This window comes from Yersinia antarctica, assembly GCF_056636475.1.
The window spans coordinates 804,939-862,609 of record NZ_JBSJQF010000001.1; the positions used below are offsets into that span (position 1 = coordinate 804,939).

Sequence of the window (57,671 nt, forward strand, 5' to 3'; positions counted from 1 at the left end):
CACGCATTGAGACGCCGGTTTCCTCAGTGTCCAAACGGGTGCCGATATAAGTAATCAGCCCATTTTCATGAGTCACTTCTTCCACTTTTAGCTGCCAGCCTTCGTGGTTGGTGATGGTATCGCCCGGATTGAACATGACGCGGGTGATTGGCGAATCATTTCTAGCGTAAAGGCGGTTTTCACCGGTTGCGGGAAACAGTAAGGTAATCATGCGTACGTCGATGGCAACGACAGTACCCAATCCAAGTTCGCTTTCTGTGTCGCTGATCCAGCGTTGACCAAGTGTAAAAGGCATAAATTATCGGCTCGATTTTTTGTTGGACAGTTAAGGAAATGCTTTTTAAATTATCTGGTTATAAATAATTAGTGGCAGCCAAATATCATAAAACCACTGGCAATAGTCTACCCGCCGCACAGGCGATGCGGCCTGAGAGTCTGTCTGAAAATGTGGCATCTACAGGCAGCACCCAATAAGAAGGAGTATTACGGCTAGCGGTTATGTAAATGTGATTAATGCGAATTTTGGCAAGGGCGCTATGGTAATGGAAGCGGAGCGTTTCGTCACCTGTAAAATACCCGTCATACTTCAAGCTGCATGTGCGTTGGCGGCCGCAGTTTACCCCAGTCACTTACTGCTCTTGATCTTAAAATTAATAAGCTCTTGGGGACTCGCTCACTTGCTGCCTTCCTGCAACTCGAATTATCTAGGGTATAAGGTATCAGAATAGCCCCATCTGACCTGTTATTAACGTTGTGAAGTCATCGTGCATAAAAGGAAGTATAGCGTCTGCTACCGGTTGCAACTGTCGTGTCAGGTAGTGATCGTAGTCGATAGGGGATTGCCGAATCTCAAGGGGTTCGGGGCCAGCGGTGGTCATGACATAGCTTATCCAGCCCCCATTTTGATATTGCAGCGGGCGACCGAGTTTGCGGTTAAACTCATCCGCCAAGCGTGCCGCTCTAGCGTGTGGTGGCACATTACGCTGATAGTCATCCAGCCGTCGGCGTAGACGTTTGCGGTAAACTAGCTGTTCATCTAATTCGCCATTCAGGGTTCGCGCTACGTAATCCCGCAGATAATCCTGGTAGGGTTGCCGCTGAAAAATGCGTAGATACAATTCTCGCTGAAATTGCTGGGCCAGTGGTGTCCAATCAGTGCGCACGGTTTCCAGCCCTTTGTACACCATCTGATCACCCTCAGAGGTAGAAATCAACCCGGCATAGCGTTTTTTACTGCCTTGCTCGGCACCCCGGATGGTAGGCATCAGAAAACGCCGATAGTGAGTTTCAAATTCCAGTTCCAGGGCGCAGGGTAGATTAAAGGTTTGTTGTATATGATCTTTCCACCATAGATTGACCTGACGTACTAACTCTTTACCTATCTGTGATGCCTGCTCTTCACTGTGAGCCTTTTTCAGCCAGACGAAGGTTGAATCGGTATCACCATAAATCACCTGATAGCCCTGTGCTTCAATGAGTTCGCGGGTCTGGCGCATGATGTCATGGCCGCGCAAGGTGATCGATGAGGCCAGTCTGGGATCGAAAAAGCGGCAGCCGCTGGAACCCAATACGCCATAAAAGGCGTTCATAATGATCTTCAGTGCTTGTGATAACGGTTTGTTTTGGTGGCGTTTAGCCGCTTCCCGGCCCTGCCAGATTTGGTTAACGATGGCGGGCAAACAGTGTTTCTCGCGCGAGAACCAGGCACCGCGAAACCCCGGTACTGAGTGCTGTTCATCAGGCTGAGCCATACCTGCCACTAAACCGACCGGATCGATTAAAAAGGTGCGAATAATCGACGGATACAGGCTTTTATAGTCAAGTACCAATACCGAGTCATATAAGCCGGGTTGGGAGTCCATCACAAAACCACCGGGGCTGTGCTCTTCTGGTAACTCACCTAAATTGGGGGCGACGTAACCGATGCGGTGCATACGCGGCAGGTAAAGATGGGTAAACGCCGCCACGGAGCCACCGCTACGATCCGCTGCTAACCCCGTCACTGTGGCGCGTTCCAGCAGGAAGCTGAGCAGCTCGGTTTTGGCAAAAATCCGCGTCACTAGCTCGCAATCTTTCAGGTTATAGCGCGCCAGCGCCGGTTTGTCATGGGCGAAACGTTGATTGATTTCATCCATTCGCTGATAAGGGCTGTCACTGGCTTTGCCTTCGCCCAGCAGGGTTTGCGAAACAGATTCCAAACTAAATGACGGGAAATTCCAGGTGGCGGATTTTAGCGCCTCGATGCCGTCGATAATCAGCCGACCGGCTGCCGAGGCAAAAAAGTGCCCCTGTTTAAAGCCGTGTTCACGCCATTCCAGCAGGTTGCCACCACGGCCAAAGCGCAGTGGGATCTGATAGCGGTCAGCGTGTTTTTGTAGAACACGTAAGTCAAACTGCACCAGATTCCAGCCAATAATGGCATCGGGATCATGCACTGCCAGCCACTGGTTTAGTTTTTCCAGCAACTGTGGGCGGCTGGCGACGTATTCCAGATTGAAATCCAGCGCCGCACTTTCAACCGTATCACCGTTAGGTGGCCCCAACATGTAAACCTGACGCTGGCCGCATCCTTCCAGCCCAATACAGTACAGCTCGCCATGTTCACTGGTTTCGATATCCAGCGACAGCAGTTTCAGTGTCGGACGATAATCCTCGGCCGATTTCATTTGGGTATTAAGCAGCGGGCCATGGTTATTGTCATCACCGCTGAACCACACCGGCGCGGTAATAAATCGTTCCATCAGAAACCGTTCTGGTGGGCGAATATCGCCTTCATAGACATTCACACCACTTTCGCGCAGCAGTTTTTCCAAACGAATTAATTGACGATGTTGACTGCAATACAGGCCCAGCACTGGGCGTTGGTGGAAGTCAGTCAGTTCAAGTGGGCGCAACTGCCAGCGGCGTTCATCACGCAGCACGGTTTCAGCCCGTTGCCGTTGTTCGGCCGGGATAAATGCCACTGAGGGTTGCGGCGGCAGCCTGACCTGCTGTGGCCCTTCATCGGTGGCTAACCAGAATTCAACTTCGGTGCCTGCCTGCGTGTCGCGCCAGTGGCGAGTGAGCAGGAAGCCCTGACGGTGTTGCGCCACGGTGCTAACCTTTATAGGTAATGTACAGGCTATTTTATTTGTCATTTTGAACTTGGGCAGTGCTCGATATCCTCACGTACTACGTGTACGCTCCGGTTTCTCCGCGCTGTCCGCATCCAAACTGACTGCAACAATAACGCCTGAGAGTTTATGCTATCTTAGTATGGTTATTTATACAGTGTTTGTCTATTTTAATGATGATTTCCATTCGCTCCATGTATACCCAAAGTCATTGGAGTTGCAGGTAGGCAGCAAGTGGTCTAATCCCGATGAGTCTATTCATTTTAAGGTCAACGGCCAGTAAGTGATTTGGGTGAGTAAGCGCAGCTAACAACCCTGCGGCTTCAAGGACGAAGGGGAAATTTGTTGATTGACTCATTTCGCGGCACGCCGGACAATCCTCCGCCCTGAACCTTGGGTGTTAACCAACGGACAACTCTATGGAAGCCTATTTATTACATTTATTGACGCAATCTCTGGCTTTCACGCTATTTATCGTCATGTTCGTTACTTTTCTCGAATCATTAGCACTGGTGGGGATGTTGCTTCCCGGCACGGTAATGATGACCAGTGTGGGGGCGTTGATTGGCAGTGGCGAAGTCGGTTTTTACTCGGCCTGGGCCGCTGCAACTGTCGGCTGCCTATTGGGGGATTGGATCTCGTATTTTATCGGTCGGCGCTTTAAAGAACCGCTGCACCGCTGGTCCTTCCTGAAAAAGCATAAGTCGATGCTGGATAAAACCGAACACGCATTGCATAACCACAGTATGGCAACCGTCCTACTTGGGCGTTTTATCGGCCCGGCACGGCCGATTGTCCCGATGGTTGCTGGCATGCTCAACCTGCCACCGGCAAAATTTGCCTTGCCCAACGTGATTGGTTGCCTGACCTGGCCACCGCTCTACTTCTTCCCAGGCATACTGGCAGGTGTTGCTATTGATATCCCACCGAGTGCCAATAGCTATATGTTTAAGTGGTTGCTATTTGTGGTGGTGATGCTGATTTGGTTGGCACTGTGGCTATCATGGCGCTGGTGGCGGTTTGGCAAGCGTAGCCCGGACCGCCTGAGCCAATGGTTGCCACTGGCTCGCCTGCGCTGGGTGACGGTACTGGCTATGGTGGCGGCGATTGCCAGCTTTGCCTGGCTGCATATGCAGCCCATTATGCCGATTTATCGTCATTTGTTGTGGAAGGTCCTCGCTGGGTAATCCCCTTGGGTATACAAGTTATTATGGTCGGGTAGTAATGCCCAACACACTGGCTTCGGGGGCGGTGCCGTTAATCAGCGCTTGTGTCGGGCCGTCGTAGTAAATACGGCCATCGACAATGAGCAATGTCCGATCGGCGATGCGGGCAGCATCATCCAAATTGTGTGACACCATCAGTAATGTCAGTTGCCGGTGGGTACAGACATGATCGACCAATTGCAGCATCTCATTGCGCAACGCAGGATCGAGCGCGGAAAATGGCTCATCCAGTAGCAGGATTGGCTGACTGCGCACTAAACAGCGTGCCAATGCTACCCGCTGACGTTGGCCTCCGGAAAGTTGTGCGGGTAGTCTCTCAAGGCAATCCTCCAGTCCAACCTGCTGGGCAATCTGGCGTAACAGTAACTTTTGCTCATGGCTGAGTTTCAACCCCGGATGTAAACCCAACCCGATATTCTGTGTGACGGTCAAATGTGAGAACAGGTTGTTCTCCTGAAACAGCATCGATACTGGCCGCTCGGCGGGGGCTGTTGCCGTATGATCCTGATTATTCAGTAGCATACGGCCACTGGCGGGGGCGAGAAAACCAGCAATCAGGCTTAACAGGGTACTTTTGCCAGCACCACTTGGGCCAAGAATCGCCACCCGCTCACCGGGCTGAATATGCAAATCGAAACGCATCGGTAAGTGGTCGTATAAATAGGTGATTTTCTCAAGCTTTAACATGGCGGCTCGGCAGTCGTTCAATAAGAGTAAACAGCAAGAAACAGAGTAACAACAGCAGTAGGGCGGTAACTGCGCCGTCGTTGCTGCGATAAGAACCTATCTGCTGGTAAAGGTAAAACGGCAGCGTGCGGAAATGTTCATTGCCAAACAGTGCCACCACACCAAAATCACCAATCGATAGCACACAGGCAAAGGCAAGTGCTTGAGCCAGCGGGCGTTTTAGTGCCCTTAACTCAATCAGGCGCACACGGTGCCAGCCACGAATATCCAGTGATAAACACAGCGGCGTGTAGCGTTCAGCCAGATCCCGCATTGGGTTATCCAACACTTTTAGTGCGTAGGGCACAGCCATCAGTGCGTTGGTGAGGATCACCAGCCCGTAAGGGGATTGTGGCAAGCCAAAGGTATCGTTGAGCAATAAAAAGAAGCCGGTCGCCAGGACAATGCCCGGCATCGCCAAAATCACCATACCACTGACTTCCAGTGCCTGCCCACAGGCCATCCGTTGGCGCAGTTTCAGTTCACGGCTGCTCCACAACAACATCATCGTGAGTGTCACGCACAGCAACCCCGCCCCGATAGCGATAGTCAATGAGGTAAAGAAGGCTTGCCATAGCGCAGTTTGTTGTAGCACCGCCAGCATAGTTTGATTACTGCCATCAATCACTACCGCTAGCAATGGCGGCACCATCAATAGCAAAGCAGTACCAATTAACAGGGTGTCGCTGATGCGAGACCAATAGCTATCCTGCTGACTACGCCAGATTTGACCGTGAGTATTACCTACCGCCAATACTGTGTTTAACCGCAGGCTTAGCACCACTAAACCCAGACAGCAACCCAGTTGGATTAGCGCTAATAAGGCCGCACGCCCCAGATCGTAGTCATAACTGAGTGCCTGATAGATGGCCAACTCGATAGTGGTGGCTTGCGGCCCGCCACCCAGTGACAGCACGGTGGCAAAACTGGCAAAACAGAGCATAAAAATCAGCGCCGCGGTTGGCAGAATTTGGCGGCGCAGATAGGGCCATTCAACCCAGCGCAAGTGCTGCCAGCCATTCATCCCCAGTTGTGCGGCTAACTGGCGTTGTTCAACGGCGATGCTTTCCAGTGACTGCAATAGCAAGCGAGTCGCCAGTGGCATATTGAAGAAGATATGCGCCAGCAAAATGCCCTGTAAACCATAAGGTGAGAAGCGGTAATCAACCCCCAGCCAGCTAAACAGGGTCGCCAGCCAACCCTGACGGCCATAAACCGTCAGAATACCAAACAGCGCCACTAACACCGGTAGCACCAGTGTCATAGCGCATAAACGCAACATCAGTTGTCGGCCGGGAAAGCGGCGGCGATACAGGGCTCGCGCTAAGAAAATGGCAGGGATGACTGACAGCAGGGCGGATAAGAATGCCTGCCAAAAGGTAAAGCGGATCACATGCCACAAATAGCGGTCATGCCAGATACTGTGCCAGTCTGCCGCAGGCGCGTGACGCCAGATAGCGGTGAACGCCAGTAAGGCGACACCGACTATCAGTAAGGCAGCCAGTAGCCCTGGCCACAACCATGGAGGGATCAGTGGCTGACGGCGGATTGCCATGCCTGAATCCATTTGCCGCGATTATCTGCCACATCTTTAGCATCAAATTGCAACGCTTTTTGCGGCACGGTAAGGGTTTCAAACCCAGCCGGTAAATCCATTTTAATCACCGGATACATCCAATTACCGGTGGGAATATGGTTCTGGAATGCTGGCGTCACAATAAATTGCATAAAGCGCTGTGCCAGTTGCGGCTGTTTGCTCGAGGCAACCAAGCCTGCGACTTCGACTTGCAGATAGTGGCCTTCGCTAAAATTAGCCGCTGCATAGTTGCTTTTCTTCTCTTCAATCAGATGATAAGCCGGAGAAGTGGTATAGCTCAGCACCAAATCCCCTTCACCTTTCAGGAACAAGCCATAAGCTTCGCTCCAACCCTTGGTAACGGTGACGGTTTTTTTCGCCAGTTGCTGCCACGCCTGCGGCGCTTTATCACCATACACTTTCTGCATCCACAGTATCAGACCAAGACCCGGGGTACTGGTGCGCGGGTCTTGATAAATCACTTTCCACGGCTCTTTGCTATCAACTAATTCTTGCAAGCTCTTCGGCGGATTTTTCAGTTTATCTTTGTTATACACAAAGGCGAAATAGCCATAATCGTACGGGACGAAAGTCTTATTCTGCCACTTCTCCGGGAGAGTAAGGTTCGCGGTATCCACCTGACTTGGTGCGAATAATCCAGTTTGTTCTGCCGCCTGCACCAGATTATTATCCAATCCTAAAATCACGTCAGCCTGACTGTTTTTACCTTCCATCCGCAGGCGATTAAGTAATGAAACACCGTCTTCCAGCGCCACAAATTTAAGCTGGCAATCACACTCGGCTTCAAAGGCTTTTTTAATCGCAGGCCCTGGACCCCAGTCGGCGGCAAAGGAGTCATAGGTGTAAACCGTCAGTGTCGGTTTATCGGCGGCCACCGCAGCGGCAGATAGCAAAAACAAGCAGGGAATAATGCGTTTAAACACTTTGCACTCCTTAACAATAAAGGTGGCAAAGGTATCTGAGGCGGTAAATAACAGCGATATCATGATAATGCAGCGTTATTTTTCTCAAATCCCTCCGCCGGGGTTAGCCGGATCAGGTTCGACGGGTTTGCTCTCAGCGAAAAACTTGCTGCGGTTAGGTTGATCCGGTGTTGGGCAGTACTCGAAATCCTCACGTACTACTTGTACGCTCCGGTTTCTGCGTGCTGTCCGCCTCCGACTGAACCTACCTCGCGACGTTTTTGTTTCATTGTTAATGGAACGAACCAGCATGAATTCTGGACACGACCACAACAGTTTTTCCGCACCCCGTTGAGACGGTGCCATTGTAGAGACTAATCTGGGCGGATGAAAGCAGGTTAGCCCTCTGGTGGGGTAAACCAGGCCGATTTGAAATCAAACCAGCCGAGCGTGTTCATGCGCACCCCGCGCATACTGTGCTGCCCATATAATTCTAACCAATGATGGAACAGCGGGTGGAATTGATTCTGGCTAACCAACCGTTGGCTCCAATCCGCCATCGGCAGGGTATTATTTCGCCATAATTCAACATCCTGATGCAGTTTTTCATCCAAACAATGTTGTAGTAGCGGCAGTTCGTACAGGGTGGCAAACAGGGAGAACTCCAGTGGCAGATAGAAATTCGCGCTGCCAAGCCAGATATCACTCTGTGCATCGCCCTGATACCAACTGACATAATCCAGCACTTGTATCACCAGTGTGACGCCGTGTGCGGCCAACAATGTGGTTAATGTTTGGCTGATGGCGTCAAATTCGGAATGCTCGCTGTAAAATGTCAGCGTCAATTCGGTCAGCCCTGCGGGCTTTGGCTCAAGGGTGGTTAGCCGGTTGTGATGCCAGCGGGGCAGCATGCCGTAGGCCGGTGACCAGTAGCGTTGATAGAAAGGATCTGCATGGCTGAGCAGGGCGACCGGTGTTATCAACTCACACAACCAGCGGCGGATCTCTGGGTTACTGGTCTGAGGCGATCGCTGATCAAACAGTAAAAAATAGCAGCCTTCCTCCAGCCGACTTTCCAGCTCGTTTTTACTGGTATCGTCAGCCTGCAATTGCACACCGGAATAAACCAGCTCCTCAGACAACTCAGGTAGCACCCAGATATTGACCTCATCAATCAGTGCGCGGAAACCAAAATAGTTATCAAAAGCCTGTATCTTCAACTGATTATGGTGATTTCTAATCACCGAGTAGGGGCCGGTACCAATAGGATGGCGGCGGAAGTCGGGTTGATTCTCCCATTCTTGCGGCAAAATCATGGCGTGAACACTACCCAACAACCATGGCAACCAGTGATCCGGGCAACTTAGATGGATATCAATCACATAGGGCGTTGGTGAGCGCACGGCGGTGATATGAGAGAACAGGGGCTGCGGAATCAGCCGGGTCAGGCTGCTGATGACATCATCCATTTCCAGTTCACGCCCATGGTGAAAATGGATGGCAGGGCGCAAATAAAAACGCCAATGCAACGGGCTAATAGCTTGCCAGTGATGGGATAAATCCGGTTCCAGTTCCCCATTTTCCTCATTTATGCGTGTCAGGCCATTAAAAATCTGCCGCACCATATGTGTTTCGGAGCGGCGCAACGCGGTACCGGGCAGCAGGTTTTGTAGCGGGCGATAATAGAGCACCCGCAGGATGTGTTTTCCTTGGCGGAAACTGCGTCCCAACTGGGATAGCAGCATTTGGCGCACTGCTTTTTTATCCCCTACCAACTGCACTAACTGATCGATATGGTCCTGTTCCAGCAGCTCTTCGGCCCGCTGTTGTTGCAGTGCCAACCCGGAGTAGAGGAAGGCCAGTTGTGAGCGTTTACCGCGACCCGCTTCAGCCTGCCAGCTTAGCCAACCCTCTTGTTGCATGCTACCCAGCAAGGATCGTACATGGCGGCGTGAACAACTGAGCACGTCTGCCAGCTCCTGCAAGGTGGTTTCCGTCGGCTGGCCATTAAAACGTTGCCAGAGGCGAATAAACTGCTGTTGTAGACGTGAGGCAGACATAAAAGAGGAACTCCACGGCAAATTTCATCAATTTTTCTTTCCCTATATTACGCAGATACTGATTGCCAATGAAAGCGGGTTATCGTGGCAATGCCGCCAACGGGAGGAATAAATGATTTTTAATTTACAGCGTTATTCCACCCATGACGGCCCCGGTATTCGCAGTGTGGTATTCCTGAAAGGCTGTTCGCTGAGTTGCCGTTGGTGCCAAAACCCGGAAAGTCGATCACGTAAAGCGGAGGTGCTATTTGACTCGCGCCTGTGCTTATCAGGTTGTGAGTTGTGCCAACAGACCTGCCCACAGGCAATAGAGCGCATTGACGATTGCATTGTTATCACGCGCCAACGGCTGGAAGAGGATGACCTTCAGGCACTCACCGTGCGTTGCCCGAGTGGTGCACTGACGGTGTGTGGTAGCCCGATTGATATTGATACCACTATGGCAACACTGTTGCGCGATATGCCGTTTTATCGGCGCAGTGGCGGTGGTGTGACGCTATCCGGTGGTGAGCCATTTATGCAACCCGATGTAGCGGCTGAGTTATTGCAACGCTGTCATCTGCTTGGTATCCACACGGCGGTTGAGTCTTGTCTGCATACGCCGTGGCATTACATCGCGCCCTCTTTGCCGTGGCTGGATCTGATGCTGGCGGATTTAAAGCACACGGATGAAAACCGTTTTCGCCAGTGGACTGGAGGTTCGGCTAAACGGGTGATGGACAACTTTCGTCAGTTAGCGGCAGCGGGCACCAACATCACAGTACGGGTGCCGTTGATCCCAGATTTCAATGCAGATCGCCACTCTATACAAGGGATCGTCGATTTTGCGGCTGATGAGATAGGCGTTAAAGAGATTCACTTTTTGCCTTACCACACGTTGGGTATCAACAAATATTCGCTGCTGGGTGAAGAGTATCGGGCAGCAAGCACACCTTTGGACGCTCCTGAACTGCTTCACTTCGCGGAAAGCTATGCCCGTGATAAAGGCTTGACCGCAATTTTACGAGGATAATGCTATGACCACCCTTGATTTGGTAACGCTAAGCGAACGGACGAAACAGCATAAAAACGCACTGATCCACATTGTGAAGCCGCCGGTTTGTACCGAACGAGCTCAGCATTATACCGAGGCTTATCAGCAGCATCAGGACAAACCTCTCCCCGTCAGGCGCGCGCTGGCGCTGGCGCATCACTTACAGCTTCGCACCGTCTGGATCAAAAATGATGAGCTGATTATCGGTAATCAGGCCAGCCAACTGCGCGCCGCGCCAATTTTCCCTGAATACACCGTGAGTTGGATTGAAAACGAAATTGATGAGCTGGCCGATCGCCCCGGTGCGGGTTTCTCGGTCAGTGCAGCAGATAAAGCGGTATTGCACCGTATCTGCCCGTGGTGGCGCGGCCAAACAGTGCAGGACCGCTGCTACGGCATGTTTACCGATGAGCAAAAAGCGTTATTGGCTACCGGCATTATAAAAGCCGAAGGTAATATGACCTCCGGCGATGCGCATTTGGCGGTTAACTTCCCGTTATTGCTGGAAAAAGGGCTGGATGGTCTGCGCAGCAAAGTGGCAAGTCGCCGCGAACGGTTACAACTGACGGACTGGAGTGACCTGCATAAAGAGCAATTCCTTAAAGCCATTGATATTTCATTGGCGGCGCTGAGCGAACATATCGAACGTTATGCGGCGGTTGCGCGGCAAATGGCAGAAGAAGAGAGCCGTGATTGGCGGCGCATTGAGTTACAAACTATCGCCACAAACTGCGAACTGATTGCTCACCAACCGCCACAGACTTTCTGGCAAGCCTTGCAGTTGTGCTATTTCATCCAATTGATGCTGCAAATTGAATCTAACGGCCACTCGGTTTCCTTTGGCCGCCTCGACCAATACCTCTATCCGTGGTATCGCCGTGACGTGGAGCTGGAAAATACCCTCAGCCGCGAAAAAGCCATTGAGATGTTGCATAGCTGCTGGCTCAAGTTGCTGGAAGTGAACAAGATCCGTTCCGGTTCGCACTCCAAAGCCTCGGCGGGCAGCCCGTTGTATCAGAATGTCACTATTGGTGGGCAGAAGCTGGTGCAGGGTAAAGCGATTGATGCGGTTAACCCGCTCTCTTATGCGGTGTTGGAGTCTTGCGGCCGTTTACGTTCAACTCAGCCGAATCTCAGCGTGCGCTACCATGCCGGTATCAGTGATGATTTCCTCGATGCCTGTGTGCAAGTCATTCGCTGCGGCTTTGGTATGCCTGCGTTTAATAATGACGAAATTGTTATTCCTGAATTTATCAAATTGGGTGTAGAGCCACAGGATGCTTACGATTACGCTGCCATCGGTTGCATTGAAACTGCGGTGGGGGGGAAATGGGGCTATCGCTGTACTGGCATGAGTTTTATTAATTTTGCTCGCGTGATGCTAGCGGCGCTGGAGCAAGGTAAAGATGCGACCTCTGGGCAAGTATTCTTGCCGCAAGAGCAGGGGTTATCGAAGGGTAACTTCACTGATTTCTCACAAGTGATGGCGCAATGGGATCAGCAGATTCGTTACTACACGCGAAAATCCATCGAAATTGAGTGTGTGGTAGATACGGTGTTGGAAGAGAATGCCCACGATATTGTCTGTTCTGCACTGGTGGATGACTGTATTGAGCGCGGTAAAAGTATTAAGCAGGGCGGCGCGCGTTATGACTGGGTTTCCGGCTTGCAGGTGGGCATTGCCAATTTGGGTAATAGTCTGGCAGCGGTACGAAAACTGGTGTTTGAACAACAGCTTATCGGACAGCAGCAACTGGCAACGGCGTTAACAAATGACTTTGCTGGCCTGAACGGTGAGCAATTACGCCAACATCTGATTAATTCAGCACCGAAATACGGTAATGATGTTGATGATGTAGACCAACTGCTGGTGCGCGCTTATCAGACGTATATTGATGAGTTGAAGCAATATCACAATACCCGCTTTGGTCGCGGCCCGATAGGCGGTACCTATTACGCCGGGACGTCCTCTATCTCTGCTAACGTGCCGTTTGGTGCGGCAACGATGGCAACACCGGATGGCCGTAAAGCGCACAGCCCGCTGGCGGAGGGAGCAAGCCCTGCTTCTGGTACTGATCATCTGGGGCCAACTGCGGTGTTTAACTCCCTGTCAAAACTGCCGACAGCCTCTATTCTGGGCGGGGTGCTACTGAATCAAAAACTGAATCCGTCAACTTTGGATAACCCGCGTGATCGCGAAAAGCTGATGATGATGTTGCGTACCTTCTTCGAGGAGTATCTGGGCTGGCATGTGCAATACAACATTGTATCGCGTGAGATATTGCTCGATGCCAAGCAGCACCCAGACCGCTACCGTGATCTGGTGGTGCGGGTTGCCGGTTACTCGGCATTCTTTACCGCGCTATCGCCAGATGCACAAGACGATATCATCGCCCGAACAGAGCACACTTTGTGAGCTGTGGTAGATGATAATTGATGTTGATGTCTGTTAAATGAACCAAGTCTTGCCTTGCTGTGTACCAAAAATTTCTGAGTAATGGTGACTTTCACCAGCCAGTGGGCTTAACAACCTGCTGGCTTTTTTTATCCTGCCTCCTTGAGGCTACAGCGTTGTTAGCTGCGTTCACGCACCCGAATCACTTACTTGAGTAAGCTCATCGGGATTTGTTCGCTTGCTGCCTAGCTATAGCCCCAATGACTTTGGATAATATCCTGTCTCCTTGAGGCTACAGCGTTGTTAGCTGCGTTCACGCACCCGAATCACTTACTTGAGTAAGCTCATCGGGATTTGTTCGCTTGCTGCCTAGCTATAGCCCCAATGACTTTGGATAATATCCTGTCTCCTTGAGGCTACAGTGTTGTTAGCTGCGTTCACGCACCCGAATCACTTACTTGAGTAAGCTCATCGGGATTTGTTCGCTTGCTGCCTAGCTATAGCCCCAATGACTTTGGATAATATCCTGTCTCCTTGAGGCTACAGCGTTGTTAGCTGCGTTCACGCACCCGAATCACTTACTTGAGTAAGCTCATCGGGATTTGCTCGCTTGCTGCCTAGCTATAGCCCCAATGACTTTGGATAATATCCTGCCTCCTTGAGGCTGAAACACGGTCAGCCGTATCCATTATTCGGATGTGAAATTTATGCGGCTGATATACTTTTCTCTATATAAATCTACCCGCTTCTGTAGCATAGCGTTTAATTGTTATTTCTGGCGCTGGAGCCTGGAATGAAATCTGCTTTGATCTTTTCCCGCCGTATTAACCCGGTGTTTCTCGCTTTCTTCGTGGTGGCTTTTCTTTCCGGTATCGCCGGCGCGTTACAGGCACCGACATTAAGCTTGTTCTTAAGCACTGAAGTGAAAGTACGCCCACTGTGGGTGGGATTGTTTTATACCGTCAATGCCATTGCCGGGATTACCGTCAGCTTTGTACTGGCCAAACGATCAGATTTACGTGGTGACCGCCGCAAGCTAATTATGGTCTGCTACTTGATGGCGGTGGGGAACTGCCTGCTATTTGCTTTTAATCGTGACTATCTGACGCTAATCACTGCCGGTGTGCTGCTGGCAGCAGTAGCAAATACCGCCATGCCGCAGATTTTCGCCTTAGCGCGAGAATATGCCGATAGCTCGGCGCGGGAAGTGGTGATGTTTAGTTCGATTATGCGTGCGCAGCTTTCATTGGCTTGGGTTATCGGCCCGCCGCTGTCGTTTATGTTAGCGCTGAATTATGGCTTTACGCTGATGTTCAGTATCGCCGCCGGTATTTTTGTCCTCAGTGCGCTGGTGGTGTGGTTTATTTTGCCCTCGGTGCAGCGAGCAGAGCCAGTAGTAGATGCGCCAGCGGTGGTGCAGGGCAGTTTGTTTGCCGATAAAGACGTTTTGTTGCTGTTTATTGCTTCAATGTTGATGTGGACCTGCAACACCATGTACATCATTGATATGCCTCTGTATATCACAGCAAGCTTGGGATTGCCTGAGCGGTTGGCTGGTCTGTTGATGGGGACTGCTGCCGGGTTGGAAATCCCTATTATGCTGCTGGCGGGTTACTCGGTCAGGCGTTTTGGTAAGCGCAAAATTATGCTGTTTGCGGTGCTGGCGGGTGTGCTGTTTTATACCGGATTGGTGTTATTCAAATTCAAAACTGCACTGATGCTATTGCAGATTTTTAATGCCATTTTTATTGGTATTGTCGCCGGGATTGGCATGCTCTATTTTCAGGATTTAATGCCAGGCAGAGCCGGAGCAGCAACCACGCTGTTTACCAATAGTATTTCCACTGGGGTGATTCTGGCTGGGGTTCTGCAAGGGGTATTGACCGAAACCTGGGGCCATAATTCGGTATATGTGGTGGCGATGGGATTAGCTATTCTGGCGTTAATCATCTGTGCACGGGTGAGAGAGGCATAGCGCCCGGTAGGGCGCTAAGGGTAATGACTAACCTATTTGGCAGCAATATTCCCCCAGCCTGAAGTGAGCAGGGGGAGAGTGGCAGTCGCGCTTTATTCGACCGGTTTTAATCGCGCAACAAAGTGGCGCAGAACCGGGGGTTCGTAGGTAAAGGTTAAGCCTTTGATATCATGAGCGCGTGACTTGAGCGAAATCAGGGCGTCAGCGATGTAATCCATATGGTCGTTGGTGTAGACCCGGCGCGGGATAGTCAGACGCAGCAGTTCCAGCGGTGACGGTTTTTGTTTACCCGTTTCTGGATCTCGTCCCAACAGTAGCGAGCCAATTTCCACACTGCGGATACCCGCCTCCAGATACAGTGCGTTATTTAAGGCTTGGGCTGGGAATTGCTCCGCCGGAATATGTGGCAGCAGAATCTTGGCATCGACAAATACCGCGTGGCCGCCGGTAGGATACTGAATTGGAATCCCGCCCGCCCGCAGGCGTTCACCCAAATATTCGACTTGTCCGATGCGGTACTTCAGGAAGTCCTCGTTCATCCCTTCTTCCAGCCCGATAGCCAGCGCTTCCATATCACGGCCGGCTAAACCGCCATAGGTGACAAACCCTTCCATTGGCACACAACGGATGCGAACATCGTCAAATAGGTGTTCATCGGTACGGAAACAACACAGCCCGCCAATATTCACCATGGGATCTTTTTTGGCAGACATGGTTAACATATCACCATATTGGTACATCTCCAGAATGATCTCTTTGACCGACTTATCTGCGTAACCCGGCTCTCTTTGTTTGATAAACCAGGCATTCTCACAGAAGCGAGCCGAGTCGATCACTACTGGAATATTGTGCTGCTGAGCGATGCGATACACTTCACGCATATTGCTCATGGAAATAGGTTGGCCGCCGGAGCTATTACAGGTCACGGTGGTAATAATAGAAATTACGTTTTCTGCACCATGTTCAGCGATGGTTGCCTTTAACTGATCTAAATCGAAATCCCCTTTCCAGTCATAATACGTAACGGTATCAAAGGCTTTCGGTGTGACTACGTTAATTGCCTTCGCGCCGTTCATCTCAACATGGGCGGCAGTGGTATCAAAGTGGAAGTTGGAAATAAAGACCGGTTTCTTGCCACCACCGGTTTTTTGTTTTTTCGCAATCAGGCAAGGGAATAATATTTGCTCCGCGCCACGCCCCTGATGGGTTGGGATAGTAAATGGATAGCCAATCAGTTTCTTCACTTGGTCACACAAGTGATAGTAGTTACGCGAACCGGCATAGGCCTCATCGCCCATCATTAATCCGGCCCATTGGCGGTCACTCATCGCACCGGTGCCAGAGTCGGTGAGCAAATCAATATAGACATCTTCACTCGGCAGTAAGAATGGGTTATAGCCTGCCTCGATTAATGCTTTCTCACGATCTTCCCGGTTGGTCATCCGAATATTTTCAACCATTTTAATACGGAAGGGCTCTGGGATACGTTTCATGGCTTATGACTCCAAATACCCTTGGAACTTGAAGTCGCAGCTAACGTCTCTGCAACGCCAATTATTTTGGGTATTTTTATTATTAATATTTTAAATGCAGTCATATCTTGGCGAGTGAAAATAGCCATTCGCATTACCAATGACGGCAACAAAATAAAGAGATGAGTTTTTTCAGCCTAAGCTGAATAAGCAATGGGGGAGTTAACGCGGGAAATCGTTGGCGAGGCGGTAATCTATATTAAACCAGGCTCGGCTATCGCCGGAGATGCGTGCTTCGTAACGCAGTATAATGCGTATCATAAGGCGCCCTCTAGGTGTGGATGGTGAATAATAGCATACCTTGGTTGAAAAAATAAAAAGTGACCGCCAGCACAAAATATAATCAAATAAATCAATATCAGAGTAATTAATATCTAGTTAAAATAATGACTTGAGAATATATCATGTAACATATTGATTGATATGGGATTTGTTTTTGTGAATAATGAAAAAAGGAAGGGTGCGTTTTAAAATGGGATTTTTATCTATTTTGAATTGTTGGGTCAGGGCTTACCTGACACCAACAATATACTCACAAAATGAACTTAAAATAAATTAACGTAAAAATGCCGGTTGCTGTTTTTCATATGCAGAAATATTACTTTCATGCTGCAACGTCAGGCCAATACTGTCCAAACCATTAATCATACAATGGCGGCGGAAGTTGTCTATTTCAAAAGAATAACTATTGCCACCGGCATTCACTGTTTGCTGTTCCAAATCAACAATAAACTCGATTCCTTCATTATCGTTAACCAATTGGAATAAGGTATCGATATCTGCTTCGCTTAAGGTCACTGGTAATAATTGGTTATTAAACGAGTTACCGTAAAATATATCAGCGAAACTAGGGGCAATAACCACTTTGAAACCGAAGTCGGTCAATGCCCACGGCGCGTGTTCCCGTGAGGAGCCACAACCGAAATTCTCACGCGCTAACAAAATGGTTGCACCCAGATAGCGGGGTTGGTTCAGCACAAATTCAGGGTTTGGCACTTTGCCTGCGTCGTCGAGAAAACGCCAATCGTTAAACAAGTGTTGGCCAAAGCCAGTGCGCGTCACTTTTTGTAAAAATTGTTTTGGGATAATCGCGTCGGTATCGACGTTTGCCGCATCCAACGGAGCAACCAAACCCGTGTGTTGAGTAAATTTAGCCATAATGGTGTCTCCGGTTAGTGGGTGGCGGCTTCTAAGTCGCGAACATCAGCAAAATGACCACTGACAGCGGCGGCGGCGGCCATTGCCGGGCTAACCAAATGTGTGCGGCCACCACGGCCCTGACGGCCTTCAAAGTTACGGTTGCTGGTGGAGGCACAACGCTCTCCGGGTTCCAGACGGTCGTTGTTCATCGCCAAACACATGGAACAACCAGGCAAACGCCACTCAAAACCGGCCTCGATAAAGATCTTATCCAAACCTTCCGCTTCTGCCTGCGCTTTTACCGGGCCTGAGCCGGGTACCACAATAGCTTGCACGCCAGTCGCGACTTTACGACCTTGCGCCACCGCTGCTGCGGCACGCAAATCTTCAATGCGTGAGTTAGTGCAGGAACCGATAAAGACTTTATCAATGGCTACCTCGGTCAACTTAATGCCGGGGCGCAAATCCATATATGCCAACGCTTTTTCCGCCGAGGCACGTTCAACGGGATCACTGAAGGACTCAGGCGCAGGAATCATGTCATTAACCGCAATAACCTGGCCCGGGTTGGTGCCCCAAGTGACTTGTGGCGCGATGTCGGCGGCATCCAGGGTGACGATAGTGTCAAATTTAGCATCAGCATCAGATTTCAAGCTGCGCCAATAGGCCACGCCTTGTTCCCACTGCTCGCCAGTTGGGGCGAACTGACGACCTTTCAGGTAGTCGAAAGTGGTGTCATCCGGGGCGACTAAACCGGCTTTAGCACCCATCTCGATCGCCATATTACATAATGTCATCCGGCCTTCCATGCTCAGCGCTGCAATCGCGCTGCCACAGAACTCCACAACATGGCCGGTGCCGCCCGCGCTGCCGGTTTTGCCGATAATCGCCAAGACGATGTCTTTGGCGGTAATCCCTGCACCAACAGTACCGTTAACTTCGATTTTCATGGTTTTGGCACGGCCCTGTTTCAGGGTCTGGGTTGCCAGCACATGCTCAACTTCTGAAGTGCCGATACCGAAGGCCAATGAGCCGAATGCACCATGGGTTGCGGTATGTGAGTCACCACAGACGATAGTCATGCCCGGTAAAGTCATACCTTGTTCAGGGCCAATCACATGGACGATGCCTTGGAACGGATGATTCAGGTCATATAAAGAGACACCGAACTCAGCACAGTTCTTAATCAGTTCCTGCATCTGGATCCGCGCCATTTCGCCGCTGGCATTGATATCTTTGGTCTGGGTTGAAACGTTGTGGTCCATCGTGGCAAAGGTTTTACCCGGCTGACGCACCGGACGACCCATGGCGCGCAAACCATCAAAGGCTTGCGGCGAAGTAACTTCATGCACCAGATGGCGGTCGATGTACAACAATGGGGTTTCATTTGGCGCTTCGTAAACGATGTGCGCATCGTACAATTTTTGATATAAGGTCTTGTTTTGATATAACGTTTTGCCCATTTTACACCCCCTCCATCACGAATTTAGCGATAATATCGCCCATTTCGTTGGTACCGATGGCTTTACCTTCGCCTGCCAAATCAGCCGTGCGATAGCCTTGTTCCAATGCCTGATTGATCGCATGCTCAATAGCATCGGCGGCATTGTCTTTACCTAAACTGAAACGCAACAGCAGAGTTAATGACAAAATCTGGGCAATTGGGTTGGCGATATTTTTGCCCGCGATATCGGGTGCGGAGCCACCTGCGGGTTCGTATAAACCGAAACCTTGTTCGTTCAGGCTGGCCGACGGCAACATCCCCATTGAACCCGTTATCATGGCGCACTCATCAGACAAAATATCGCCAAACAAGTTAGAACACAGCAATACATCAAACTGGGCAGGGTCTTTGATCAACTGCATGGTGGCGTTATCGATATACATATGGGACAACGCAACATCTGGGTAATCGGCCGCAATGGCAGTTACCACTTCACGCCACAGAATAGAGCTTTGCAACACATTGGCTTTATCAATAGAAGTAACTTTGCCACGACGTTTACGCGCAGATTCAAAGGCAATACGGGCAATACGTTCAATCTCAAAGCGATGATAAACTTCGGTATCAAAAGCACGCTCGTGCTGGCCTTGGCCTTCACGGCCTTTGGGTTGGCCGAAGTAGATACCGCCGGTTAATTCACGCACACACAGAATATCAAAACCTTTGGCAGCAATATCGCTGCGCAATGGGCAGAAGTCTTCTAACCCTTGATACAACCGCGCCGGGCGCAAGTTGCTGAATAATTTGAAGTGCTTGCGCAAAGGCAACAACGCACCACGCTCGGGTTGTTCAGCCGGTGGCAAATGTTCCCATTTCGGGCCGCCTACCGAGCCAAACAAGATAGCATCAGCCTGCTCACATCCGCTGACTGTCGCTGCCGGTAACGGGCTGCCGTGACGGTCGATGGCTGCACCACCTACATCATAAACGCTAGTTGAAATCTTGATGCCGAAACGTTGACGCACCGCATCCAATACTTTATTTGCCTGAGCCATTACTTCAGGGCCAATACCGTCTCCGGGCAAAACGGCAATATGATAAGTCTTAGTCATGTTCACACCATTTCCTGATTATTTTGTTGCAAGCGCTGCTTCTCAATCTCTACCTGATGAGCGCGCCAGATGTTATTTAATACGTGAACCAACGCTTTAGCGGATGACTCGACAATATCTGTTGCCAGACCCACGCCGTGGAAGCGGCGACCCTTATGATCAACCACGATATCAACCTGACCCAATGCGTCTTTACCCTGACCGTTGGCAGACAGTTGATATTTCACCAGTTCAATTTCATAACCGGTAATGCGATTGATGGCCTGATACACCGCATCAACCGGGCCATTACCTGTGGCCGCTTCTGATTTAATGTCTTCGCCACAGACCAATTTCACGGATGCTGTTGCCATTACGCTGGAACCCGACTGCACGCTGAAATAGTCTAAACGGTAGTGTTCCGGCTCTTCCTGTTGTTTATTAATGAAGGCTAACGCTTCTAAATCGTAATCAAATACCTGGCCCTTTTTATCTGCCAGCTTCAGGAATGCGTCGTACAAAGAGTCCAAATTGTAATCTTTATCCTGATAACCCATCTCTTCCATACGGTGTTTGACCGCCGCGCGACCAGAACGGGAGGTCAGGTTCAACTGCACTTCTTTCAAGCCAATGGATTGTGGTGTCATGATTTCGTAGTTTTCACGATTTTTCAGCACGCCATCCTGATGAATACCGGATGAGTGAGCGAAAGCATTACTGCCGACAATGGCTTTGTTAGCGGGTATTGGCATGTTGCATAACTTACTGACCAACTGGCTGGTGCGGTAAATCTCTTGATGATTGATATTGGTATGCACGCCCAACATCTTTTCACGCACTTTGATAGCCATGATCACTTCTTCCAGTGAACAGTTACCGGCGCGTTCGCCCAAACCATTAATCGTGCCTTCTACCTGACGCGCACCGGCTTGTACTGCGGTGATGGAGTTGGCAACGGACATGCCCAAATCGTCATGGCAATGCACCGAGATAATGGCTTTATCAATATTTGGCACCCGCTCATACAAGTCGGTGATAATTCCGCCGAATTGATAAGGAGTGGTGTAACCGACAGTATCAGGGATATTGATGGTAGTCGCGCCGGCATTAATCGCAGCTTCTACGATGCGGCACAGGTTATCAATAGGGGTACGGCCAGCATCTTCACAAGAGAATTCAACATCATTGGTATAGTTGCGAGCGCGTTTCACCGAGTGCACTGCCATCGCCAACACATCATCAAATGAGCGCTTTAATTTGGATTCGATATGTAAGGTGGATGTCGCCAAGAACACATGAATACGGAAGGCTTCAGCAATACGTAAAGCTTCGGCGGCGACATCAATATCTTTGTCTACACAGCGAGCCAGAGCACACACGCGGCTGTTTTTGACTTGCTGAGCGATGGTGCGCACTGACTCAAAATCGCCAGGGGAGGAAACCGGGAAACCGACTTCCATTACATCGACACCCATTCTTTCCAGTGCAAGCGCGATTTGCAGCTTCTCTTTAACACTCAGGCTGGCTTGCAATGCTTGTTCACCGTCGCGCAATGTTGTATCGAAAATAATGACTTGTTGGCTCATGGGTTGTTCCTTGTCGTGTTTACATTTGCGCTTAGCGGGTAAAAAAAAACCCGCGCATTTGCGCGGGCTTGTTAATCTTGATGACTGAATCAGTTCTGATTTCCGTCCACCAACATACCGCGCAAGTGAGATGCGTTAAGTAGTAGGCTTAGTAGGCGGGTTGAGTAGAACATAATTTTTCAGTTTCTCATGGGTTAAAATAGTGCGTTGCCTAAATTGATACGTGAATTTTGTGGTCATGTCAACTTTTGTTTAAAATGGCCAGTTCAACTGGTTGCACGGGTTATCAATTCCTTATAACGACACAAAAAACCTAAAAATTAAAAATATAGGATTTTTAATCTAAAAATAGATGCTGATGATTTTGTTTTATTTGGCATAGTCTTAATAATATGGATTATTGTGCTTTTTTGATATTTGGATCATAAATTCTCTAGCTAGAGAGGTGAACATCAGTTTTGGGACGTTATATTTAAGTCTCCCAGAGATGGAATGAGGTAAGTAAGAGTAATCCATAATTATAAATTCACAATAAGCCTTATTATCTTCCTATTATATATTTGTTGAATATAAATATTCATCACTCTAATAAATGCTACGCCAATTCCCAAACGAAATGCAACAAAGTGACCCACCGGTCAGGTACGGATAAAATAGCCGTATTGACCCTGTCGGAGACCCTGTTGCATGAAGGGAAAACATTTGACTCAGCATGAGCGCTTTTACATCGAAAAACGAAAAGCTGAAGGCGTTAATCAGTCCTGCATTGCCAGAGAGCTCGGCGTCTCTCGCTCTACGCTGAGCCGGGAGCTCAGGCGTAATACGGACCCCGCTTTCAACGGACTTTACTCCTCCAGACGCGCTGATGCCTTAGCCAGACAACGGCGGGGCGCCACCTCGGCACACAATGCCTGTTTCCCTCTGGGCCAGCAGACACAAGACTTTCTCCGGCAGGCGCTGGCTGTACATACCTCCCCTGAGGTTATCTGTGGGAGACTGAAAATCCAGTTTGATATCGCCGTCAGCAAAAATACCCTCTACCGCTATATCCGTTCGGACAGACAGGCTGGCGGTAAGCTTTACCTTCAGCTCCCTCACCGGGGTAAACGCTATCGCTATGATACGGGTGAGCCCGGACGCACGCCCATCCCGGACAGGGTTGGCATTGAGCACAGGCCTGCTGAGGCTGAACTCAAACAGGTTCCCGGGCATGTTGAAATCGATACGATTTTTGGCAAAGACCAGAAGTCATTCCTGCTGACGGTCGTGGACAAAGCCACAAAGCAGGTCATTATCCGTAAACTCCCCAATAAGTGCGCTGAGAGCGTCGTGGAAGCGTTCAGGGACATCGTGGCGAATACTTTCTGTGAGTTTAAAACCCTGACGGCAGATAACGGACCCGAGTTTGCGAAACATAAGGACATCACTCAGGTAACGGGCGCAAAGGTTTACTTTGCCCGGCCTTATCATTCCTGGGAGCGGGGGTTGAATGAGCATACCAACGGTCTGATACGGCGGTTTTATCCGAAAGGAACCGATTTTAATGGCGTCAGCGATGAAGATATTGCGAGACTGGAGCACATCCTCAACACTCGGGGGCGCAAATCTCTGGAATACAGCTCACCGAATGAGGTATTTTTAGAGTATCTACTCGCTGCATAACGCATGATGGTTTGTTGCGTTTCGTTCGGGAATGGGGCCTATTATTTATTGGCTTTAGATGTTATGAATATGGCGTGAATTCATACTTAAGTGTGGTTAGATCTAATCCACTATTTAATATATTCATACTAATAAATAAGAACTAATAAGTTTCAATTGATGAATTTATTATTTATTAATGGCATAGTTGTCAACTATCCCATTTTGTGATGTGATCATCTTGTTGATTTTATTACTGGTGCTTATAATTTGATGGTTTGATATTCCTGATGTAAATTACTGTATGAGCATATATAAGATACTTTATGTGAATATCTTGTTCACGCACTTATCTATGGGCGTTATTGACTGAAAGGTAGGGAGGGAATTAATACTTTTGCATTTATACAAGGATGAGACTCATTTTACCTGACAAGAGTAATGATGAGAACATTGGCATCGTTAATAGTAAGAGAATAAAGATATTTTGAGGTATGTAAAAGTATCAGCAGGATTCTTCTATTAATCATGTCATCTGCATAAAGATCAGTGGAGTTAAGCATGCTTGAACACAACTTAGTAGCCGACGACCAAGTAACTAAAAAAGAAGGTAGTGATGTTCACTTAAGAAGTGTCGATCTCAATTTATTAACGGTTTTTGATGCGGTGATGCAAATGCATAATGTAACACGTGCAGCCCAGTCACTGGGGATGTCCCAGCCTGCGGTGAGTAACGCAGTCGCTCGCTTGAAAGTGATGTTTAATGATGAGCTGTTTGTTCGTTATGGCCGTGGTATCCAGCCTACCGCCAGGGCTCGTCAGTTGTTTGGCCCGGTTAGACAAGCTCTGCAATTAGTTCAAAATGAGTTACCCGGTGCGGGCTTTGAAGCCAAAAAAAGTGGGCGAATCTTTAATCTATCTATTTGTAGCCCGTTAGATATTAGATTGACGGCACAAATAATAGAAAGTGTTAAGCAATTAGCGCCTAATGTTCAACTCATTATCAAATCCTATTTGAATGATAATATTGAGCATCAGTTACGTTATCAAGAGACCGAGTTTGTGATAGGTTATACCAAGTTTGAGCGCCCAGACTTCCATTACTTATCAATATCTAATGATGAGTCCGTTTTGGCGGTCTCAAAAAATCACCCCCGTATTGATAATTCAATTACGCAAGAACAGCTCCTTTCAGAGTCACACGCGGTAGTGTCATTGGATAAAGTAGGTTCTTTCAGTGAGCATTATTATGAATCAGAGATAAGTGCTCAAACTATTGTATATGAAAGTACCGATATGAATAGTGTGCTTAATATTGTATCCCAAACTTGCTTTGTGGCGATTGCTCCTCGCTGGCTTGTTCAAACATACAGTGAAGCACTTAATCTGAAACTTATCTCTTTACCTTGGAAGGAAACATGCCGCCCATGTTATCTCACGTGGCACGAATCTACTGATAGAGATAAAGGCCATCAGTGGATGAAAGAGTTACTCAGCCAATTGGATACTCCTGAGTAATTACTTTTGTTAACCCCTGCTGCTGGAATCATATTATTTTCAGTGGCAGGTAAAGGTAACAACTAAATTAAAACATGTTTTGTTTCCAGCCATTGGTCAGTTCAATACAACGTTATTGCCGTGTTTACCCCTCACTCTTATGGTTCTAAACGCTCTCTTTTTCATCAAAGTCAATTTCAGCTCACACTTCTACTCTGAATTTTGTTTGCCATAGCCAATAGAGCAGGTAGACTGCGCGAAAAAAAGTGAACACATGTAAGCTGAATGCCAATTAGTGGTAAGTTACAGTACACTTTAATGAATAATCAATACCCAATAGATTTCAAGGTGTAGCAAGGCGGTAAATGAAAGGCTCCCAATGAACGGACTCCGTCATGTGATTTGGATGAGCACCCGCCATCACACAGTAGCAACTTGGAAGACAGCAAGTATATAGCGAGCGGCGATGTTATGACCCACACATTAGAGCAATACCACCTTGTGCGCCGTCTGCGCCAACAAATCAGCCACCGTGCTGACCAGATAGCTTTGCGTGAATGGTCACCCGAGGGTGAAAAACAACTAAGCTGGCAGCAGGTTGACACGCATGTCACCCGGATTTCAGCAGCTTTGTTATCCCTCGGGGTTGCCATTCAGGAGCGTATTGGGATTTTTGCCAACAACAGTATGACTTGGTCGTTGGCGGATTTAGCTATTTTACAGTTGCGTGGCGTCAGCGTCCCACTGTATGCCACCAATACCAGCACTCAGGCTGCTTATGTGCTCAATGATGCCGATGTGCGTATTTTATTTGTCGGTGGACAGACACAATTTGATGTTGCTGCAACACTAAAGCCGCTGTGCCCGCAACTTGCTCAAATTATTGTATTAGACCCCGCAGTCGATTTGCGCGGTTGTGAATATGCCCAACACTTAGCTGATTTTGAGCAACAACCTGATGCGGTCCAACAGCACCTACTCACTACGCGTATAGATAGTTGCGACTTAAATGATTTATTCACACTGATTTATACCTCGGGTACCACGGGTGAACCTAAAGGTGTGATGCTGGATTACCGTAATATGGCAGCCCAGCTTTATTTGCACGATCAGCGCTTAACCCTGACAGCAGAGGATGTCTCTCTTAGTTTCCTGCCGTTATCCCATGTGTTTGAGCGGGCGTGGAGCTTCTATGTAATGCATACCGGCGCGCAAAATGTCTATATCAGCGACACTGATTGGGTGCGCTCGGCAATGCAGGCAGTAAAGCCGACAGTGATGTGTGCCGTCCCTCGTTTTTACGAGAAGGTATTCAGTGCCATCAATGACAAAGTTGCTCTGGCAAAATGGCATCGCCGGCTATTGTTTCGCTGGGCGGTAGGTCGGGGTGAGCGCAAATTCCAAAGCCTGCAACGTGGGGAAACATTATCATTGCTATCCGAACAGATGTACCAGTTGGCGGATCGTCTGGTGTTGAGGAAATTGCGAGGGGTGTTGGGGGGTAGAGTGCGCTTTTTACCGGCCGCCGGTGCTCGGTTAGATGACAATATCATCCTGTTTTTCCAGTCCATCGGTATCAACATTAAGTACGGCTATGGCATGACCGAAACCTGTGCCACCGTCTCTTGTTGGGAAGAGCACGACTTCCGGTTCGGCTCTATCGGTAAGCCATTACCGGGGATTGATGTGCGTTTGGGCGCAGAGAATGAAATTCAGGTACGTGGCCCGATTGTGATGCGTGGTTACTTTAATAAACCGCAACAGACGGCAGAGTCGTTCACCGAAGATGGTTGGCTCAAAACGGGGGATGCCGGGGCGTTGGATGCTCAGGGTAATTTGTTTATCACCGAACGGCTGAAAGATTTGATGAAAACCTCCGGCGGCAAATACATTGCGCCGCAAATGATTGAGGGCACACTCGGTCAGGATCGTTTCATTGAGCAGGTCGCGATTATTGCCGATACGCGCAAATTTGTCTCAGCGCTGATTGTGCCCTGTTTTGAATCACTTGAAGAGTATGCCCGTTCGATAAACCTGAAATACCATGACCGGTTAGAGTTGTTACGCCATAGCCATATTGTCGGTTTGTTTGAACAAAGACTGAAAGATATGCAAAAAGAGTTGGCGATGTTCGAGCAGGTTAAGCGCTTTACGTTGTTACCACAGGCATTCACCATGGAAACCGGTGAACTGACACCGACGATGAAATTGCGTCGCAAAATCATTCTCCAGCGTTATCAGAATGAAATTGATTCGATGTACCGTGATTAATCGATAGTGTTATTACGTTGCTGTCTGTTGTTAACAGGCAGCCGCTGTTTTTCTGAACGTTCAGCACTTTCGCCACCTGGCTCGGTATCGCCCCCTGTTTTTCTTCCTCCGATGCATAAAAATTATCAGCCTAATTAAGTTCTATGATTGGTCATCTTGGCGGTGTTTAAACTAAGGTCACTCCTTAACAGGCAGTGTTTTATGTTTGGAATGTAAGCAAAAACAGAGCACGACCAACAGAATTGTCTTTAGCGCAGCGAATTGCCATTTGCCTGCCAGAAAATCTGACGTTATGTTAATAAGTTGGTTACGTTAAAAATAATAAATATAGGAATCAGGGCGTAGTGCCTTTCCTACAGGATCCCGTGGAAATGACTTCCCGTTATCCAATGAGCAAACAAAGCCTGGAGGCAAAACCCATGGAGATGTTGTCAGGAGCCGAGATGGTTGTCCGGTCGTTAATCGACCAGGGCGTGAAGCATGTATTCGGTTATCCCGGCGGGGCCGTACTTGATATCTACGATGCCCTGCATACGGTCGGCGGCATCGATCACGTGCTGGTACGCCATGAACAAGGCGCGGTTCACATGGCCGATGGTTATGCTCGGGCAACCGGTGAGGTTGGCGTGGTGCTAGTCACTTCCGGCCCTGGGGCGACCAATGCCATTACCGGTATTGCTACCGCGTATATGGATTCTGTACCGATGGTGGTGCTTTCCGGTCAGGTACCTAGCTCATTGATAGGTTACGATGCTTTTCAGGAATGTGACATGGTGGGGATCTCCCGCCCAGTGGTGAAACACAGTTTTCTGGTGAAGCGCACTGAAGATATTCCAATGGTACTGAAAAAAGCCTTCTATCTGGCATCGACTGGCCGCCCAGGTCCGGTCGTTATAGATTTGCCAAAAGATATCGTTGGCCCTGCGGTAAAAATGCCTTACGCCTACCCGGATCAGGTTAGCTTGCGCTCTTATAACCCCACGGTACAAGGCCATCGTGGGCAGATTAAACGCGCGCTGCAAACTATTCTGACGGCTAAAAAACCCATCATGTATGTCGGCGGTGGGGCGATTAATTCTGCCTGCCACGAAGAGCTGCTAGCTCTTGCTGAGCAACTGAATTTGCCGGTGACCAGCTCTTTGATGGGGCTGGGGAGCTTCCCGGGCACTCATCGCCAAAGCGTGGGTATGTTGGGGATGCACGGGACATTCGAAGCCAATATGGCGATGCACAATACGGATCTGATTTTTGCCGTTGGCGTGCGCTTTGATGACCGAACCACCAATAATCTGGCGAAATACTGTCCGAATGCCACTGTGGTACACATTGATATCGACCCGACTTCAATTTCGAAAACCGTAAATGCCGATATTCCGATTGTTGGTGATGCCAAACAAGTCTTGGTACAGATGCTGGAGCTGCTGTCTCAGATTGATTGCACACAAGATTGCGATAGTTTGCGTGATTGGTGGCAATCCATCGAACAATGGCGTGCCCGTAATTGTCTGAGTTACAACAAAGACAGCGGAAAAATCAAGCCGCAGGCAGTGATCGAAACCCTACATCGCCTCACCAGCGGTGATGCTTATGTCACCTCTGATGTCGGTCAACACCAGATGTTCGCCGCACTTTATTATCCGTTTGATAAACCACGCCGTTGGATTAACTCAGGAGGCCTTGGGACGATGGGCTTTGGCCTGCCGGCAGCGCTTGGCGTTAAACTGGCGTTACCAGACGAAACGGTAGTTTGCGTTACCGGTGATGGTAGCATCCAGATGAATATTCAGGAGTTATCTACTGCACTGCAATATAATTTGCCAGTGCTCGTGCTGAACCTGAACAACCGCTATCTCGGCATGGTGAAACAGTGGCAGGATATGATCTACTCTGGCCGCCACTCACAGTCTTATATGGATTCGCTGCCTGACTTCGTCAAATTGGCTGAAGCCTATGGTCATATTGGTGTTTCCATCCGCACGCCGGATGAGTTGGAAAGCAAACTGGCTGATGCCCTGACACAATTATCCGAGACCAAGCGTTTGGTATTTGTAGATGTGACGGTTGATGAAACGGAGCATGTTTACCCGATGCAGATTCGTGGTGGTGGCATGGACGAAATGTGGCTTAGCAAAACGGAGAGGACATAATTATGCGCCGCCGGATTTTATCAGTTCTACTGGAAAACGAATCAGGTGCCCTCTCAAGGGTCGTGGGCCTGTTTTCTCAACGTGGTTATAACATTGAGAGTTTAACGGTTGCGCCGACCGACGATCCTACACTTTCCCGCATGACGATTCAGACCGTAGGTGATGCCAAAGTTCTGGAGCAGATAGAAAAACAGCTACATAAATTGGTGGATGTACTGCGCGTCAGTGAGCTGGTTTCTGGCTCGCATGTTGAACGTGAGATTATGCTGGTAAAGTTGCAGGCCAGTGGTTACGGGCGTGAGGAAGTGAAACGATGTGCGGAAATATTCCGTGGGCAAATTGTGGATGTTACCGCCACGCTCTACACCGTCCAACTGGCGGGCACCAGTGATAAACTGGATGCATTCCTCAATGCGGTGCGGGAAGTGGCAGAAATTGTTGAAGTTGCCCGCTCAGGCATTGTCGGTGTGTCACGTGGTGACAAGATTATGCGTTAATGAAACTTATTAACACTGACTAATCTCCAATAATCAGGCTCGGCAGGTGTGTCGGGCTTTTTTTTTCTTATTTTTTAACCGAGATAGCGTTATAGGGCGGTTAAAGCGGTTGCTCAATAGTGAGTTCTGCGGTTAGATCTACGTTGTGCTATATCCGTAGTTAAACTATGTCTATAAATCGTGTGTTTTAGCCTGTAACACTGCGGTTTATTGGCGTATTGAGAAATGCTGGGATATTTAGCTCTGGCAGACATCATGCCTTTCATCACTTTATTGGGTTTATAAGGGGTTAATGTGAAACTGGATGAAATCGCGCGTCTTGCGGGTGTTTCGCGTACAACGGCCAGTTATGTCATTAATGGCAAAGCGAAACAGTACCGAGTCAGCGATAAAACAGTAGACAAAGTTATGGCGGTTGTCAGGGAACATAACTATCACCCAAATGCTGTTGCGGCAGGATTGCGCGCGGGCAGAACCCGCTCCATCGGTTTGGTGATCCCGGATCTTGAGAATACCAGCTATACCCGCATTGCAAATTATCTGGAACGCCAGGCGCGCCAGCGCGGTTATCAACTGTTGATAGCCTGCTCGGAAGATCAACCAGATAACGAGATGCGTTGTATCGAACACCTGTTACAGCGTCAGGTTGATGCCATTATCGTTTCTACCGCATTGCCCCCTGAGCACCCTTTTTACCAGCGCTGGGCTAATGATCCATTGCCAATAATTGCATTGGATCGGGCGCTAGATCGGGAGCATTTCATTAGCGTCGTCGGCGCGGATCAAGAAGATGCACTGATGTTGGCACAAGAACTGCGTGCCTTCCCGGCGGAATCTGTATTGTATTTAGGCGCGCTGCCGGAACTATCAGTCAGTTTCTTGCGTGAGATGGGATTCCGTGAGGCGTGGAAAGATGATCCACGTAAAGTCGATTACCTGTATGCCAATAGCTACGAGCGCGAAGCTGCCGGTGTGCTGTTTGCGCAGTGGCTTAAGACCCACCCAATGCCACAGGCGTTGTTTACCACCTCATTCCAGCTACTACAGGGCGTTATGGATGTTACCTTAAAGCAAAGTGGGCGTTTACCCAGTAATCTGGCGATTGCTACTTTTGGTGATAACGAGCTGCTGGACTTCCTTGAGTGCCCAGTACTGGCGGTGGCACAGCGTCATCGCGATGTTGCCGAGCGTGTACTGGAGCTGGTATTAGCCAGTCTGGATGAACCGCATAAACCGAAACCGGGTTTAACCCGTATTCGCCGCAATTTGTTCCGCCGTGGCAGTTTGAGCCGCAAGTAACCGAGTAATAAACATTTCGGTTAGGACGCTTAATACCCAATAGATTTTATGGTGCAGGAGGCGGCAGCGGCCTCAACGAGGTGAGGCCCATGGATGGGCCGAGTAGTGAGCACAGCCAACACACCTGCACCATGAAAGATGGCGGGTATTCAAATATAGCCCGCCACGCGGAACAATCGACGGCAATATTCCAGGAAATAGCCGTAAGCCACACCCATCGCCATTGAAACCAACGCGTTACTGGTAACCGCTGTAGTGATTTGCTCTAAATCAGCCCCGACCGACCACAAAATTATGGCATAAACTGGAGACTGGAAGCTGACATAGGCCAGTAAGTCTGCCAGATTCCTTGCCCAAAAATACTTGCCGGCATGATGACGCGCAAAGCGGATAAAAGCATCCCGATACACCCCATAAGGCCAGGCAATAAGGATATTGACCGGTATTGAAACCAGGCGAGAAGAAAGAGACTGCTGGAAGGTCATTCCCGAGATCACGATTTCAATTATCATGCCGATGACAAAACAATACACTACCAGTGCAAAAGTATCGGCTGCGGCACTACGCAGACGGGACCCAGTTGAAAACATTGTCATTAACTCCCTACTTGGGGGAAAAATCTGCCAAAACGCCAATTGATGAGATTATTGGCAGGGTTTATATATTGCTAATCATTTTAATGGCAGGTGATTGTATTGCTTTTTTGCTTTTGATGTAGTTTACAGTGCTATTGTTTGTAATATAACCAGCTCAAAATTTTTATTTTTAACATTTGGCTGATTTTTATACTTTGTACTGTGAGGAATTGAGCTTTTGGCGGTTTTTTAAATGGTAAGGTATCTTGTTTTACTTTAAAAACAGATAGTTGTGTTTCTCCGTTATCAGCAGAGGGGGGCCGGCAAAGGTCAGTCAAATTTAAAATAATGAGTGAGGCAAAAACTAAATCATTCAATTTTGCTAATTTAAGATTTATCTGTCTGAAGGCATTCATATTTCAGTGATGCTCGGAAATAGACACCAATAATTTATTTCAAAATAGATTAATCCCCGTCGGTTAATTGAAGTAAAATGTCGCGCCAGTAACACTTGTTGTTCTCAAGGTTATTATTGTGTTGCTGTGGGTTTTGCCGTCGATTACCGCTGTTTTTCCTTAGGGGACGCCAGCGGCAGCGGGTTTTGTGCTCAGGCTGTTTATTTTTAGACCGTACAATTTTCATACTAAAAATGAGACATTCCTTGCAGAAGGAAATAATGAGACAATTAATCGACAATTAATTATTTATTTAAGTAGCTGGAATTACTGGCGGAAAAATAGCCCGTTTATCATGACGTTAATTTCTATTACAACCACTAAAATAGCCCCTTCTACGAGATATATCTCAAAAACGGCCCATAAATATTGTCAAAGCGCATCGGCTCTGGCTTGACAAGGTTTTCATACCATCCGTAAACTCTTTAATGTGGGGATTTGTGGGGTAAAGTGGCGAATTGGGTCATGAAGGGGTAACTCAGTCATGTTTCGTGGTGCAACGATGGTTAACCTCGACAGTAAAGGGCGGCTTGCCGTACCTACCCGTTATCGGGATTTACTGAATGAGGAATCGCAGGGCCAGATGGTCTGTACCATAGACCTTCACCAACCATGCCTGTTGCTTTATCCACTCCCTGAATGGGAAATCATTGAACAAAAATTATCCCGTCTGTCGAGCATGAATCCGGCTGAACGTCGGGTTCAGCGTTTGCTGTTAGGGCACGCCAGTGAATGTCAGATGGATGGTGCTGGGCGCTTACTGATCGCAGGAACACTGCGACAGCATGCCGGGCTGAATAAAGAAGTGATGCTGGTTGGGCAGTTCAACAAGTTTGAACTGTGGGATGAACAGACCTGGTATCAACAAGTCAAGGATGACATCGACGCAGAACAGTCCACTCAGGAACCATTGTCTGAGCGGCTACAGGACTTATCGCTATAAGCATGGTAGATAACAACAAAATTGTAGATAACAACTACAAGCATACAAGCGTATTGCTGGATGAGGCGGTAAATGGCCTGAACATCCGCGATAACGGCATCTATATTGACGGAACTTTTGGCCGTGGTGGCCATTCGCGTCTGATTCTGTCCCAGCTTGGGCCAGAAGGGCGTCTGATTGCAATTGACCGTGACCCACAAGCTATCGAAGCGGCAAAATCTATTACAGATCCGCGTTTCTCTATCGTACACGGTCCTTTTTCCGAGTTAGCACATTATGTGCGAGAGCTGGACTTAGTGGGCCGGATTGACGGTGTATTGCTGGATCTCGGGGTTTCATCACCACAGTTGGATGACCCTGAGCGTGGTTTCTCTTTCATGCGTGACGGGCCGTTGGATATGCGCATGGACCCCTCCCGTGGATTATCAGCTGCTGAATGGTTGATGAAAGCCAGCGCTGATGATATCGCGTGGGTGCTGAAAACCTTTGGTGAAGAGCGTTTTGCCAAGCGTCTGGCCAAAGCCATTGTTGAGCGCAACCTTACTCAACCGATGACTCGTACCAAAGAGCTGGCGGATTTGATTGCCAACGCCAGCCCATTTCGCGAAAAGCACAAACATCCTGCTACCCGTAGCTTCCAGGCTATTCGTATCTATATCAATAGTGAGTTGGAAGAGATTGAGCGCGCACTTGATGGCGCACTTGAAGTCCTGGCCCCTGCGGGCCGTTTGTCAGTAATTAGCTTCCACTCTCTTGAAGATCGCATTGTTAAAAACTTTATTCGTCATCACAGCCGTGGACCACAGGTGCCGGCGGGGTTGCCATTGACGGAAGCGCAGTTGCGCAGCATGGGTGGGCGCACATTGAAATCGGTTGGCAAGATGATGCCTCCAGATGCTGAAGTGGCTGAAAACCCACGGGCACGAAGCTCGGTATTGCGTTTTGCCGAGAGGATTAAAGAGTGATAGGCAGCGAACGCCACGGTTTAGTTGGGGTCATCGGCGGTGATTTAATCCGCAATGCGAAGATCCCGTTGATTTTACTGATCGCGGTGTTGGTATCTGCTGTTTTCGTGGTAACCACCGCCCACCGTACACGCTTGTTGACCGCAGAGCGTGAGCAGTTGGTGCTGGAGCGGGACGCGCTCGATATCGAGTGGCGTAACCTGATTCTGGAAGAGAATGCGTTGGGTGACCACAGTCGTGTGGAAAGTATCGCGACTGACAAATTGAAAATGCAACATGTTGATCCATCACAAGAAAATATTGTGGTTAAACAATAAATTTCTCCAATAAATAAAGGAATGAGTCGCCACCATGACGCCTAGCAGCCAAGGTAACGGATGAAAGCAACGCGCCCCGGGAAGTTAAAGCGCCAGGAAGAACAAGCCAGCTTTATTAGCTGGCGTTTTGCGTTGCTGTGCGGCTGTATTTTATTGGCATTGGTCGGTTTGATGTTACGTACTGCATACCTGCAAGTGATTAACCCTGACAGACTGGTGCGTGAGGGTGATATGCGCTCGTTACGGGTACAGGAAGTGCCGACAGCCCGTGGCATGATCAGTGACCGTTCAGGTCGCCCGTTGGCGGTTAGCGTGCCGGTTAATGCGGTTTGGGCAGATCCGAAAGAGCTGACCGAGCGCGGGGGTATTACGTTAGATACTCGCTGGAAAGCGCTATCGGATGCACTGGAAATCCCACTGGATCAATTGGCGGCCCGGATTAATGCTAACCCGAAGGGACGTTTCGTGTATCTGGCGCGTCAGGTTAATCCCGCGATTGGCGACTATATCCATAAACTGAAACTCCCCGGTATCTATTTGCGCCAGGAATCACGCCGTTACTATCCGGCAGGCCAAGTGATGGCACACATTATCGGTGTGACCAACATCGATAGCCAAGGTATCGAAGGGGTTGAGAAAAGCTTTGACCGTTGGCTTACCGGGCAACCGGGTGAACGTACGGTACGTAAAGACCGCTATGGCCGTGTCATTGAGGATATCTCTTCTGTCGATAGTCAGGCAGCACATAATCTGGTGTTGAGTGTTGATGAGCGTTTACAGGCGCTGGTGTATCGCGAATTGAACAATGCGGTGGCATTCAACAAAGCAGAATCAGGCACTGCGGTGCTGGTAGATGTGAGTACCGGCGAAGTATTAGCCATGGCGAATAGCCCGTCTTATAACCCGAATAACCTGACCGGAACGCCGAAAGATGCTATGCGTAACCGGGCGATAACCGATATTTTTGAACCCGGCTCCACAGTGAAGCCCATGGTAGTGATGACGGCATTGCAGCATGGCGTTGTGAAAGAAAACAGTGTGCTGAACACCTTGCCGTACTTTGTTAACGGTCACCAGATTAAAGACGTGGCCCGTTATGCAGAACTATCTGTGACCGGGATCTTGCAGAAGTCGAGTAACGTCGGCGTTTCTAAGCTGGCGTTAGCGATGCCATCCTCAGCGTTAGTAGATACTTACTCACGGTTTGGGTTTGGGAAAGCGACCAATTTGGGGTTGGTCGGAGAAAGCAGTGGCTTATATCCTAAAAAACAACGGTGGTCTGACATAGAGAGGGCCACCTTCTCTTTCGGCTACGGGCTAATGGTAACACCGTTACAACTAGCGCGAGTCTATGCAACCATCGGCAGCATGGGGATTTATCGCCCGCTGTCGATCACTAAAGTTGACCCGCCAGTGGCCGGTGAACGCGTTTTCCCAGAACCGTTGGTTCGTACCGTGGTTCATATGATGGAAAGCGTGGCATTACCTGGCGGCGGGGGCACCAAAGCCGCCATTAAAGGCTACCGTATTGCCATTAAAACCGGTACCGCCAAGAAAGTTGGCCCGGACGGTAAATATATGGATCGATACCTCGCTTACACCGCCGGCGTAGCGCCCGCGAGTAACCCTCGATTTGCTCTGGTTGTGGTCATCAATGACCCGCAGGCAGGGAAATATTACGGTGGTGCGGTTTCTGCACCGGTGTTCGGTGCCATCATGGGCGGCGTCCTGCGTACTATGAACATTGAGCCAGATGCGTTACCCACCGGTGATAAAAGCGAATTAGTGATTAATACAAAAGAGGGTTCAGGTGGCAGATCGTAACTTGCGCGACTTACTCGCTCCTTGGGGGCTAGACGTCCCGGAGCGGGCGCTACGGGAAATGACATTAGACAGCCGTGTTGCCGCTGCCGGGGATTTGTTTGTCGCCATTGTCGGCCATCAGACGGACGGGCGTCGCTATATCCCGCAAGCCATTGCACAAGGTGTTGCGGCAGTGGTCGCTGAAGCCGATGGTGTAGCGCCGGATGCCAGTGTGGTAGAGATGCACGGCATTCCTGTTATTTATTTGCGTAATTTGAATCAACATTTATCCAAGCTGGCGGGGCAATTCTACCATCAGCCGGGTACAGCATTACGTTTGGTCGGTGTGACGGGGACCAACGGCAAAACCACCACCACCCAACTACTGGCACAATGGAGTCAGGCACTGGGGGAAACCAGCGCGGTAATGGGTACAGTTGGCAATGGTCTGTTAGGGCAAGTGATTCCGACGGAAAATACCACCGGTTCAGCGGTTGATATTCAACATTTACTGCGCAATTTGGTTGAGCAAGGGGCTACTTTTGCGGCGATGGAAGTTTCTTCCCACGGTTTGATTCAGAACCGCGTAGCCGCATTGCCGTTTGCAGCAGCAGTGTTTACTAACTTAAGCCGCGATCATCTGGATTATCACGGTAATATGGCGAGTTATGAGGCGGCAAAATGGTTGCTGTTCTCCACCCATCAATCCGAACATAAAATTATCAATGCTGATGACGAAGTCGGTCGCCGCTGGTTAGGGCAGTTGCCGCAAGCAGTCGCTGTCAGCATGGAAGACCAGGTTCCTACGGGCTGGAATGGCCCATGGTTATCGGCGAGTAACGTTGATTATCACGATAACGGTGCCAGCATCACTTTTGACTCAAGCTGGGGCGAAGGCCAATTAGAAAGCCGTCTGATGGGGGCGTTTAACGTCAGTAATCTGCTGGTGGCACTGTCAACCCTCCTTTCTCTGGGGTATCCGTTAGCACAATTATTAGCAACAGCACCAAGCCTGCAACCGGTGTGCGGGCGTATGGAAGTGTTTAACGCGCCCGGTAAGCCGACGGTGGTCGTGGATTATGCCCACACCCCGGATGCCTTGGAAAAGGCCCTGGCTGCGGCCCGCTTACACTGTAAAGGCCAGTTGTGGTGTGTGTTTGGTTGCGGTGGTGATCGTGACAAAGGTAAGCGCCCACTTATGGGCGGTATCGCAGAACAACTGGCGGATCGGGTGGTCATCACCGACGATAACCCGCGCAGTGAAGAGCCGCAGGCTATCGTGGCGGATATTCTCAGTGGCTTGCTGAATGCCGGGCATGCATTGGCAATTCATGGCCGTGCTGAAGCGGTGACCAGTGCCATTATGCAAGCCAAAGAAGAAGATGTCGTGCTGGTGGCGGGTAAAGGACATGAAGATTACCAATTAGTGGGTAATCGCCGCCTGGATTATTCAGACAGAGTTACCGTCGCCCGTTTATTGGGGGTGATGGCATGATTAAGGTCTCACTGCATTTCCTGTCTACGCTGCTTAATGCTGAATATATTGGCAGTGAAAACGTCGACATCACCGAAGTGACCATTGATACCCGTAAGGTCACACCGGGGTGTTTGTTCGTGGCGCTGAAAGGCGAGCGTTTTGATGGGCATGATTTTGCAGAAGATGCTGTTGCCGCAGGTGCAGGCGCTTTGCTGGTAAGTAAACGCTTACTGGTGGGGGCCCCTCAGTTAGTGGTCAAAGACACTCGTCTGGCACTGGGGCAATTTGCTGCGTGGGTGCGTGAGCAAGTGCCTGCTCGGGTGGTGGCTTTAACCGGCTCATCCGGTAAAACCTCGGTAAAAGAAATGGTTGCCGCCATTTTGCGTCAATGCGGAAATGTGCTGTATACCGCCGGTAACTTCAATAACGATATTGGGGTGCCACTGACTTTACTGCGTTTGACGCCTGAACATGATTTTGCCGTGATTGAGTTGGGTGCTAATCATGTGGGCGAAATCGCCTACACCACGGATTTAAGCCGCCCTGAAAGTGCTTTGGTTAATAATTTAGCGGCCGCTCATCTGGAAGGTTTTGGTTCACTGGCAGGGGTGGCGAAGGCCAAAGGTGAAGTTTTTGCCGGGTTGCCTGCTAACGGGACGGCAATTATTAATGCTGACAGCAATGACTGGCCGCATTGGCAGGAAATGCTGCACAACAAGCGCGTTTGGTATTTTTCACCTCGCGGCGCAGAAGATATCGATTTCTATGCCAGTGATGTGCGTATTACACCACAGGCGACACATTTTACCCTGCATTCGCCATTTGGCACTATAGCCATCGAATTACCACTGCCGGGGCGGCACAATATTGCTAACGCCTTGGCTGCAACGGCGTTAGCCATGTCGGTTGGCGCTGATTTAGCTGCCGTCCGCCAAGGGCTGGCACAATTACAAGCTGTACCGGGCCGTTTATTCCCGATTCAATTATCGGCAGGTAAATTGCTGCTCGATGACTCCTACAACGCCAACGTCGGTTCTATGACTGCCGCGGCCCAAGTGTTGGCAGATATGCCCGGCTACCGTGTGTTGGTGGTGGGGGATATGGCCGAATTGGGTGATACCGCTGTGGATTGTCATCGCCAGGTGGGTGAGGCGGCCAGACAGGCGGGAGTCGATAAAGTGCTGAGTGTTGGCACATTGAGTCAAACACTGAGTGATGCGAGCGGCAACGGCGAACATTTTCAGGATAAGAACACATTGGCAGCCCGTGTGAGTGAATTGCTGCTCGAACATCCGGTTATCACCGTCTTAATTAAAGGTTCACGTAGCGCCGCCATGGAAAATGTCGTGCGTGCGTTACAGGAGAATGCATCATGTTAGTTTGGTTGGCTGAATACTTAGTAAAATTTTACTCGGGCTTTAACGTCTTTTCCTATTTGACGTTCCGAGCGATTGTCAGTCTGTTGACGGCACTGCTTATTTCTTTGTGGATGGGGCCGCACCTGATTGCTTATTTGCAGAAATTGCAGATTGGCCAGGTAGTACGTAACGATGGGCCAGAGTCACACTTCAGTAAACGCGGCACGCCGACCATGGGCGGCCTGATGATTCTGTTCTCTATCACCATTTCAGTGCTGATGTGGGCTTACCCCTCCAATCCGTATGTCTGGTGTGTACTATTCATTCTTATCGGTTATGGCATCGTCGGCTTTATCGATGATTATCGCAAAGTAGTGCGTAAAAACACCAAAGGGTTGATCGCCCGCTGGAAGTATTTCTGGCAGTCAGTGATTGCCCTGGCGGCAGCATTCGCCATGTACAGCATCGGTAAAGACACCGCGGCTACCGAGCTGGTGGTGCCATTTTTCAAAGACGTCATGCCGCAACTGGGTTTGATGTATATCTTGCTGGCTTACTTTGTGATTGTCGGTACCAGTAACGCGGTGAACCTGACTGACGGATTAGATGGTTTGGCCATTATGCCGACCGTGTTCGTCGCCGGTGGTTTTGCCTTGGTTGCCTGGGCGACAGGTAACGTGAATTTCGCCGCATACCTGCACATTCCTTATCTACGCCATGCCGGTGAACTGGTTATTGTCTGTACCGCGATTGTGGGGGCTGGGCTGGGCTTCTTATGGTTTAACACCTATCCGGCACAGGTCTTTATGGGGGATGTCGGCTCGTTGGCCTTGGGCGGTGCGTTAGGCACCATCGCGGTGTTAGTGCGCCAAGAGTTCTTATTGGTGATTATGGGCGGGGTATTCGTGGTTGAAACGCTGTCGGTGATCCTACAGGTAGGTTCCTTTAAGTTGCGTGGGCAGCGTATTTTCCGCATGGCCCCGATTCATCACCATTACGAACTTAAAGGCTGGCCAGAACCACGGGTTATCGTGCGTTTCTGGATTATCTCGCTGATGCTGGTGCTGATTGGCCTAGCGACGCTGAAGGTGCGGTAATTATGGCTGATTATCAGGGTAAAAAAGTAGTCATTATCGGGCTGGGGCTAACCGGCCTTTCCTGCGTTGATTTCTTTATGGCGCGCGGGGTTACGCCGCGTGTGATGGATACCCGTATTAATCCGCCAGGCCTGGATAAATTGCCGGAAAGCGTTGAGCGCCATGTCGGTGACCTTCATCAGCAGTGGTTATTAGATGCAGATTTGATTGTGGCCAGCCCAGGCATCGCGCTGGCACATCCTGCCTTGAGTGACGCTGCCGAGGCCGGTGTCGAGATTGTCGGCGATATCGAGCTGTTCTGTCGTGAGAATCAGGCGCCTGTAGTGGCGATTACTGGCTCTAACGGTAAAAGTACCGTGACCACGCTGGTGGGCGAGATGGCTAAAGCGGCGGGCTGGCAGGTTGGCGTCGGTGGCAATATCGGTGTTCCGGCACTGACGTTATTGAAACAAGAAAACCAACTGGTAGTACTAGAGCTGTCGAGCTTCCAGTTGGAAACCACTTCAAGCTTGCATGCCAGTGCGGCCACCATCTTGAACGTAACAGAAGATCATACCGACCGTTATCCGTTCGGTTTGCAGCAATATCGCGCAGCTAAACTGCGAGTCTATGAAAACGCTAAAGTTTGTGTGGTGAATGCCGATGACGCGCTTACCATGCCGGTGCGTGGCGCTGATAGCCGCTGTATCAGCTTTGGTGTGGATGTGGGTGACTACCACCTGAATAAGCAACAGGGGGAAATTTGGCTGCGGGTTCGGGGTGAGAAAGTATTGAATACCCGTGAAATGAAATTGACCGGTCGCCATAACTATACCAATGCGTTGGCAGCACTGGCGCTGGCTGATGCTGTGGGGATTCCCCGCTCGTCAAGTTTGAAAGCATTGACCACCTTTACCGGTTTATCACACCGCTTCCAACTGGTGTTTGAGCACAATGGCGTGCGTTGGATTAATGACTCTAAAGCCACCAATGTTGGCAGTACGGAAGCAGCGTTGGATGGCTTGCAGGTTGACGGTACCTTGCATTTATTGTTGGGCGGCGACGGTAAATCCGCTGATTTCTCTGGGTTGACGCGTTTTCTACAAGGCGACCATATCAAAATTTACTGCTTTGGCCGTGATGGTGAGCAACTGGCTGAACTGCGCCCTGAGGTCTCTCAGCTTACCGAGACGATGGAACAGGCCATGGTACTGCTTGCGCAGAGACTGGCTCCGGGGGATATGGTGTTGCTGTCTCCTGCTTGCGCCAGTTTGGACCAATTCCGCAGTTTTGAACAACGTGGTGATGAGTTTGCTCGCCTGGCAGAGGAGTTGGGCTGATGCGCATGCCGGGGCTGGGGCTGTTTAATACCGTAAAACATTTTGTGATGGGATCGCGCGAAAGCGACACCACCAGCATGGTGCTTTACGACAGAACCTTGCTGTGGCTGACATTCGGTTTGGCGATTATCGGTTTTGTGATGGTGACATCGGCATCAATGCCGATTGGTCAGCGTCTGGCTAGTGATCCCTTCTTATTTGCCAAACGTGATGCTCTCTATCTGGCACTGGCATTGGGTTTGTCGCTAGTGACATTACGTATCCCAATGGAGGTTTGGCAGCGCTATAGCAATATTATGTTGCTGATTTCGATAGTAATGTTGCTGGTAGTGTTGGTGGTGGGTAGCTCGGTAAACGGTGCATCACGCTGGATTTCATTGGGGCCGCTGCGTATTCAGCCAGCGGAATTATCCAAGCTGTCACTGTTTTGTTATCTGGCCAGCTATCTGGTGCGTAAGGTTGAAGAGGTTCGCAGTAATTTCTGGGGCTTCTGTAAACCGATGGGGGTCATGGTTATTCTGGCGGTGTTACTGCTGGCACAGCCTGATCTAGGCACGGTGGTGGTGCTGTTTATTACCACGCTGGCGATGCTGTTTCTGGCTGGCGCGAAAATGTGGCAGTTTTTGGCGATTATCGGCTCTGGTGTGTTTGCGGTTTGTCTGCTGATTGTTGCTGAACCCTACCGTATGCGCCGTGTGACATCCTTCTGGAATCCATGGGCGGATCCGTTCGGTAGTGGTTATCAGTTAACCCAGTCGCTGATGGCTTTTGGCCGTGGTGAATTCTGGGGGCAAGGCTTAGGTAACTCAGTGCAGAAACTGGAGTATTTACCGGAAGCGCATACCGACTTTATTTTCTCGATTTTAGGCGAGGAACTGGGGTATTTCGGTGTGGTTCTGGCACTGTTAATGGTATTCTTCGTCGCTTTTCGTGCTATGTCCATCGGCCGTCGCGCGTTGGAGATAGATCAGCGATTTTCTGGCTTTTTGGCTTGCTCAATCGGCGTCTGGTTCAGTTTTCAGGCACTGGTTAACGTTGGGGCTGCTGCCGGAATGTTGCCGACTAAAGGGTTGACCTTACCACTGATCAGTTACGGTGGTTCGAGCTTGATTATTATGTCAACGGCAATTGTGCTGTTGCTACGCATTGATTTTGAAACACGCCTGGCAAAAGCCCAGGCGTTTGTAAGGAGTGCCCGATGAGTGGCAAGACCAAGCGTTTAATGGTGATGGCTGGTGGCACCGGGGGGCATGTCTTCCCCGGATTGGCCGTGGCACATCATCTGATGGCGCAAGGCTGGCAGGTGCGTTGGCTCGGCACCGCAGACCGAATGGAAGCGTCATTGGTACCCCAAAATGGCATTGAGATTGATTTCATCCAGATTTCTGGTCTACGCGGCAAGGGGCTAATGGCGCAACTGATGGCACCAGTGCGGATTTATCGTGCGGTGCGTCAGGCCAAGAAAATCATGCGTGACTACCAGCCGGACGTGGTGCTAGGCATGGGCGGTTATGTTTCCGGTCCCGGTGGTTTGGCGGCATGGCTGTGCGGTATTCCAGTGGTGTTGCATGAGCAAAATGGCATTGCCGGTTTGACTAATCGCTGGCTAGCCAGAATTGCCAAAAAGGTGTTACAGGCCTTCCCCGGCGCATTCCCAAATGCTGATGTGGTGGGTAATCCGGTTCGTACCGATGTTCTTGCGCTGCCATTGCCGGCGCAACGTTTGGTCGGCCGTGAAGGCCCGGTTCGTGTGTTGGTTATCGGTGGTAGCCAAGGCGCGCGGGTGCTAAATCAGACAATGCCGCAGGTTGCCGCACAGTTGGGTGAGAAAGTCACGCTGTGGCATCAGGTAGGTAAAGGCGCATTGCCAGAGGTATTACAGGCATACCAGCAAGTCGGGCAGGGCGATGATAAGCATAAAATTACTGAGTTTATCGACGATATGGCAGCCGCTTATAGTTGGGCCGATGTGGTGGTGTGCCGTTCAGGTGCGCTGACGGTCAGTGAAATTGCCGCCGCAGGTTTACCGGCGATTTTTGTGCCGTTTCAGCATAAAGACCGGCAGCAATATTGGAATGCACTGCCGCTGGAAAAGGCCGGTGCGGCCAAGATTATCGAGCAGCCGCAATTTAGCGCCGAGGCGGTCAGCAGCTTATTGGAACAGTGGGATCGAGCAACCTTACTGACTATGGCTGAACAGGCAAGGTCCGTGGCTATCCCGGACGCTACTGAGCGCGTAGCTGCTGAAGTGGTCGCGGCCAGTAAGTAATAGTAAAAATAGATAATGAACAGCAGGTAGTTAGGTTAATGCGGGCTGTGAATATGCAACAGACAAAAAAGTGAAGAGAAACGTGAATACACAACAACTGGCGAAACTACGAACTATCGTGCCCGAGATGCGTCGCGTCCGGCACATTCACTTTGTTGGCATCGGTGGTGCCGGCATGGGTGGTATCGCTGAAGTGTTGGCTAACGAAGGTTATCAGATTAGCGGTTCAGATTTGGCACCTAACCCGGTCACTCAGCATTTGGCCTCTTTGGGCGCACAAATCTATTTCCATCACCGTCCTGAAAACGTTCTGGACGCCAGTGTGGTCGTGGTTTCAACTGCAATCTCTGCGGATAATCCAGAGATAGTTGCGGCTCGCGAGGCGCGTATTCCGGTGATCCGCCGCGCAGAAATGCTGGCAGAGTTGATGCGTTTCCGTCATGGCATTGCGGTTGCAGGCACTCACGGCAAAACCACCACCACGGCGATGGTTTCCAGTATCTATGCTGAAGCCGGTCTGGATCCAACCTTTGTTAACGGCGGGTTGGTGAAAGCGGCAGGGACCCATGCTTGTCTTGGGTCCAGCCGTTACCTGATAGCAGAAGCCGATGAAAGTGATGCGTCATTTTTGCATCTGCAACCGATGGTGGCGATTGTCACCAATATCGAAGCCGACCATATGGATACTTATCAGGGCGACTTTGAGAACTTAAAACAGACGTTTATTAACTTTTTGCATAACTTGCCATTCTATGGCCGTGCGGTGATGTGTATTGACGATCCCGTGGTGCGCGAGTTGCTACCGCGAGTAGGCCGCCACATTACCACCTACGGTTTCAGTGATGATGCCGATGTGCAGATCGCCAGCTACCGGCAGGAAGGCCCACAGGGGCACTTCACGCTCAAACGCTTGGATAAGCCATTGATGACGGTGACCTTGAATGCACCGGGTCGTCATAACGCGCTGAATGCAGCGGCGGCGGTGGCTGTGGCGACAGAAGAAGGTATTGAAGACGAAGATATTCTGCGCGCGTTGGCAGGGTTCCAGGGGACTGGTCGCCGCTTTGATTTCCTCGGCAACTTCCCGCTGGCACCGGTCAATGGCAAAGAAGGCAGTGCGATGCTGGTTGATGACTACGGCCATCATCCAACTGAAGTGTATGCCACTATTAAAGCTGCGCGCGCGGGTTGGCCGGATAAGCGCATCGTGATGGTTTTCCAGCCGCACCGTTATACCCGTACCCGTGACCTGTACGACGACTTCGCCAATGTGTTATCGCAGGTTGATGTGCTACTGATGTTGGATGTGTACGCTGCCGGTGAACCGCCGATCCCTGGGGCTGATAGCCGCTCGTTGTGCCGCACCATCCGTAATCGTGGCAAGTTAGACCCAATTTTGGTTTCAGACAGTGAAACCGTGCCTGAAATTTTGGCGCAAGTGCTGAACGGCGATGACCTGATTCTGATTCAGGGCGCGGGTAACATTGGTAAAATTGCCCGTAAATTGGCTGAGCTTAAATTGCAGCCACAGATAAAAGATGAGGAACATCATGGCTGAGAAAGTCGCGGTACTGCTGGGTGGTACCTCCGCTGAACGTGAAGTGTCATTGCTATCAGGTCAGGCGGTATTAGCGGGCTTGAGAGAAGCAGGTATCGATGCCCATGGGATTGATACCCGAGACTTCCCAGTGACTCAGCTTAAAGAACAGGGCTTCGATAAGGTCTTTATCGCTTTACATGGCCGTGGTGGTGAAGATGGCACCTTGCAAGGGGTACTGGAATTCCTGCAACTGCCTTATACCGGCAGTGGCGTGATGGCGTCAGCCCTGACGATGGACAAATTACGCACCAAATTGGTGTGGCAGGCTTCAGGTCTGCCGATTTCGCCTTATGTCGCGTTGAATCATCAACAGTTTGAAACACTTTCGTCAGAGGAATTAGCGGCGGGTGTCGCTAAGCTTGGCCTGCCATTAATTGTTAAGCCAAGCCACGAAGGCTCCAGTGTTGGCATGAGTAAGGTTGATCACGTCGATCAATTGCAGAGTGCCTTGGTTGAAGCTTTCCGTCACGACAGTGATGTGCTGATAGAGCAATGGTTGAGTGGCCCGGAATACACCGTCGCGATCCTCGGTGATGATGTTTTACCATCAATCCGTATTCAGGCCCCCGGCGTGTTCTATGATTATGAAGCCAAGTATCTGTCTGACGAAACACAATATTTTTGCCCAAGCGGTTTGAGCAATGAGTTGGAGCAACAATTGGCGACGCTGGCATTGCAGGCTTATCAGGCGCTGGGTTGCAGCGGTTGGGGCCGGGTAGATGTCATGCAAGACAGTGACGGCAGTTTTTACCTGCTTGAAGTGAACACTTCACCGGGTATGACTAGCCACAGTTTAGTGCCGATGGCAGCCCGCCAGTCAGGGTTGAGTTTCTCCCAACTGGTCGCTCGAATTTTGATGTTGGCTGACTGATATGTCGCAAGCTGCCCTGAATGCGCGTGAACGTGCGGCTGAAAACAGCGTGGCCCGACGCAGTAACGGAGGCCAACTAGCAGGTCTGATTTTCCTGCTAATGGTTCTGGGTACCATGCTCTGGGGTGGGTGGGTCGTAGTGGGGTGGATGAAAGATGCCAGCCGACTGCCACTGTCAAAACTGGTGGTGACCGGTGAGCGCCATTACACCACCAATGATGATATTCGCCAGGCAATTCTGGCATTAGGCGCACCGGGTACCTTTATGACGCAGGATGTGAACATCATCCAGCAGCAGATTGAAAGGTTGCCTTGGATTCAGCAGGCCAGTGTGCGTAAACAGTGGCCGGATGAGCTGAAAATCCATCTGGTGGAGTATGTGCCTTTTGCTCGCTGGAATGATTTGCATATGGTTGATGAGCAAGGGCGGTCATTTAGTGTGCCGTCCGAGCGGGTCGGCACACAGAAATTGCCATTACTGTATGGTCCGGAAGGCAGTGAACAGGATGTCCTGGAAGGCTACCGGGCAATAAATAAGGTGTTAGCGGCCAATAAATATCAGCTAAAGATGGTGGCGATGAGCGCCAGGCATTCTTGGCAGTTGGCCTTAGATAATGATGTTCGGCTGGAGCTGGGACGGGATGACCGGATGGGGCGTTTGCAACGTTTCATCGAGTTATATCCGATGTTGCAACAGCAGCCAGATAAACGAGTCAGTTATGTTGATTTGCGATATGAGACAGGGGCTGCAATAGGTTGGGCTCCGGTATTTATCGGCAGTCAGGGTGGTGAGCCACCAATAAATGGCCAGCAGAACAGTAATCCGCAACAGAATCAGGCACAGGCAAAACAACAATGATCAAGTCGACGGACAGAAAACTGGTAGTAGGTCTTGAGATCGGCACGGCAAAGGTCTCCGCATTGGTAGGGGAAGTTCTGCCCGATGGCATGGTCAATATTATTGGGGTCGGCAGTTGCCCATCCCGTGGCATGGATAAGGGTGGGGTTAATGATCTTGAATCGGTAGTGAAATGCGTGCAGCGCGCTATCGATCAGGCTGAGTTAATGGCGGATTGCCAAATTTCATCTGTTTATTTGGCGTTATCGGGTAAACATATCAGTTGCCAGAATGAAATAGGGATGGTTCCTATTTCAGAAGAAGAAGTAACTCAGGAAGATGTAGAGAACGTAGTGCATACCGCGAAGTCGGTGCGTGTGCGTGATGAGCATCGTATCCTGCACGTTATTCCACAGGAATATGCCATCGATTATCAGGAAGGCATCAAAAATCCTGTTGGTCTGTCTGGCGTGCGGATGCAGGCTAAAGTGCACCTGATTACCTGCCATAACGATATGGCGAAGAATATTGTTAAAGCGGTGGAACGTTGTGGTCTGAAAGTGGACCAACTGATTTTCGCCGGTTTGGCAGCAAGTTATGCAGTATTGACTGAAGATGAGCGTGAGCTGGGGGTCTGTGTCGTTGATATCGGCGGTGGCACCATGGATATGGCGGTTTATACCGGTGGCGCTTTACGGCACACCAAAGTTATCCCTTACGCCGGGAACGTGGTCACCAGCGACATAGCTTATGCTTTTGGTACGCCGCCTACAGATGCGGAAGCGATTAAAGTTCGGCACGGCTGTGCGCTCGGGTCGATAGTCAGCAAGGACGAAAGTGTAGAAGTGCCAAGTGTTGGCGGACGCCCTCCCCGTAGTCTGCAAAGACAGACACTCGCTGAGGTTATAGAACCACGCTACACCGAGTTGCTGAATTTAGTTAATGACGAGATTTTACAATTGCAGGAGCAGTTGCGTCAGCAAGGCGTGAAGCATCATCTGGCAGCCGGTATCGTGCTGACTGGCGGTGCTGCACAAATTGATGGGCTGGCTGAATGCGCACAACGGGTGTTCCATGCCCAGGTTCGTATCGGTCAACCGCTCAATATCACCGGGCTGACGGATTATGCACAGGAACCTTATTACTCCACTGCTGTTGGGTTATTGCATTACGGTAAAGAATCTCATCTCAGTGGTGAGTCAGAAGTAGAAAAACGTGCCTCAGTGGGCAATTGGTTTAAACGTATCAATAGCTGGCTGAGAAAAGAGTTTTAATGTTTCAACAAAGAGATCATGCTGAACATATTTTTTGATCTCGAAGCGACAGGCACAAAACGGAGAGAAACTATGTTTGAACCTATGGAACTAACCAATGACGCGGTGATTAAAGTCATCGGCGTCGGTGGTGGCGGTGGTAATGCCGTCGAACACATGGTGCGCGAGCGCATCGAAGGTGTTGAATTCTTCGCCGTTAATACAGACGCTCAGGCGCTACGTAAGACGGCTGTTGGCCAAACCATCCAAATTGGTAGCGGTATTACCAAAGGGTTGGGTGCTGGCGCGAACCCAGAAGTGGGTCGTAATTCAGCCGAAGAAGACCGTGAAGCTCTGCGTGCAGCTCTTGAAGGCGCGGACATGGTCTTTATCGCCGCAGGTATGGGTGGTGGTACCGGTACTGGTGCTGCTCCTGTTGTTGCCGAAGTGGCAAAAGAACTGGGTATTCTGACAGTCGCCGTGGTTACCAAGCCTTTCAACTTCGAAGGCAAGAAACGCATGGCATTTGCTGAGCAGGGTATTGCTGAGTTGTCCAAGCATGTGGACTCACTGATCACTATCCCGAATGACAAATTATTGAAAGTTCTGGGGCGTGGCATCTCTTTACTGGATGCATTCGGTGCAGCGAACGACGTATTAAAAGGTGCTGTTCAGGGGATCGCCGAATTGATTACCCGCCCAGGCCTGATGAACGTTGACTTTGCCGACGTGCGCACAGTGATGTCCGAAATGGGTTATGCCATGATGGGCTCCGGTGTGGCTTGTGGTGAAGATCGTGCAGAAGAAGCAGCAGAAATGGCTATCTCCAGCCCGTTGTTGGAAGATATCGACCTGTCTGGTGCTCGTGGTGTGTTGGTTAACATCACTGCTGGTTTCGATTTACGTTTGGATGAGTTCGAAACTGTGGGTAATACTATCCGTGCATTCGCGTCCGACAATGCCACCGTTGTTATCGGTACATCGTTAGACCCGGAAATGAACGACGAACTGCGCGTAACTGTTGTTGCGACCGGTATCGGCATGGATAAACGCCCAGAAATTACGCTGGTTACCAACAAGCAGACTCAGCCTGTGATGGACCATCGTTACCAGCAGCATGGCATGTCACCTTTACCTCAGGAAGTTAAACCTGCGGCTAAAGTGGTCAATGACCCGACTGCTCAAACCAATAAAGAGCCCGATTATTTGGATATCCCGGCATTTTTGCGTAAGCAAGCCGATTAATTTTCGAATATTTGGAATCTCCGCTCTTTGTGCTAAACTGTCCCACCGATCTTGTTATAAGCTTGGTCGGTAGGATGGATAACATTGCGAGATAAAACGATGATCAAACAAAGGACTTTAAAACGTATTGTTCAGGCGACTGGCGTCGGTTTGCACACCGGTAAGAAAGTCACGCTGACAATGCGACCCGCGCCGGCTAATACCGGGGTCATCTATCGTCGCACTGACTTGAATCCACCGGTTGATTTTCCGGCAGATGCAAAATCCGTGCGTGATACCATGCTCTGTACTTGCCTGGTCAATGAGCATGACGTGCGTATTTCTACTGTTGAGCATCTCAACGCTGCTTTGGCAGGGTTAGGGATTGATAACATTATTATTGAAGTTAACGCTCCCGAAGTGCCGATTATGGACGGTAGTGCCAGTCCATTCGTGTACTTGCTGCTGGATGCCGGTATCGAAGAGTTAAACTCTGCGAAGAAATTCCTGCGTCTGAAAGAGACTGTGCGGGTTGAAGACGGTGATAAATGGGCTGAATTGTCTCCATTCAATGGATTCCGTTTAGATTTTACCATTGATTTTAATCACCCGGCGATTGACTCAAGTACTCAGCGTTACCGTCTGGATTTCTCGGCCGATTCATTCGTCCGTCAAATCAGTCGTGCGCGTACTTTTGGTTTCATGCGTGATATCGAATATTTACAGTCCCGTGGTTTGTGCCTGGGCGGTAGTTTCGATTGTGCCATTGTGGTAGATGATTACCGCGTGCTTAATGAAGATGGCTTACGCTTTGAAGATGAGTTTGTTCGTCACAAAATGCTGGACGCGATTGGCGACCTGTTTATGTGTGGCCACAATATTATTGGCGCATTTACTGCGTTCAAATCGGGTCACGCCTTAAATAACAAGTTGTTGCAGGCTGTTTTAGCGAAGCAAGAAGCTTGGGAATTTGTGACGTTCCAAGACGAAGCCGAAATGCCACTGGCATTTAAAGCTCCGTCTACAGTATTAGCTTACTAAGTACTTTTGTACCCAAACTCATTGGCATTACAGCCAGCTAACATCGCTGTAAGTTCAAGTGTGAAGGGAAAAGCTACTTATCACTTTTGGTTGCGTTGGCACTCTCTCCGGCCAACGCAGCCAATCGTTCCAATATTATCCTAAGTTTTTCAGGGCTACGGCTCGCTAATCCTCTTAATTCCTTAGCACTTTCCAGACTTAAATGACGTAATGGCGGCGATTTTTCAGGATCTTGCGCCGATTTTGCCACATCTTGCGTAATGTTATGGCCCTTGGCCATTAACGACGGATTAATCCTGATGTCGATTGAAGACAATGATGGTAGAATTTGTGCTCGTAGTGCAGAGAGCAGAGCGGGTTGTTCATAACGTAAGCGCATTAACCAGCTAGCGTTCGCAGTCTCTAGTACTAAAACACTCTGTCGATAGTTAGCGACACGGCACCACGGCTGCATTTGTGAAGGGAGCAATCCTTTTACCGCACGGTTAAGTTTTAACAGTGCAGTAGCGCGTTGTTGTACGTTATGTAGCGGTCCGTTTTCTGCTGCAATGGCATCATCGAACAGAACATCTAATAATTGTGGGCGGTTTTCACGCATTGACAAGGCTCCGGCGGATTTTAAACTTGTGATCGGTATTCTAAATCGTTGGCGACAATTTGGTAGACGTTATTTCTGGCCGCATCTCTTGTTAGGGATGGTAGCGGCGAGTCTTGGCGTGCCATCAAACCTGTCTGGCGTTCCAGATCAAACTGCAATACCGAATACATCATCAAGCCAAAGCCGTCAGAATTACGGTGTGACAAACTTTAACAGTTTGGCATTGTTGCATGATATGCATCGCCGTCCTTCATTCAGCGTAGACTACTGGCAACAGCATGCACTGCGCACGGTTATTCGTCACCTCTCATTTGCGTTGGCACCTCAGGTCGCTTATGCGCGGGTGCAAGAAGTTACAGCAGTCGAGCAAGCTCAGCCATCACAAATTCAGCAGCTTGCACTGTTGGATACCCTCAATGCGCTGTTGACACATGAGTTTAAGCCACCGGCTATCATTCGTTACACCGAGCAAGTTAAGCGGCCTGTTCTTTCGTTACACAAACCTGGACTCTGGCTTGCACAAGTGCAAGGCATCCGTGCCGGGCCTCCTATCCTATACCTTAAATAATTCGAGTTGCAGGAAGGCGGCAAGCGAGAGACAAATAGGTCCGGAACCGATTTGAACAGCATTTATGCTAGCCCGTAGGGTGAACCTCATTAATCTCGATGAGCTTACATAAGTAAGTGATTCGGGTGATTGAATGTAGCCAACGCACATGCAGCTTGAAGTATGACGGGTATAAGCTAATTATTCTCTTGGTTTACCTCAATTTTATACAACCTTTGGCCGCCGGTTTGGTGGTCTTGTAAGAGATATTAAGAATCATGCTAATCAAATTATTAACCAAAGTCTTTGGCAGCCGTAACGATCGTACTCTGCGCCGTATGCGCAAAGTGGTTGATCAAATCAGCCGTATGGAACCAGAAATTGAAAAACTGACCGATGCTGAGTTGCGTGCCAAAACAGATGAATTCCGCGAGCGTCTGGCAAAAGGCGTGGTGCTGGAAACCTTGATCCCTGAAGCTTTTGCGGTTGTTCGTGAATCAAGTAAACGCGTGTTTGGTATGCGTCACTTCGACGTGCAGTTGCTCGGCGGTATGGTATTGAATGAGCGTTGCATCGCAGAAATGCGTACCGGTGAAGGTAAAACGCTGACTGCAACGCTGCCAGCTTACCTGAATGCGTTGAGTGGCCGTGGTGTTCACGTGGTTACCGTCAATGACTATTTGGCTCAACGTGACGCCGAAAATAACCGCCCATTGTTCGAGTTCCTCGGTCTAAGCGTCGGTATCAACTTGCCGAATATGACAGCACCAGCCAAGCGTGCCGCTTATGCTGCTGACATCACTTATGGTACTAACAACGAATACGGTTTTGACTATCTGCGCGATAACATGGCTTTCAGCCCGGAAGAGCGTGTGCAGCGTAAATTGCACTATGCGCTGGTGGATGAGGTTGACTCCATCTTGATCGATGAGGCCCGCACCCCGCTGATTATCTCTGGTCCGGCGGAAGACAGTTCCGAGATGTATATTCGGGTTAACAAACTTATTCCAAAACTGATTCGTCAGGAAAAAGAAGACTCGGACACCTTCCAGGGTGAAGGCCACTTCTCGGTCGATGAAAAATCACGTCAGGTTCACTTAACTGAACGTGGCCTGATTCTGATTGAACAAATGTTAGTGGAAGCGGGCATCATGGAAGAAGGCGAGTCGCTGTACTCTCCAACCAACATTATGCTGATGCATCACGTCACGGCCGCGCTGCGCGCCCATGTGCTGTTTGCCCGTGATGTTGACTACATTGTGAAAGATGGTGAAGTTATCATCGTCGACGAACACACCGGCCGTACCATGCAAGGGCGCCGTTGGTCAGATGGCTTGCATCAGGCTGTTGAAGCAAAAGAAGGTGTGGAAATCCAGAACGAAAACCAAACACTGGCTTCCATTACCTTCCAGAACTATTTCCGTCTTTATGAAAAACTGGCCGGGATGACCGGTACGGCGGATACCGAAGCGTTTGAATTTAGCTCAATCTACAAGCTCGATACCATTGTTGTACCCACTAACCGCCCAATGATTCGTAAGGATTTAGCTGATTTGGTCTATATGACTGAACAGGAAAAAATTGGTGCGATTATCGAAGATATCCGTGAGCGTACTGCGAACGGTCAGCCAGTATTGGTTGGTACTATCTCGATTGAGAAATCTGAAGTGGTATCTGCCGAATTGACCAAAGCGGGCATTGAGCACAAAGTTCTGAACGCCAAGTTCCATGCCATGGAAGCAGAGATAGTCTCTCAGGCGGGTCAACCAGGTGCGGTAACTATCGCTACCAACATGGCTGGTCGTGGTACCGATATCGTGTTGGGGGGGAGCTGGCAGAGTGAGATTGCTTTGCTGGAAGATCCGACCGAAGATCAAATTGCCGCCATTAAGGCCGCCTGGCAGATTCGCCATGATGCCGTGCTGGCATCTGGTGGTTTACACATTATTGGTACCGAGCGTCATGAGTCACGCCGTATTGATAACCAGTTACGTGGTCGTGCGGGCCGTCAGGGTGATGCCGGTTCTTCACGCTTCTACTTATCAATGGAAGATGCCTTGATGCGTATTTTTGCCTCTGACCGTGTGTCTGGCATGATGCGTAAATTGGGTATGAAACCGGGCGAAGCCATTGAACATCCATGGGTGACGAAGGCCATTGCTAACGCACAGCGTAAAGTTGAAAGTCGTAACTTCGATATTCGTAAGCAATTGCTTGAATATGATGATGTCGCCAGTGATCAGCGTCGTGCCATCTATAGCCAGCGTAATGAACTGCTGGACGTATCTGATGTTAGCGAAACCATTAACAGCATTCGTGAAGATGTATTCAAAACAGTTATCGACAGCTACATTCCTACCCAGTCACTGGAAGAAATGTGGGATGTTGAAGGCCTTGAACTGCGCCTGAAAAATGATTTCGACTTGGATATGCCAATTGCACAATGGTTGCAAGATGAGCCACAACTGCATGAAGAAACGTTACGTGAGCGTATTCTTCAACAAGCAATTGAGGTGTATCACCGCAAAGAAGAAGTTGTTGGCATCGATATGATGCGTAACTTCGAAAAAGGCGTGATGCTACAAACGCTCGACTCCTTGTGGAAAGAACACTTGGCTGCAATGGATTATCTGCGTCAGGGGATCCATCTACGTGGTTATGCGCAAAAAGATCCTAAACAGGAATATAAGCGTGAATCTTTCGCCATGTTCGCTGCCATGTTGGAATCACTAAAATATGAAGTGATCAGTGTGCTGAGCAAAGTACAAGTGCGGATGCCAGAAGAGGTAGAAGCGCTGGAAGTACAACGTCGTGAAGAAGCCGAGCGTTTGGCGAAACAGCAGCAACTAAGCCATCAGTCTGACAACAGTGCCTTGATGTCAAAGGATGAAGTCAATGTAGCCGCTAGCCTTGAGCGTAAAGTGGGTCGTAATGATCCGTGCCCATGTGGTTCAGGCAAAAAATACAAACAGTGTCACGGCAGCCTACAGTAATACTTAAGGCCATTGGTAATACTGAAAATAAAGGGCGGCTTAAAAACCGCCCTTTATTTTGTCGTTCTTTTTAGGACAGATACCAAGAGGCCATATAACTTACTGTTTATGCTCTGATCAGGAGAAAGAGAATTGAAACATTTACAGATAGCGGTAGGGATTATCCGCAACGCCCAGCAGGAGATTTTTATTACTCAGCGCGCTGCTGATTCTCATATGGCAGGTTTTTGGGAGTTTCCCGGTGGTAAGGTTGAGCAGGGTGAAACAGCGGAACTTGCTTTAAAACGTGAGCTGTCAGAAGAAGTAGGGATCGTGGTACAAGAGGCTGTGTTACTCAACGTCTTGGAGCATACTTTTACCGACCGTATCGTGACATTAAGTTTCTATATGGTTGAAGCGTGGGATGGTGAGCCCTTTGGCCGCGAAGGGCAACCCATTCGCTGGGTAAGGCAATCCGAATTGGTTGCCGAGGAGTTTCCGCCAGCGAATGCCGCAATCATTGCATTACTCACCCGATAACTCCGTGTTGCGCTTAATAAAATTGTAATTAATATAATGGGAAGGGAGCAAAATAGGATTGCTCCCCAATGATATGCGCATCAATGCGTTGGGGGTTCTTCCTCACTCCATTCATCACTGTCAGATAACTCGCCATGGCTTGAAATACGCTTTTCTTCGTCAGCCCATTCGCCTAGGTCGATCAGTTGACAGCGTTTGCAGCAGAAAGGGCGATATGGGCTTTGCTCTCCCCAGATAACGATTTTCCCACAGGTAGGGCAGTTAACTTCGATTTCTTCTAAGTCCATATTCTCTCCTTAAAAACCAACTGATTGATTGCCACATCAGCAGCAGGCTAATTCAAACGATAAACGGGCCGGAACGGTACCATTTTCACTGTCGAGCGGTAAAAAGCGAATAGCATACCGTGTTTTATGACCAGAAATTTGTGGGTATAGTTGTGGGTCTAATGGCAAGCGCAGCCGGAGTAGGTCAGCACCTTCGGCATTATCTTGAAAGAATCCATTCAAGCTGATTTGTGCCCGTAACGGACCCGACTGGCGAATTAAATCTAAAATGATGGTCAGAGACTGATTGAGTGGCGCTAAGCTTACCAGCAATTTATCAATATGTTGGTCACGCTGCTCCTGTGGTTGATGTAGCCAGGTATGTAACGTGGGTAAATCAAAGCTACAGTAGCCACCGGGAATACTAAGACGTTGGCGAACGACAGCGATTAAGCGGTCTTCTTTTAATGATTGCCCGATACGTGGCGCGGACATTAATACTGTGGCATGGCTTTTTAGTTTACTGCGCAAGGAGTCCACTCGCGACATATCCACACCGGGTATATCGGCCCATTGCTGTAACTTCTGTTGTTGGCGCTCAAGCTCTTTGAGCAAATCAGTGCGGACTTCGCCGCGATCCAAAACTTCAATCAAATCGCATGCGGCGCGAAAAAATGTTAATGCAGTGGCAATATTATCTAACGAACGTTGGCTTTCTAATTGTTGTAATAAAAATTCTATTCTCAGCCAGGTACGCATTTTTTCATTCAGCGGATGTTCAAAAAGTATTGTTGAGGTGAGGTCACTCATTGGTGTAGATCCTGTTGGGCCGCGGCTGCCAATATTAAATACTGTTGGTGTAATGAAGCAACTTGCGAGGCGATAATGGATGGATCGCCGCTATTGTCAATAATATCATCGGCACAGGCTAGCCGTTGTTGCCGCGAAACCTGTGACGCTAAAATATGTTCTGCCTGTTGGCGGGTAATACCATCTCTTGCCATCGTGCGCGTGAGTTGTATTTCAGGTGCTACATCTACCACTAACACACGATTAGCACGGTGCTGTAAACCATTTTCAAGCAACAAAGGAACAATCCAAAGTGCATATGGTTTATCAATATTCGCTAATTGGTGCTCAGTTTCTTGCTGAATAAGTGGATGCAACAGTGAATTTAACCATGCTTTTTCCTGCGGCTCACTGAAAATTTTTGCGCGTAATGCACTTCGGTTTAATGAACCATCTGCTTGCAAAATAGTTTCGCCATAGCGGGATGCGATAGCTGCCAATGCTGGCATACCCAGTTCAACAACCTGGCGAGCGATAATGTCAGCATCAACAAGGGGCACCCCAAAATCGGCGAATGCATCTGCTACGGTACTTTTGCCGCTGCCAATCCCGCCGGTGAGAGCCACAATATAGGTCATTGCCTAGCCTTGTATACTGTCAGTGAGTGGTCGAATTGTATCTGAAAGCAGGTGGGAAGAGATAGTAAGGTATGCATTCTGTTTGAGCTACGTGGAAAAATAAGTGAAGTGAGCGCGCAGATAAAAGAGTGGTTGCTATTCTCCAAGTAATTTGTGGGATTATAGCGTAAATAAAGGTGGATTCGCAGTCTTGCCGTAGAATTATTCATGCGTATGATAGCTTCACTGGGATGGCGTGATTTACGCCCGATCACTTTTTGCGATCTATCGCCACTAACCAGGAAATAATAAGCCATGCGTATTGAAGAAGGTTTGAAATTAGGTTTTAAAGATGTGTTAATCCGCCCTAAACGTTCCACACTGAAAAGCCGCTCTGAAGTAGAGCTCGAGCGCCAGTTTACCTTCAAACATTCAGGTTGGAATTGGTCTGGTGTACCTATCATCGCTGCTAATATGGATACTGTTGGCACCTTCCGCATGGCTGAAGTTTTGGCATCATTTGATGTGCTTACCGCAGTTCATAAGCACTACACGGTTGAACAATGGGCTGAATTTGTAAAACGGGTTCCTGAATCTGTATTGCGTCATGTCATGGTGTCGACAGGGACTTCCTCTGCCGATTTCGACAAAATGAAGCAAATTCTGGCATTATCACCGGCACTGAAATTCATCTGTATCGATGTAGCTAATGGCTACTCTGAGCATTTTGTTTCCTTCCTGCAAAAAGCTCGCGAAGCCTGCCCG

The 57,671-nt window shown here is 49.5% G+C and carries 48 protein-coding genes (2 of these 48 cut by a window edge); 30 read left to right on the forward strand and 18 right to left on the reverse strand.

The genetic code is table 11. From position 1 onward, the window contains the following. Both rapA and ACWJJO_RS03620 read right to left on the reverse strand, forming a co-directional pair. A protein-coding gene (gene rapA, locus ACWJJO_RS03615) for an RNA polymerase-associated protein RapA (protein WP_083160578.1) crosses the window boundary here: on the reverse strand, positions 1 to 295 show its 5' end (the start). Its footprint begins 2,612 nt before the window's first position; 295 of the gene's 2,907 nt are visible here — the first part of the coding sequence; it begins with the start codon at positions 293 to 295; its stop codon lies off the left edge, out of view. Positions 296 to 719: 424 nt separating this feature from the next. Then, the gene (locus ACWJJO_RS03620; RefSeq protein WP_481091559.1) at positions 720 to 3,092 is read right to left on the reverse strand and encodes a DNA polymerase II; all 2,373 of its coding nucleotides are present in this window, start codon (positions 3,090 to 3,092) and stop codon (positions 720 to 722) included. A 440-nt stretch (positions 3,093 to 3,532) separates the two neighbouring features. On the opposite strand from ACWJJO_RS03620, the gene ACWJJO_RS03625 reads away from it, so the two are divergent. Further along, positions 3,533 to 4,300, forward strand: a complete 768-nt coding sequence (locus tag ACWJJO_RS03625; RefSeq protein ID WP_083160572.1) for a DedA family protein — start codon at positions 3,533 to 3,535, stop codon at positions 4,298 to 4,300. Between the two features lie 21 nt (positions 4,301 to 4,321). Here ACWJJO_RS03625 and thiQ read toward each other — a convergent pair whose 3' ends face one another. The 4 genes from thiQ to sgrR form a co-directional block, all read right to left on the reverse strand. Next, the gene (gene thiQ, locus ACWJJO_RS03630) at positions 4,322 to 5,026 is read right to left on the reverse strand and encodes a thiamine ABC transporter ATP-binding protein ThiQ (RefSeq protein WP_420073044.1); all 705 of its coding nucleotides are present in this window, start codon (positions 5,024 to 5,026) and stop codon (positions 4,322 to 4,324) included. Further along, positions 5,013 to 6,620, reverse strand: coding sequence for a thiamine/thiamine pyrophosphate ABC transporter permease ThiP (thiP, locus tag ACWJJO_RS03635; protein ID WP_372568664.1), 1,608 nt, complete (start codon positions 6,618 to 6,620; stop codon positions 5,013 to 5,015). The genes thiQ and thiP overlap by 14 nt, the downstream gene beginning before the upstream one ends. Continuing rightward, a complete protein-coding gene (gene thiB, locus ACWJJO_RS03640) occupies positions 6,596 to 7,585 on the reverse strand; it encodes a thiamine ABC transporter substrate binding subunit (RefSeq protein ID WP_481090649.1) in 990 nt (329 codons plus the stop codon). The genes thiP and thiB overlap by 25 nt, the downstream gene beginning before the upstream one ends. Before the next feature lie 377 nt (positions 7,586 to 7,962). Further along, positions 7,963 to 9,624 (reverse strand): HTH-type transcriptional regulator SgrR, encoded by a 1,662-nt coding sequence (gene sgrR, locus ACWJJO_RS03645; protein WP_083160566.1) that lies wholly within the window; start codon positions 9,622 to 9,624, stop codon positions 7,963 to 7,965. Positions 9,625 to 9,736: 112 nt separating this feature from the next. On the opposite strand from sgrR, the gene ACWJJO_RS03650 reads away from it, so the two are divergent. From ACWJJO_RS03650 to ACWJJO_RS03660, 3 genes are all read left to right on the forward strand, one after another. Beyond that, a complete protein-coding gene (locus ACWJJO_RS03650) occupies positions 9,737 to 10,636 on the forward strand; it encodes a glycyl-radical enzyme activating protein (protein ID WP_442821262.1) in 900 nt (299 codons plus the stop codon). A gap of 4 nt (positions 10,637 to 10,640) precedes the next feature. Further along, the gene (locus ACWJJO_RS03655; RefSeq protein WP_372568666.1) at positions 10,641 to 13,073 is read left to right on the forward strand and encodes a formate C-acetyltransferase/glycerol dehydratase family glycyl radical enzyme; all 2,433 of its coding nucleotides are present in this window, start codon (positions 10,641 to 10,643) and stop codon (positions 13,071 to 13,073) included. 772 nt (positions 13,074 to 13,845) lie between these two features. After that, a complete protein-coding gene (locus ACWJJO_RS03660) occupies positions 13,846 to 15,027 on the forward strand; it encodes a sugar efflux transporter (protein ID WP_372568667.1) in 1,182 nt (393 codons plus the stop codon). A 92-nt stretch (positions 15,028 to 15,119) separates the two neighbouring features. Here the strand turns inward: ACWJJO_RS03660 and tnaA are convergent, their stop codons facing one another. From tnaA to leuA, 6 genes are all read right to left on the reverse strand, one after another. Next, the gene (gene tnaA / locus ACWJJO_RS03665; RefSeq protein WP_372568668.1) at positions 15,120 to 16,520 is read right to left on the reverse strand and encodes a tryptophanase; all 1,401 of its coding nucleotides are present in this window, start codon (positions 16,518 to 16,520) and stop codon (positions 15,120 to 15,122) included. Positions 16,521 to 16,721: 201 nt separating this feature from the next. Further along, positions 16,722 to 16,820, reverse strand: coding sequence for a tryptophanase leader peptide (gene tnaC, locus ACWJJO_RS03670; protein WP_083160556.1), 99 nt, complete (start codon positions 16,818 to 16,820; stop codon positions 16,722 to 16,724). Positions 16,821 to 17,114: 294 nt separating this feature from the next. Then, entirely contained in the window at positions 17,115 to 17,717 is a 603-nt protein-coding gene (leuD, locus tag ACWJJO_RS03675; protein WP_481090650.1) for a 3-isopropylmalate dehydratase small subunit, read from the reverse strand. A 14-nt stretch (positions 17,718 to 17,731) separates the two neighbouring features. After that, positions 17,732 to 19,162 carry a 3-isopropylmalate dehydratase large subunit gene (leuC, locus tag ACWJJO_RS03680; protein WP_442848133.1) on the reverse strand — a complete coding sequence of 477 codons (1,431 nt, stop codon included), beginning with the start codon at positions 19,160 to 19,162 and terminating at the stop codon, positions 17,732 to 17,734. Position 19,163: 1 nt separating this feature from the next. After that, positions 19,164 to 20,255, reverse strand: coding sequence for a 3-isopropylmalate dehydrogenase (gene leuB / locus ACWJJO_RS03685; RefSeq protein ID WP_372568670.1), 1,092 nt, complete (start codon positions 20,253 to 20,255; stop codon positions 19,164 to 19,166). A gap of 2 nt (positions 20,256 to 20,257) precedes the next feature. After that, positions 20,258 to 21,820, reverse strand: coding sequence for a 2-isopropylmalate synthase (gene leuA, locus ACWJJO_RS03690; protein WP_372557997.1), 1,563 nt, complete (start codon positions 21,818 to 21,820; stop codon positions 20,258 to 20,260). Between the two features lie 687 nt (positions 21,821 to 22,507). On the opposite strand from leuA, the gene ACWJJO_RS03695 reads away from it, so the two are divergent. The 6 genes from ACWJJO_RS03695 to cra all read left to right on the forward strand — a co-directional run bounded on the left by ACWJJO_RS03695 (position 22,508) and on the right by cra (position 31,172). After that, the gene (locus ACWJJO_RS03695; protein ID WP_481090511.1) at positions 22,508 to 23,482 is read left to right on the forward strand and encodes an IS30 family transposase; all 975 of its coding nucleotides are present in this window, start codon (positions 22,508 to 22,510) and stop codon (positions 23,480 to 23,482) included. Between the two features lie 540 nt (positions 23,483 to 24,022). Further along, positions 24,023 to 24,979 carry a transcriptional regulator LeuO gene (leuO, locus tag ACWJJO_RS03700; RefSeq protein ID WP_083160545.1) on the forward strand — a complete coding sequence of 319 codons (957 nt, stop codon included), beginning with the start codon at positions 24,023 to 24,025 and terminating at the stop codon, positions 24,977 to 24,979. 450 nt (positions 24,980 to 25,429) lie between these two features. Beyond that, complete coding sequence (locus tag ACWJJO_RS03705; protein ID WP_083160543.1) at positions 25,430 to 27,229, forward strand: AMP-dependent synthetase/ligase; 1,800 nt, start codon at positions 25,430 to 25,432, stop codon at positions 27,227 to 27,229. Positions 27,230 to 27,648: 419 nt separating this feature from the next. Next, entirely contained in the window at positions 27,649 to 29,376 is a 1,728-nt protein-coding gene (ilvI, locus tag ACWJJO_RS03710; protein WP_083163874.1) for an acetolactate synthase 3 large subunit, read from the forward strand. A 2-nt stretch (positions 29,377 to 29,378) separates the two neighbouring features. Next, on the forward strand, positions 29,379 to 29,873 hold the full coding sequence (gene ilvN / locus ACWJJO_RS03715) for an acetolactate synthase small subunit (protein ID WP_004388986.1): 495 nt from the start codon (positions 29,379 to 29,381) through the stop codon (positions 29,871 to 29,873). A gap of 294 nt (positions 29,874 to 30,167) precedes the next feature. After that, positions 30,168 to 31,172 carry a catabolite repressor/activator gene (gene cra, locus ACWJJO_RS03720; RefSeq protein WP_005181395.1) on the forward strand — a complete coding sequence of 335 codons (1,005 nt, stop codon included), beginning with the start codon at positions 30,168 to 30,170 and terminating at the stop codon, positions 31,170 to 31,172. A 149-nt stretch (positions 31,173 to 31,321) separates the two neighbouring features. On the opposite strand, the gene ACWJJO_RS03725 is transcribed toward cra, so the two are convergent. Together ACWJJO_RS03725 and ACWJJO_RS03730 are read right to left on the reverse strand one after the other, a co-directional pair. Further along, positions 31,322 to 31,762 (reverse strand): L-alanine exporter AlaE, encoded by a 441-nt coding sequence (locus ACWJJO_RS03725; protein ID WP_193784727.1) that lies wholly within the window; start codon positions 31,760 to 31,762, stop codon positions 31,322 to 31,324. A gap of 137 nt (positions 31,763 to 31,899) precedes the next feature. Continuing rightward, a complete protein-coding gene (locus ACWJJO_RS03730) occupies positions 31,900 to 32,163 on the reverse strand; it encodes a hypothetical protein (RefSeq protein ID WP_420072765.1) in 264 nt (87 codons plus the stop codon). 523 nt (positions 32,164 to 32,686) lie between these two features. Between ACWJJO_RS03730 and mraZ the strand changes: the two genes are divergently transcribed. From mraZ to lpxC, 16 genes are all read left to right on the forward strand, one after another. Next, the gene (mraZ, locus tag ACWJJO_RS03735) at positions 32,687 to 33,145 is read left to right on the forward strand and encodes a division/cell wall cluster transcriptional repressor MraZ (RefSeq protein ID WP_004875568.1); all 459 of its coding nucleotides are present in this window, start codon (positions 32,687 to 32,689) and stop codon (positions 33,143 to 33,145) included. Positions 33,146 to 33,147: 2 nt separating this feature from the next. Continuing rightward, positions 33,148 to 34,110: a 16S rRNA (cytosine(1402)-N(4))-methyltransferase RsmH gene (rsmH, locus tag ACWJJO_RS03740; RefSeq protein ID WP_083160537.1), complete on the forward strand. Its 963-nt coding sequence runs from the start codon at positions 33,148 to 33,150 to the stop codon at positions 34,108 to 34,110. Beyond that, entirely contained in the window at positions 34,107 to 34,427 is a 321-nt protein-coding gene (gene ftsL, locus ACWJJO_RS03745) for a cell division protein FtsL (protein ID WP_083160535.1), read from the forward strand. The genes rsmH and ftsL overlap by 4 nt, the downstream gene beginning before the upstream one ends. 60 nt (positions 34,428 to 34,487) lie before the next feature. Then, entirely contained in the window at positions 34,488 to 36,251 is a 1,764-nt protein-coding gene (locus ACWJJO_RS03750; protein ID WP_083160533.1) for a peptidoglycan glycosyltransferase FtsI, read from the forward strand. After that, positions 36,238 to 37,725: a UDP-N-acetylmuramoyl-L-alanyl-D-glutamate--2,6-diaminopimelate ligase gene (gene murE, locus ACWJJO_RS03755; protein ID WP_481090651.1), complete on the forward strand. Its 1,488-nt coding sequence runs from the start codon at positions 36,238 to 36,240 to the stop codon at positions 37,723 to 37,725. The genes ACWJJO_RS03750 and murE overlap by 14 nt, the downstream gene beginning before the upstream one ends. Beyond that, positions 37,722 to 39,086, forward strand: coding sequence for a UDP-N-acetylmuramoyl-tripeptide--D-alanyl-D-alanine ligase (murF, locus tag ACWJJO_RS03760; RefSeq protein WP_420072763.1), 1,365 nt, complete (start codon positions 37,722 to 37,724; stop codon positions 39,084 to 39,086). Before murE ends, murF begins: the two co-directional genes overlap by 4 nt. Then, the gene (gene mraY / locus ACWJJO_RS03765; RefSeq protein WP_481090652.1) at positions 39,080 to 40,162 is read left to right on the forward strand and encodes a phospho-N-acetylmuramoyl-pentapeptide-transferase; all 1,083 of its coding nucleotides are present in this window, start codon (positions 39,080 to 39,082) and stop codon (positions 40,160 to 40,162) included. The genes murF and mraY overlap by 7 nt, the downstream gene beginning before the upstream one ends. Positions 40,163 to 40,164: 2 nt before the next feature. Continuing rightward, positions 40,165 to 41,481 carry a UDP-N-acetylmuramoyl-L-alanine--D-glutamate ligase gene (murD, locus tag ACWJJO_RS03770; protein WP_083160527.1) on the forward strand — a complete coding sequence of 439 codons (1,317 nt, stop codon included), beginning with the start codon at positions 40,165 to 40,167 and terminating at the stop codon, positions 41,479 to 41,481. After that, positions 41,481 to 42,683, forward strand: coding sequence for a cell division protein FtsW (gene ftsW / locus ACWJJO_RS03775; RefSeq protein ID WP_083160525.1), 1,203 nt, complete (start codon positions 41,481 to 41,483; stop codon positions 42,681 to 42,683). The genes murD and ftsW overlap by 1 nt, the downstream gene beginning before the upstream one ends. Then, the gene (gene murG / locus ACWJJO_RS03780; RefSeq protein ID WP_083160523.1) at positions 42,680 to 43,750 is read left to right on the forward strand and encodes an undecaprenyldiphospho-muramoylpentapeptide beta-N-acetylglucosaminyltransferase; all 1,071 of its coding nucleotides are present in this window, start codon (positions 42,680 to 42,682) and stop codon (positions 43,748 to 43,750) included. Before ftsW ends, murG begins: the two co-directional genes overlap by 4 nt. Before the next feature lie 82 nt (positions 43,751 to 43,832). After that, positions 43,833 to 45,308, forward strand: coding sequence for a UDP-N-acetylmuramate--L-alanine ligase (murC, locus tag ACWJJO_RS03785; RefSeq protein ID WP_481090653.1), 1,476 nt, complete (start codon positions 43,833 to 43,835; stop codon positions 45,306 to 45,308). Continuing rightward, on the forward strand, positions 45,301 to 46,221 hold the full coding sequence (locus ACWJJO_RS03790; RefSeq protein ID WP_083160519.1) for a D-alanine--D-alanine ligase: 921 nt from the start codon (positions 45,301 to 45,303) through the stop codon (positions 46,219 to 46,221). The genes murC and ACWJJO_RS03790 overlap by 8 nt, the downstream gene beginning before the upstream one ends. 1 nt (position 46,222) lies before the next feature. Then, positions 46,223 to 47,080, forward strand: coding sequence for a cell division protein FtsQ (gene ftsQ, locus ACWJJO_RS03795; protein WP_083160517.1), 858 nt, complete (start codon positions 46,223 to 46,225; stop codon positions 47,078 to 47,080). Beyond that, positions 47,077 to 48,333 (forward strand): cell division protein FtsA, encoded by a 1,257-nt coding sequence (gene ftsA, locus ACWJJO_RS03800; RefSeq protein ID WP_002210431.1) that lies wholly within the window; start codon positions 47,077 to 47,079, stop codon positions 48,331 to 48,333. The genes ftsQ and ftsA overlap by 4 nt, the downstream gene beginning before the upstream one ends. 72 nt (positions 48,334 to 48,405) lie before the next feature. Next, a complete protein-coding gene (gene ftsZ, locus ACWJJO_RS03805; protein ID WP_004389003.1) occupies positions 48,406 to 49,557 on the forward strand; it encodes a cell division protein FtsZ in 1,152 nt (383 codons plus the stop codon). A 99-nt stretch (positions 49,558 to 49,656) separates the two neighbouring features. After that, positions 49,657 to 50,577 carry a UDP-3-O-acyl-N-acetylglucosamine deacetylase gene (gene lpxC, locus ACWJJO_RS03810; RefSeq protein ID WP_005181431.1) on the forward strand — a complete coding sequence of 307 codons (921 nt, stop codon included), beginning with the start codon at positions 49,657 to 49,659 and terminating at the stop codon, positions 50,575 to 50,577. 73 nt (positions 50,578 to 50,650) lie between these two features. Here lpxC and ACWJJO_RS03815 read toward each other — a convergent pair whose 3' ends face one another. Beyond that, positions 50,651 to 51,175 carry a DUF721 domain-containing protein gene (locus ACWJJO_RS03815; protein ID WP_193784725.1) on the reverse strand — a complete coding sequence of 175 codons (525 nt, stop codon included), beginning with the start codon at positions 51,173 to 51,175 and terminating at the stop codon, positions 50,651 to 50,653. A 28-nt stretch (positions 51,176 to 51,203) separates the two neighbouring features. Here ACWJJO_RS03815 and secM point away from each other — a divergent pair, with 28 nt between their 5' ends. The 3 genes from secM to mutT all read left to right on the forward strand — a co-directional run bounded on the left by secM (position 51,204) and on the right by mutT (position 55,234). After that, positions 51,204 to 51,743, forward strand: coding sequence for a secA translation cis-regulator SecM (gene secM / locus ACWJJO_RS03820; RefSeq protein ID WP_083160513.1), 540 nt, complete (start codon positions 51,204 to 51,206; stop codon positions 51,741 to 51,743). Positions 51,744 to 52,000: 257 nt separating this feature from the next. Continuing rightward, positions 52,001 to 54,715: a preprotein translocase subunit SecA gene (gene secA / locus ACWJJO_RS03825; protein WP_420072762.1), complete on the forward strand. Its 2,715-nt coding sequence runs from the start codon at positions 52,001 to 52,003 to the stop codon at positions 54,713 to 54,715. A 132-nt stretch (positions 54,716 to 54,847) separates the two neighbouring features. After that, complete coding sequence (gene mutT / locus ACWJJO_RS03830) at positions 54,848 to 55,234, forward strand: 8-oxo-dGTP diphosphatase MutT (protein ID WP_050132916.1); 387 nt, start codon at positions 54,848 to 54,850, stop codon at positions 55,232 to 55,234. An 80-nt stretch (positions 55,235 to 55,314) separates the two neighbouring features. Here mutT and yacG read toward each other — a convergent pair whose 3' ends face one another. The 3 genes from yacG to coaE are packed head-to-tail and all read right to left on the reverse strand — an operon-like array spanning position 55,315 to position 56,927. Then, entirely contained in the window at positions 55,315 to 55,521 is a 207-nt protein-coding gene (yacG, locus tag ACWJJO_RS03835) for a DNA gyrase inhibitor YacG (protein WP_050086102.1), read from the reverse strand. A 36-nt stretch (positions 55,522 to 55,557) separates the two neighbouring features. Then, the gene (gene zapD / locus ACWJJO_RS03840) at positions 55,558 to 56,310 is read right to left on the reverse strand and encodes a cell division protein ZapD (protein WP_083160506.1); all 753 of its coding nucleotides are present in this window, start codon (positions 56,308 to 56,310) and stop codon (positions 55,558 to 55,560) included. Continuing rightward, a complete protein-coding gene (coaE, locus tag ACWJJO_RS03845; RefSeq protein ID WP_083160504.1) occupies positions 56,307 to 56,927 on the reverse strand; it encodes a dephospho-CoA kinase in 621 nt (206 codons plus the stop codon). Before coaE ends, zapD begins: the two co-directional genes overlap by 4 nt. Positions 56,928 to 57,221: 294 nt before the next feature. Between coaE and ACWJJO_RS03850 the strand changes: the two genes are divergently transcribed. After that, positions 57,222 to 57,671: the 5' end (the start) of a GMP reductase gene (locus ACWJJO_RS03850; RefSeq protein WP_083160502.1), read on the forward strand. The gene runs 594 nt beyond the window's last position; 450 of the gene's 1,044 nt are visible here — the first part of the coding sequence; the start codon lies at positions 57,222 to 57,224; its stop codon lies beyond the right edge, outside the window.

Excerpts from the sequence above, each read along its gene's own strand:
- ACWJJO_RS03625 (WP_083160572.1), top strand. The coding sequence starts at position 3,533 with ATGGAAGCCTATTTATTACATTTATTGACGCAATCTCTGGCTTTCACG.
- thiQ (WP_420073044.1), bottom strand. The coding sequence starts at position 5,026 with ATGTTAAAGCTTGAGAAAATCACCTATTTATACGACCACTTACCGATG.
- thiP (WP_372568664.1), bottom strand. The coding sequence starts at position 6,620 with ATGGCAATCCGCCGTCAGCCACTGATCCCTCCATGGTTGTGGCCAGGG.
- sgrR (WP_083160566.1), bottom strand. The coding sequence starts at position 9,624 with ATGTCTGCCTCACGTCTACAACAGCAGTTTATTCGCCTCTGGCAACGT.
- ACWJJO_RS03650 (WP_442821262.1), top strand. The coding sequence starts at position 9,737 with ATGATTTTTAATTTACAGCGTTATTCCACCCATGACGGCCCCGGTATT.
- ACWJJO_RS03655 (WP_372568666.1), top strand. The coding sequence starts at position 10,641 with ATGACCACCCTTGATTTGGTAACGCTAAGCGAACGGACGAAACAGCAT.
- ACWJJO_RS03660 (WP_372568667.1), top strand. The coding sequence starts at position 13,846 with ATGAAATCTGCTTTGATCTTTTCCCGCCGTATTAACCCGGTGTTTCTC.
- tnaA (WP_372568668.1), bottom strand. The coding sequence starts at position 16,520 with ATGAAACGTATCCCAGAGCCCTTCCGTATTAAAATGGTTGAAAATATT.
- tnaC (WP_083160556.1), bottom strand. The coding sequence starts at position 16,820 with ATGATACGCATTATACTGCGTTACGAAGCACGCATCTCCGGCGATAGC.
- leuD (WP_481090650.1), bottom strand. The coding sequence starts at position 17,717 with ATGGCTAAATTTACTCAACACACGGGTTTGGTTGCTCCGTTGGATGCG.
- leuC (WP_442848133.1), bottom strand. The coding sequence starts at position 19,162 with ATGGGCAAAACGTTATATCAAAACAAGACCTTATATCAAAAATTGTAC.
- leuB (WP_372568670.1), bottom strand. The coding sequence starts at position 20,255 with ATGACTAAGACTTATCATATTGCCGTTTTGCCCGGAGACGGTATTGGC.
- leuA (WP_372557997.1), bottom strand. The coding sequence starts at position 21,820 with ATGAGCCAACAAGTCATTATTTTCGATACAACATTGCGCGACGGTGAA.
- ACWJJO_RS03695 (WP_481090511.1), top strand. The coding sequence starts at position 22,508 with ATGAAGGGAAAACATTTGACTCAGCATGAGCGCTTTTACATCGAAAAA.
- leuO (WP_083160545.1), top strand. The coding sequence starts at position 24,023 with ATGCTTGAACACAACTTAGTAGCCGACGACCAAGTAACTAAAAAAGAA.
- ACWJJO_RS03705 (WP_083160543.1), top strand. The coding sequence starts at position 25,430 with ATGACCCACACATTAGAGCAATACCACCTTGTGCGCCGTCTGCGCCAA.
- ilvI (WP_083163874.1), top strand. The coding sequence starts at position 27,649 with ATGGAGATGTTGTCAGGAGCCGAGATGGTTGTCCGGTCGTTAATCGAC.
- ilvN (WP_004388986.1), top strand. The coding sequence starts at position 29,379 with ATGCGCCGCCGGATTTTATCAGTTCTACTGGAAAACGAATCAGGTGCC.
- ACWJJO_RS03725 (WP_193784727.1), bottom strand. The coding sequence starts at position 31,762 with ATGTTTTCAACTGGGTCCCGTCTGCGTAGTGCCGCAGCCGATACTTTT.
- ACWJJO_RS03730 (WP_420072765.1), bottom strand. The coding sequence starts at position 32,163 with ATGAATGCCTTCAGACAGATAAATCTTAAATTAGCAAAATTGAATGAT.
- mraZ (WP_004875568.1), top strand. The coding sequence starts at position 32,687 with ATGTTTCGTGGTGCAACGATGGTTAACCTCGACAGTAAAGGGCGGCTT.
- rsmH (WP_083160537.1), top strand. The coding sequence starts at position 33,148 with ATGGTAGATAACAACAAAATTGTAGATAACAACTACAAGCATACAAGC.
- ACWJJO_RS03750 (WP_083160533.1), top strand. The coding sequence starts at position 34,488 with ATGAAAGCAACGCGCCCCGGGAAGTTAAAGCGCCAGGAAGAACAAGCC.
- murF (WP_420072763.1), top strand. The coding sequence starts at position 37,722 with ATGATTAAGGTCTCACTGCATTTCCTGTCTACGCTGCTTAATGCTGAA.
- mraY (WP_481090652.1), top strand. The coding sequence starts at position 39,080 with ATGTTAGTTTGGTTGGCTGAATACTTAGTAAAATTTTACTCGGGCTTT.
- murD (WP_083160527.1), top strand. The coding sequence starts at position 40,165 with ATGGCTGATTATCAGGGTAAAAAAGTAGTCATTATCGGGCTGGGGCTA.
- ftsW (WP_083160525.1), top strand. The coding sequence starts at position 41,481 with ATGCGCATGCCGGGGCTGGGGCTGTTTAATACCGTAAAACATTTTGTG.
- murG (WP_083160523.1), top strand. The coding sequence starts at position 42,680 with ATGAGTGGCAAGACCAAGCGTTTAATGGTGATGGCTGGTGGCACCGGG.
- ACWJJO_RS03790 (WP_083160519.1), top strand. The coding sequence starts at position 45,301 with ATGGCTGAGAAAGTCGCGGTACTGCTGGGTGGTACCTCCGCTGAACGT.
- ftsQ (WP_083160517.1), top strand. The coding sequence starts at position 46,223 with ATGTCGCAAGCTGCCCTGAATGCGCGTGAACGTGCGGCTGAAAACAGC.
- ftsA (WP_002210431.1), top strand. The coding sequence starts at position 47,077 with ATGATCAAGTCGACGGACAGAAAACTGGTAGTAGGTCTTGAGATCGGC.
- ftsZ (WP_004389003.1), top strand. The coding sequence starts at position 48,406 with ATGTTTGAACCTATGGAACTAACCAATGACGCGGTGATTAAAGTCATC.
- lpxC (WP_005181431.1), top strand. The coding sequence starts at position 49,657 with ATGATCAAACAAAGGACTTTAAAACGTATTGTTCAGGCGACTGGCGTC.
- ACWJJO_RS03815 (WP_193784725.1), bottom strand. The coding sequence starts at position 51,175 with ATGCGTGAAAACCGCCCACAATTATTAGATGTTCTGTTCGATGATGCC.
- secA (WP_420072762.1), top strand. The coding sequence starts at position 52,001 with ATGCTAATCAAATTATTAACCAAAGTCTTTGGCAGCCGTAACGATCGT.
- yacG (WP_050086102.1), bottom strand. The coding sequence starts at position 55,521 with ATGGACTTAGAAGAAATCGAAGTTAACTGCCCTACCTGTGGGAAAATC.
- zapD (WP_083160506.1), bottom strand. The coding sequence starts at position 56,310 with ATGAGTGACCTCACCTCAACAATACTTTTTGAACATCCGCTGAATGAA.
- coaE (WP_083160504.1), bottom strand. The coding sequence starts at position 56,927 with ATGACCTATATTGTGGCTCTCACCGGCGGGATTGGCAGCGGCAAAAGT.